This is a genomic window from Streptomyces viridiviolaceus (genome assembly GCF_014650995.1).
GTDB classification, from domain to species: domain Bacteria; phylum Actinomycetota; class Actinomycetes; order Streptomycetales; family Streptomycetaceae; genus Streptomyces; species Streptomyces viridiviolaceus.
The window spans coordinates 227518-284203 of sequence record NZ_BMWA01000011.1 but is presented as its reverse complement, the minus strand read 5'-3'; the positions used below and the strand labels follow the sequence as shown (position 1 = coordinate 284203).

Here is a 56686-nt window from a genome sequence, read left to right as displayed (position 1 = left end):
GGGGAGATGGCCTTCAAGAAGCTGAGCGGCGGCGGTGAGGGCATCCGGGGCATGGTGACCCGGCGGCTCACCGGTGAGCAGATGACCGTGATGGAGGTGAAGGGGCACGGAACCTGCTGGTTCGCGGACCGGGCCTCGGAGATCAACCTCGTGACTCTCCAGGGGGACAAGCTGTACGTCGAGTCGAGCAACTTCCTGGCGGCCGACGCCGGGCTGCGGACGGGCACCACCTTCACGGGGGCGCGCGGTGCCGCCCAGGGCAACGGGCTGTTCACCACCACCCTGGAAGGGCACGGACAGGCGGCGATCATGTCGGACGGTCCGGCGGTGGTGCTGCGGGTCAGCGCCCAGTACCCGCTGACCGTCGACCCGGGGGCGTACGTCGCGCACCAGGGGAACCTGCGGCAGTCCTTCCAGTCCGGCGTGACCTTCCGCACGCTGTACGGGGAGGGCGGCGGGGAGGCGTTCCAGATCCGGTTCGAGGGGGACGGGCTGGTGTACGTGCAGCCGAGCGAACGGAACACGATCGCGGGGGACGTCTGACATGGCCTTCCGCGAGCTCAACTCCAAGATGATCGAGGCGACCGTGGCGCCCGGGCAGCGGCTGTTCAGCCAGCGCGGCGCGATGCTCGCCTACCGGGGCGAGGTGTCCTTCACCCCCAACCTGACCGGCGGCCAGGGCGGGGTCATGTCGATGATCGGCCGCCGGGTCGCGAACGAGGACACACCGCTGATGACCGTCGAGGGCAGCGGCACGGTCCTGTTCGGGCACGGCGGCCACCACGTGCAGGTGATCAACCTCTCCGGCGACACCCTGTACGTCGAGGCGGACCGGCTCCTCGCCTTCGAGGGCACACTGCGGCAGGCCACGGTGTTCCTGGGCGCGCAGGGCGGGGTCATGGGCATGGTGCGCGGCCAGGTGAGCGGGCAGGGACTCTTCACCACCTCGCTCAGCGGCCACGGCGCGGTGGCGGTGATGGCGCACGGCGGCGTGTTCGAGGTCCCCATCACCGCTCAGCGACCGGTGCACGTCGACCCGCAGGCCTACGTCGCCCACCACGGCGACGTCCGCAACAGGCTGTCCACGGCGCTGGGCTGGCGGGACATGGTGGGCCGCGGTTCCGGCGAGGCCTTCCAGCTGGAGCTCAGCGGCAACGGCACGGTGTACGTCCAGGCCTCGGAGGAGAAGCTGTGAGCACCGCCCACGACCCGATGACGCTGCCGTCCGACGACAACGTCAATCCCTACACCTTCTGCGTGGAGCTCAAGGGGAGCCAGTGGTTCCTGCAGAAGGGGAAGATGATCGCCTACTACGGGACGATGGATTTCAACGGGATCGGGCACGGCCGGCTGGACCGGCTGGTGCGCACGGCCTTCCATTCGCCACTGCACGCGAGCGACTGGGTCGTCGCGGAGGGCTCGGGCAAGATGCTCCTCGCCGACCGGGCGTTCGATGTGAACTCGTACGACCTGGACGACGGCAACCTGACCATTCGCTCGGGCAACTTGCTCGCATTTCAGCCAAGTCTCGCTCTCAAGCAGTCGATCGTGCCGGGTTTTCTGACCCTGATCGGAACCGGAAAGTTCGTGGCCGCGTCCAACGGTCCGGTGGTGTTCATGGAGCCCCCGATCCGGGTCGACCCGCAGGCGCTCGTCGGCTGGGCCGACTGCCCGTCCCCGTGCCATCACTACGACCACGGGTACATGACCGGCGTACTGGGCGGTCTACGTGCGATGACGGGCCTCGGCGGGGCTTCCGGCGAGGAGCACCAGTTCGAGTTCGTGGGGGCGGGGACGGTACTGCTGCAGTCGAGCGAGACGCTGATGGCCGAGCAGGCCACGGGGAGCCCTCCCCGGCAGGCGGGCGTGCCCGGCGGCGGAGCGTCCGGCACTCCGGGCGGGCGGTCCGGGGCACCGGGGCTTCCCGGACAGCTCGGGGACCTCCAGCGCCGCTTCGGGCTGTGAGCGGTAACCTGCGGAGTGTGACATCGAACGCGTGCGCACCGTCACAGGACCACCCTCACTAGTTCGCCTTTCAACTTCTTAGGTAGACTTCATCCATGGAGACCGAGACGGCCACCCGCTGGCTGACCGATGCGGAGCAGTGTGCTTGGCGCACCCACCTGGAGGTCAACAGGCTGTTGACGTACCAGCTCGAAAAGGACCTGCAGCCGTTCGGCCTGACAATGAACGACTACGAGATCCTGGTGAACCTCTCCGAGTCGGAGGACGTCAGGATGCGGATGAGCGACCTCGCCTCCGCCACCCTGCAGTCCAAGAGCCGCCTCTCCCACCAGATCACCCGCATGGAGAACGCGAACCTGGTCCGGCGGGAGAACTGCGAGTCCGACCGCCGGGGGCTCTACGCCGTCCTCACCGAGCACGGCATGGAGACGATGCAGAAGGTCGCGCCGCACCACGTGGCGTCCGTCCGCAGGCACTTCATCGACCTGCTGTCCCCCGAGGCCATGTCGGAACTGGACAAGGCGCTCAAGCCCATCGCCGAGCACCTGCGCGGGCAGCGCGGACGTCCCTGACCGCACCTCCCCGACCCGGCACCGGGTCTAGGCGCACGGCAGGCGGAGCTCGAACAGGGCCCCGCCTGCCGGCGCGTCACGGACCGTGAGCGTGCCGCCGTGCCGTACGGCCACGTCGCGGGCGATGGCGAGCCCCAGCCCGGCCCCGCCGTCGTCGCGGCTGCGAGCGGCGTCGAGCCGGACGAACCGCTCGAAGATCCGCTCCCGGTCGGCCGCGGGCACACCCTCCCCGTCGTCGGCCACCCCGACCACGGCGAGGTCCCCCTCCCGCCGTACGGACACCTCCACCGCCGACCTGGCGTGCCGCTGCGCGTTGTCGAGGAGATTGCCCAGCACCCTTCCCAGCTGGCCCCGCGACCCCGCCGCCGCCACGTCGGCGTCCTGAGCCCGCACGGTCACCCCGGCCCGGCCCGCGGCCTCCTCCCGGGCGAGGGCGGCGAGGTCCACACGCGCGTCCGCGGGCCGCTCCCCCGCGTCCAGCCGGGCGAGCAGCAGCAGGTCCGCGGCGAGCCGCTGCAGCCGCACGGTGTCCTCGACGGCGCCGTCGAGGTCGAGCAGTCCGGGGTGGGCCGCGGCCACCTCCAGCTGGGTCCGCAGCGAGGCGATCGGGCTGCGCAGCTCGTGGGAGGCGTCGGCGACGAACCGCCGCTGCCGCTCCACGGAGGCCTCCAGGGCGGCCAGCGTCTCGTTGGTGGTCAGGGCGAGCCGGGCCACCTCGTCATGGGTGTCCGGCACCGGCACGCGGCGGGCGAGGTCCTCCGAGGCCGTGATCGCGGCCATCTCCCGGCGGATGCCCTCCACCGGGCGCAGCGCGCGCCGGGTGACCAGCCAGGTCACGCCCGCGACGACCGCGAGCAGCAGCGGGAAGCCGATGAGCATCGCGGTCAGCGCGGTGTTCACGGCCCCGTGCTCGGCGGAGAGAGGGGCACCGGCGTACACCGTGAGCGTGCCCTTGTCCCGGGTCTCGACGGGGACACCGGCGAAACGGTAGTCCTCGGTGTCCCCGTCGATCGTCGCGGAGCCGTCGCCGACGCGGGCCAGCCCGCCGATCTCGCCGGGTTCGAGCGACTCCTTGGAGTCGTCATCGTCGTCCCCGTCGTCGGCGTCGTCACGCCCACCGGTGGCGGCCGGCTGCGGCTTCACCGCGTCGACGCCGGTACCGCTGATCCGCTCCAGGTCCTCGCTGGCCGCGACCAGCCTGCCGTCCTCGTCGACGACCTGCACGGGCCGGTCGTCGACGTCCAGCGTCAGCTGGTCGTACGGCGTGCCGACGGCCAGTTCGGCGGCGACCTCCCGCGCGGAGCGCTCCGCGGCGGTGCCGGCCTCGCCGAGCAGGTTCGAACGCAGGGACAGCAGTACGGCGGAGCCGGCCGCGACGAGGGCCACGGCGACCACGAGGGTGGCGGCGAGCGTCGCCCGGGACCGGACGGAGCCGAAGAGGTGTCTCACCGCTCGGTCTCCAGCCGGTAACCGGCGCCGCGCACGGTCCGGATGAGCCCGGCGCGCAGCTTGCGCCTGAGGGCGCTGACGTACACCTCGACGATGTTCGGGTCGCCGTCGTAGGCGAAGTCCCAGACGTGCTCCAGGATCTCGGCCTTGGAGACCACCTGGCCGGCCCGCACCACGAGCTGCTCCAGCACGGAGAACTCCTTGGCTGTGAGGGTGACTTCGGCGTCGCCGAGGAAGACCCGGCGGGCCGCGGTGTCGACCTTCAGGTCCCCGTGCACGTGCACCGGCGAGGCCCCGGCTCCCTGGGCCCGCCGCCGCAGCAGCGCCTTCACGCGGGCGACGAGGACGACGTAGGAGAACGGCTTGGTGAGGTAGTCGTCCGCGCCCGTGTCGAGGCCCTCGGCCTCGTCGTACTCGCCGTCCTTGGCGGTGAGCATGAGGATCGGCACGTCGTGCCCGGCGGCGCGCAGGGCGGCGCAGACCCGGTAGCCGTTGAGGCCGGGCAGCATGATGTCGAGGACGACGAGGTCGTACGTGCCCTCGCCGGCCCGGTGCAGACCCTCCCGCCCGTCGTGGACGACGTCCACGGCGTACCCCTCGGCGGTCAGGCCCTTCGCGAGCGACAGGGCCAGCCGTCTCTCGTCCTCGACAATCAGCAGGCGCATGGGTAAAGGGTCGCAAAGCCAACCTGAAGATCCTTTCAGGCGGCTTCAGCTCGGCCTCAGCGTCGGTCGGCGACAGTGAGTGCGTCGAAACCGAAGCGACCCGGGAGGAATCCGCATGAAGCGCAACGTCGTGATCGCCGCACTGACCGCCGCCGCACTGATCGGAGGCGGTGCGGCGACCGCTCTGGCGACCACCGGCGACGACGACGGGGGCACGGCACGGCAGACGGACGTCCGCGTGTCGGACGACGGCGGCGTACGGGACGACTCCGCCGACCGTGACGACGACGGCAGGGCTCGTGCCGCCGGCGACGACGTGACCGCCGCCGACGCCATCGCCGCCGCCCTGCGGACCACGCCGGGCACCGCCGTCTCCGCCGAACTGGACGACGAGGACGACGGGGACGACGGCGGCGACAGGGCGGTCTGGGAGGCCGACGTCCTGACCGGCGACGGAACCTGGCACAGCGTCCGGATCGACCCCGGCACCGGCGAGGTGCTCGGCTCCCGCACGGCGGACGAGGACGACACCGCCGAGGTCCGGGCCGCCCTGAAGGGCACGTCCGTCGATGCCGCCGAGGCCGCGCGGGCGGTGGCCGGCAAGGGCACGGTGACTGCCGTGGAGCTGGACGAGGACGGCCGGACCAAGGGGTGGGAGGTGGAGACGCACACGCCCGGCAAGGGCGAGCAGGACTGGCGGGTGGACCTGAAGACGGGCAAGGTCACGGCGGACCACTCCGACGACTCCGACGACTCCGACGACGACTCGGACGCCGACCACTCCGCCTCCGACGACGACTGACGGGTCCTCAGCCGCGCGACGGCCCGGCGTCCGCGCGCTGCCGGACGTCGGCGTCCCCGGCCACAGGGACCCGCCCACGGCCACCGCGCCACCCCGGCACCAGCGCCGCCGCCACGGCCACCGCTCCGGACAGCGCGAAGCACACCGGCAGCGGCAGCCGCTCCACCAGCAGGCCCACCGCCGCGGCACCGGCGGACATGCCGGCGTTCACGGCCGTGTTGCACCAGGCACCCACCCGGGTCCGGAAGCCGGGCGCCGCGCTCTCGTCGGCGATCAGGTACGCCGTGGTCAGCGCCGGTGCCACGAACAGCCCCGCGCAGGCGAGGGCCAGGGCCAGCGTGCCGACACCGGGGGCGAGACCGGCGGCGGCGAGACAGACGCCGAGGCCGGCCGCGAGGAACGGGAGCCGGGCGCGGGCCGACGAGCTCCAGGTGACCGCGCCGTTCAGCAGGCCGCCGACAGCACTGCCCGCCGACAGCGCCGCCAGCACCCAGGCGGCGGTGCCGTTCCCGAGGCCGCGCTGGCCCGCGAAGGCGACGGCGAGGAGGTCGACGGCGCTCACCGAGACGCCGACTCCCGCGGCGACGACGACGGGTTGCAGCAGAGCCCGCCCCTGCCCCGTCCCGCCCCGCCCGGCCGTCGGCGCACCGTCCTTCTTCCGGCCCGCCGGACGCAGCGCACCCGCCGCCGGTGAGGTGACGAAGGCGAGGGTGCCCACCACCACCAGCAACGCGCTGAGCACGATGCCGACGGCCGGTGGGGCGACGCCGACCACCACGCCGACCAGGAGCGGACCGGAGACGAAGAGCAGCTCCTCGGCGACGCCGTCCAGGCTGTAGGCACGCTGCAACAGGTCCCGGTCCGGGAGCAGTTCGGCCCACACCGCGCGCATCGTGGGGCCGAGCGGCGGCGTGCAGGCACCCGCGAGGGCGGCGGTCGCGCCGAGGACGGCAGCGGGCACGCCCGGGCGCAGGCAGGCCGCCGCCACCGCGCAGAGCAGGGCGGCGTACAGCAGGGCCATGGGGAGCAGGGCCCGGCGCGGACCGTGCCGGTCGACCAGGGCCGCGCGGTAGGGGGACAGGAAGACGCCCGTGGCGCCGAAGAGTGCCATGACCGTGCCGGCCACGGCGTACGACCCGGTGGCCCGGGTCAGGGAGAGCATCAGGGCGAGGGAGACCGTGCCGTACGACAGCCGGCCGACGAGGGCGGCCGCGAAGGTACGGCGGGCATGGGGGACACGGAGGACGGCGGCGTACGAGGGCCGCGAAGGAGGCGTGGACACGCGGAGGGTTCCTCAGCAGGAGGGCAACGGGGGGACGCCGATGCGCGCGACGGCCGGATGCGGCGGTCGCGTGCGGGGCGGGCCCTATGCCATGAGGAGGAACACGTGGGTCAAGGTACAGCGCGGCCCGGCCGGGCGCACGGCATTTTTTCTCCGCCTCCGGCTCCGCCCGGGCCCCGTGCCGGCTCGGCCCGGGTGCGGGACGTGCTCCACGCCCCGCACCATGCGGGTTCGGTGACGCGGGTCCATGCGGGGGCGCGTACGGCCGCTCAGCCCCGGGTCAGTCCCGCCACCAGTTCGTCCGCCGCGCGGTAGGGGTCCAGTTCGCCCGCCACGATGCGTTCCGCCAGTGCGCCGAGGCGCCGGTCGCCGTGCAGGTCGCCGATCCGCTCGCGCAGGGTGGTGACGGCGATGGTCTCGACCTCGTGCGCGGCGCGGGCCAGCCGGCGTTCCGCCAGGACGCCCCGTTCCTCCATCCACGCGCGGTGCTTCTCCAGCGCCTCGACGACCTCGTCGACGCCCTCGCCGCGCGCGGCGACCGTCTTGACGATCGGCGGGCGCCAGTCGCCGGGACCCCGGGACTCGCCGAGGCCCAGCATGTGGTTGAGCTCGCGGGCGGTGGCGTCCGCGCCGTCCCGGTCGGCCTTGTTGACGACGTACACGTCGCCGATCTCCAGGATGCCGGCCTTGGCGGCCTGGATGCCGTCGCCCATGCCGGGGGCCAGCAGGACGACGGAGGTGTCCGCCTGCGAGGCGATCTCGACCTCCGACTGGCCGACGCCGACCGTCTCGACGAGGACCACGTCGCAGCCCGCCGCGTCCAGCACCCGGATGGCCTGCGGCGCCGCCCAGGCGAGGCCGCCGAGGTGGCCGCGGGTCGCCATCGAGCGGATGTAGACGCCCGGGTCGGAGGCGTGCTCCGACATCCGGACCCGGTCGCCGAGCAGGGCACCGCCGGAGAACGGGGAGGAGGGGTCGACGGCGAGGACGCCGACCCGCTTGCCCTGCTTGCGGTACGCGGTCACCAGCGCCGACGTGGACGTCGACTTCCCGACGCCCGGCGATCCCGTCAGCCCGACCACGTACGCCCCGCCGGTCAGCGGCGCGAGCGCCGCCATGACCTCCCTGAGCTGCGGGGACGCCCCCTCCACCAGGGAGATCAGCTGGGCCACGGCCCGCGGCCGGCCTTCCCTGGCCTGGGCCACCAGCGAGGAGACGTCCTGCATCACAGCTCCGTTCAGTGAGAAGTCGTAACCCGGAATCAGGCCTTCGGTACCCGCACGATCAGCGCGTCGCCCTGGCCGCCGCCGCCGCACAGCGCCGCCGCGCCGACCCCGCCGCCGCGCCGCTTGAGCTCCAGCGCCAGGTGCAGCACCAGCCGGGCGCCGGACATGCCGATCGGGTGGCCCAGGGCGATGGCGCCGCCGTTGACGTTCACCTTTTCGGTGGAAACGCCGAGGTCCTTCATCGACTGCACGGCGACGGCCGCGAACGCCTCGTTGATCTCGATCAGGTCGAGGTCCGAGACCTCCAGCCCTTCCTTCTTCAGGGCGTGCTGGATCGCGTTCGACGGCTGCGACTGCAAAGAGTTGTCCGGACCCGCCACGTTGCCGTGGGCGCCGATCTCCGCGATCCAGTCCAGGCCGAGCTCCTGCGCCTTGGCCTTGCTCATGACGACCACGGCCGCCGCGCCGTCGGAGATCTGCGAGGAGGAGCCCGCCGTGATCGTGCCGTCCTTCGCGAACGCCGGGCGCAGCTTGGCGAGCGACTCGGCGGTGGTGTCGCCGCGGATGCCCTCGTCCTTGCTGAACAGCACCGGGTCGCCCTTGCGCTGGGGGATCTCGACCGGGGTGATCTCGGCCTCGAAGATGCCGTTCTTCTGGGCGGCGGCGGCGCGCTGGTGGGAGAGGGCGGCGATCTCGTCCTGGACCTCGCGGGCGATGCCGAGGCGCGTGTTGTGCTTCTCGGTGGACTCGCCCATGGCGACGCCCTCGAAGGAGTCGGTCAGACCGTCGTACGCCATGGCGTCGAGCATCTGGACCGCTCCGTACTTGAAGCCCTCGCGGGACTTCGGCAGCAGGTGCGGGGCGTTCGTCATCGACTCCTGGCCGCCGGCGACGACCACGTCGAATTCACCCGCGCGAATGAGCTGGTCGGCGAGCGCGATGGCATCGAGGCCGGACAGGCACACCTTGTTGATCGTGAGCGCCGGGACGCTCATGGGGATGCCCGCCTTGACGGCGGCCTGGCGCGCCGGGATCTGGCCCGCGCCGGCCTGGAGCACCTGCCCCATGATCACGTACTGCACCTGGTCGCCGCCGATCCCCGCACGGTCCAGGGCGGCCTTGATCGCGAAGCCGCCGAGATCGGCTCCGGAGAAGGACTTCAGCGAGCCGAGCAACCGTCCCATCGGGGTGCGGGCACCCGAGACGATGACGGAGGTCGTGCCGTTCGTTGCAGAAGACATGAGCTGCGATCCCCTTTTCCGGCCCGCACAGGCCGAGGAGTGAACGAGGGTTTACTCGAATGTACTGAGCGGTATCCCGCCCGTCATCGGGCAGTCGGTGTGATCGCGCGCACGTTGCGTAACCACCTCCGGAGCGCTGCACTGAAACCATGCTGACGCGAATCGACCACATCGGAATCGCCTGCCACGATCTCGACGCGACCGTCGAGTTCTACCGTGCCACGTACGGCTTCGAGGTGTTCCACACCGAGGTCAACGAGGAACAGGGCGTGCGCGAGGCCATGCTCAAGATCAACGATACGTCGGACGGCGGATCCTCGTACCTGCAGCTGCTGGAGCCGACCCGGGAGGACTCCGCGGTCGGGAAGTGGCTCGCGAAGAACGGCGAGGGCGTCCACCACATCGCCTTCGGTACGGCGGATGTGGACGGGGACGCCGCGGACATCAGGGACAAGGGCGTACGCGTTCTGTACGACGAGCCCCGGCGCGGTTCCATGGGGTCGCGGATCACCTTCCTGCACCCGAAGGACTGCCATGGCGTACTGACAGAACTGGTCACTTCGGCGCCCGTTGAGTCACCTGAGCACTGACCCTCGTACATAAGGGCCGGTAGGGTTGGGTGAGGTCGCCGCTCAGTCCAGGGTGACCCGGTCCTGCCGTCACACCAATGGCGGGACCGCCGGGGTCCGGGTTTCGGGGGACGAGCGCCGGGGCGGCAGCCCATGCTCCGCCGTTGATCTGACACCATTCCCCGGGGGCCCCGTTCGGCTGTTGGACGGAGCTCGTTCGGAGAGTTTTGCGACCAGGGGACGGATGGGACCGCGCAGTGCGGGGCTACGAGAGCCAGGAGCGAGAGCCGGCGGCTGACGTCGACCACCTCTCTCGGTTCGAGGCCGAGATGAAGCGGCTGAAGACCGAGCGGGAAAAGGCGATCCAGCACGCCGAGGACCTCGGCTACCAGGTCGAGGTGCTGCGCGCCAAGCTGCACGAGGCGCGGCGCACCATCATGTCCCGGCCCGCCTTCGACGGCGGCGACATCGGGTACCAGGCCGAGCAGTTGCTGCGGAACGCTCAGATGCAGGCCGACCAGTTGCGCGCGGACGCCGAGCGCGAGCTGAGCCAGGCCCGCGCGCAGACCCAGCGCATCCTCCAGGAGCACGCCGAGCAGGCGGCCCGGCTCCAGGCGGAGCTGCACCAGGAGGCGGTGACCCGGCGCCAGCAGCTGGACCAGGAGCTGGCGGAGCGGCGGCAGACCGTCGAGTCCCACGTCAACGAGAACGTGGCGTGGGCCGAGCAGCTGCGCGCCCGCACCGAGCAGCAGGCCCGCCGGCTCCTCGACGAGTCCCGGGCCGAGGCCGAGCAGGCCATGGCGGCCGCCCGCGCCGAGGCGGAGCGGCTGACCTCCGAGGCCCGGCAGCGGCTGCAGAGCGAGGCCGAGAGCGCCCGCAGCGAGGCCGAGCAGATCCTGCGCCGCGCCCGCGCGGACGCCGAGCGGCTGCTCAACGCCGCCTCCACCCAGGCGCAGGAGGCCACCGACCACGCCGAGCAGCTGCGCAGCTCCACCGCCACCGAGTCGGAGTCCGCCCGCCGCCGGGCCCAGGAGCTGAGCCGGGCGGCCGAGCAGCGGATGACCGAGGCCGAGGAGGCGCTGCGCAAGGCGCAGTCCGAGGCCGAGAAGCTGGTCGCCGAGGCCAAGGAGTCCGCGGCCAAGGCCCTCGCGAGCGCCGAGTCGGCCAACGAGCAGCGCACCCGCACGGCCAAGGAGCAGGTCGCCCGCCTGGTCAGCGAGGCCACGAAGGACGCCGAGACCACCAAGGCCGAGGCCGAGCAGCTCGTCGCGGACGCCCGCGCCGAGGCCGAGAAGATCGTCGCCGAGGCCGCAGAGAAGGCCCGCACGATCACCGCCGAGGAGTCCGCCACCCAGCTGTCCAAGGCGGCCAGGACGGCCGAGGACGTGCTGAACAAGGCGTCCGAGGAGGCCAAGCGGACCACGAAGGCCGCCGTCGAGGAGGCCGAGCGGATCCGCACCGAGGCCGAGGCCGAGGCGGACCGGCTGCGTGCCGAGGCGCACGACATCGCCGAGCAGCTCAAGGGCGCCGCGAAGGACGACACCAAGGAGTACCGCGCCAAGACGGTCGAGCTGCAGGAGGAGGCCCGCCGGCTGCGCGGGGAGGCCGAGCAGCTGCGCGCCGACGCGGTCGCCGAGGGCGAGAAGATCCGCGCCGAGGCCCGCAAGGAGGCCGTGGCGCAGATCGAGGAGGCGGCCAGGACCGCCGAGGAGCTGCTGAGCAAGGCCAAGGCGGACGCGGACGAGCTGCGGCAGACCGCCACCGCGGACAGCGAGAAGGTCCGCACGGAGGCCATCGAACGGGCGACGACTCTGCGCCGCCAGGCCGAGGAGACCCTGGAGCGCACCCGCGCCGAGGCGGAGCGGCACCGCGCGGAGGCCGCCGAGCGGGCCGAGGCCCTCCAGGCGGAGGCCGAGCGGGCCGCCCGCGAGCTGCGCGAGGAGGCCGAGCGGGCCGTCGCGGCCCGGCACGAGGAGGCCGCCGCGGAGCTGACGCGGCTGCAGACGGAGGCCGAGGAGCGTCGCTCCGCCGCCGAGCAGGCGCTGACCGAGGCCCGCGAGGAGGCCGGGCGGATCCGCCGCGAGGCCGCGGAGGAGAGCGAGCGGCTGCGCGCCGAGGCCGCCGAGCGGATCCGTACGCTCCAGCAGCAGGCCGAGACGGAGGCCGAGCGGCTGCGCACCGAGGCCGCCGCCGACGCCTCCGCCTCCCGCGCGGAGGGCGAGGCCGTCGCCGTGCGCCTGCGCTCGGAGGCGTCGAACGAGGCCGAACGGCTGAAGTCGGAGGCGCAGGAGAGCGCCGACCGGGTCCGGGCGGAGGCGCAGGCCGCCGCCGAGCGCATCGCGGCGGAGGCGTCCGAGACGCTGGCCGCCGCCCAGGAGGAGGCCGCCCGGCGCCGCCGCGAGGCCGAGGAGCTGCTCGGTGCCGCCCGGCAGGAGGCCGGCCAGGAGCGCGAGCGGGCCCGCGAGCAGAGCGAGGAGCTGCTGGCCTCGGCGCGCAAGCGCGTGGAGGAGGCACAGGCCGAGGCGACCCGTCTGGTGGAGGAGGCCGACCGCCGCGCCACCGAGATGGTCTCGGCCGCCGAGCAGCACGCGGCGCAGGTGCGCGAATCCGTGGCCGGGCTGCACGAGCAGGCCCAGGAGGAGATCGCCGGGCTGCGCAGCGCCGCCGAGCACGCGGCGGACCGTACCCGGCGCGAGGCCGAGGAGGAGGCGGACCGGGTCCGCGCCGACGCCTACGCGGAGCGGGAGCGGGCCAGCGAGGACGCCGGCCGGCTGCGGCGCGAGGCGCAGGACGAGTCGGAGGCCGCCAAGGCGCTGGCCGAGCGGACGGTGGCCGAGGCCGTCGCGGAGGCCGAACGGATCCGTACGGACGTGTCCGAGCACGCCCAGCGGGTGCGCACGGAGGCGTCGGACACCATCGCCGAGGCCGAGCAGAACGCGTCCCGCACCCGGGCGGAGGCCCGCGGGGACGCCAACCGCATCCGGTCCGACGCGGCGACGCAGGCGGACACCCTGATCACCGAGGCGCGTGCGGAGGCGGAGCGGCTCACGACCGAGACGGCCGCCGAGACCGACCGGATCCGGACGGAGACGGCCGCCGAGGCGGAGCGCGTGCGCACCGAGGCGGCGGACGAGGCCGAGCGGGTCCGCACGGAGGCGGCCGCCAAGGCGGAGCAGCTGGTCTCGGAGGCCGCCGGGGACGCGGAGCGGCTGCGTGCCGAGGCCGCCGAGACGGTCGGCTCGGCCCAGCAGCACGCCGAGCGGATCCGGCACGAGGCCGAGCGGGTCAAGGCCGAGGCCGCGGCGGAGGCCGAGCGGGTGACGGCGACCGCGCGCGAGGAGGCCGAGCGGACCCTCGACGAGGCCCGCAAGGAGGCCAACAAGCGGCGTTCGGAGGCGGCCGAGCAGGTCGACACGCTCATCACGGAGACCACGGCCGAGGCCGACAAGCTGCTCACCGAGGCCCAGCAGCAGGCGCTGAAGACCACGGCGGACGCCGAGTCGCAGGCCGACACGATGGTCGGCGCGGCCCGGGCGGAGGCCGACCGGATCGTCTCCGAGGCGACGGTCGAGGGCAACGCGCGGGTGGAGAAGGCCCGTACGGACGCGGACGAGCTGCTGGTCGGCGCCCGCCGGGACGCGACCGCCATAAGGGAGCGCGCGGAGGAGCTGCGCGACCGCATCACCACCGAGATCGAGGAGCTGCACGAGCGGGCCCGCCGCGAGGCCGCCGAGACGATGAAGTCGGCCGGCGACCGCTGCGACGCGCTCATCAAGGCCGCCGAGGAGCAGCTGGCCAAGGCGGAGGCGAAGGCCAAGGAGCTGGTGTCGGAGGCCAACTCCGAGGCCGGCAAGGTGCGCATCGCCGCCGTGAAGAAGGCCGAGGGGCTGCTGAAGGAGGCCGAGCAGAAGAAGGCCACGCTGGTCAAGGAGGCCGAGGAGCTCAAGGCCGAGGCGATCCGGGAGGCCCGGCGCACGGTCGAGGAGGGCAAGCGCGAGCTGGAGATCCTGGTGCGGCGCCGCGAGGACATCAACGCCGAGATCTCCCGGGTCCAGGACGTGCTGGAGGCGCTGGAGTCCTTCGAGGCCCCGTCCGGCAAGGACAACGGGGTCAAGGCCGGTGCCACGGTGGGCGCCCCTCGTTCGGGTGGCAAGTCGTCAGACGGCTAGCGCTCGGGGCGAATTAGGTGTCTCCTTGGGACCTTTGACCCAATCTTTGGCAAGCCTTCCGCAGGTTAGCCACCCAAAAGGGGTGTCATTCTCCCGTTCAAACGTGCATCCGCTCGATGACACACCGCATTGGCGCCTAGGATTCCACCTATCACCTCACCGGTCTCATTCGACAGGAACCCCATGAGCGACACTTCCCCCTACGGCTTCGAGCTTGTGCGGCGTGGATACGACCGCGCTCAGGTGGACGAACGTATCTCCAAGCTCGTCTCCGACCGTGACAGCGCTCTCGCCCGCATCACCGCTCTGGAGAAGCGCATCGAGGAGCTTCACCTCGAGACCCAGAACGCCCAGGCCCAGGTGAACGACGCCGAGCCGTCGTACGCGGGTCTCGGCGCCCGGGTCGAGAAGATCCTGCGCCTCGCCGAGGAAGAGGCGAAGGACCTGCGCGAGGAGGCCCGGCGGGCGGCCGAACAGCACCGCGAACTCGCCGAGTCGGCCGCCCAGCAGGTCCGCAACGACGCCGAGTCGTACGCCGCGGAGCGCAAGGCCAAGGCCGAGGACGAGGGCGTCCGGATCGTCGAGAAGGCCAAGAGCGACGCCTCGCAGCTGCGCGCCGAGGCGCAGAAGGACGCGCAGTCCAAGCGCGAGGAGGCCGACGCCCTCTTCGAGGAGACCCGCGCCAAGGCCGCGCAGGCCGCCGCCGACTTCGAGACGAACCTCGCCAAGCGCCGCGAGCAGTCCGAGCGCGACCTGGCCTCCCGGCAGGCCAAGGCCGAGAAGCGCCTCGCGGAGATCGAGCACCGTGCGGAGCAGCTGCGCCTGGAGGCGGAGAAGCTGCGCACCGACGCCGAGCGCCGCGCCCGCCAGACCGTCGAGACCGCTCAGCGCCAGGCCGAGGACATCGTGGCGGACGCCAACGCCAAGGCCGACCGCATCCGTTCGGAATCGGAGCGCGAGCTCGCCGCACTCACCAACCGCCGCGACTCCATCAACGCGCAGCTGACCAACGTGCGCGAGATGCTGGCGACCCTCACGGGCGCCGCGGTGGCCGCGGCCGGCACGCCGGCCGAGGACGAGCCGATCTCCCGCGGGGTTCCCGCCCAGCAGTCCCGGTAACAACCGGCGTACGGCGACCGAACATCGGTGAAGCCCTCTGCCACTGGGGTGGCAGGGGGCTTCGTCCCGTTTTAGCGTGGCTGCATGATCGAGCTCGAGGGGCTGAGCAAGCGCTACGGCGAGAAGGTGGCGGTCAACAACCTCACCTTCACCGTCAGGCCCGGCATCATCACCGGCTTCCTCGGGCCCAACGGGGCGGGCAAGTCGACCACCATGCGCATGGTGCTCGGCCTGGACCGGCCCACCGCCGGGGACGTCCGCATCGACGGCAGGCACTACGACCAGCTCAAGGACCCGCTGACGTATGTCGGCGCCCTGCTGGACGCCAAGGCGGTGCACGGCGGGCGCAGCGCCTTCAACCATCTGCTGTGCCTGGCGCAGGCCAATGGGATCCCGGCCCGGCGGGTGCACGAGGTGCTGGACACCGTCGGTCTGACGGCGGTGGCGAAGAAGAAGGCCAAGGGCTTCTCGCTCGGCATGGCCCAGCGGCTCGGCATCGCCGCCGCGCTGCTCGGCGACCCGCGGATCCTGATGTTCGACGAGCCGGTCAACGGGCTCGACCCCGAGGGCATCCACTGGATCCGCAACCTGATGAAGTCCCTGGCCGCCCAGGGCCGGACGGTCTTCGTCTCCTCGCACCTGATGAGCGAGATGGCGCTGACCGCCGACCACCTGGTCGTCATCGGCCAGGGCCGGCTGCTCGCCGACACCTCCATGGCCGACTTCATCGCCCGGAACTCGCACAGTTACGTCCGGATCCGCACCCCGCAGCGCGAACGGCTCCTCGACGTGCTGGGCGGCGCGGGGATCACGGTCGTGGAGTCCGGCGCCGCGGTCCTGGAGGTGGACGGCGACAAGTCCGAGGCGATCGGGGAGCTGGCCGCGCAGCACCGGATCGTGCTGCACGAGCTGAGCCCCCAGCAGGCGTCCCTGGAGGAGGCGTTCATGCGGCTGACCGCCGGGTCGGTGGAGTACCACGCGCACGACGGGCAGCCGCCCGCTCCGGCGGGACCGCAGCGGCAGCAGTGGGGCGGCGAGTGGAGGAAGGGATGAGCATGGCGGCGACACAGGTCGTGCGGTCCGAGTGGACCAAGATCCGGTCGGTCGCGTCCACCGTGTGGACGCTGTCCCTCGCCGTGGTCGTCACCGTGGCCTTCGGCATGCTGATCTCGGCACTGGCGAAGAACGAGTTCGGCAGCATGGACGCGCGGGGCCGGCTCTCCTTCGACCCGACGTTCATCAGCTTCGCCGGGACAGGTCTCGGCCAGCTGGCGATGATCGTGTTCGGAGTGCTGGTGGTGGCGAACGAGTACAGCTCCGGAATGATCCGCACCTCGCTGGCCGCCGTGCCGCAGCGGGGCACCTTCCTGTTCAGCAAGATCGCGGTGGCCACCGCACTCGCCCTGGTCGTCGGCATGGCCACCAGCTTCCTCGCCTTCTACCTCGGACAGGCGATGCTCGGTGACCTCAAGGCGTCGATCGGCGATCCGGGCGTGCTGCGCGCGGTCATCGGCGGTGGCCTGTACATGACCCTCATCACGATGTTCTCGATGGGCGTCGCCGCGATGCTGCGCTCACCGATGCTGTCGCTCGCCGTCCTGATGCCGTTCTTCTTCCTGGTCTCGAACATCCTGGCCAACGTCTCGGCGACGGAGAAGATCGGCCGGTTCCTGCCCGACCAGGCCGGCAGCAAGATCATGCAGGTGGTCACGCCGGTCGACGACGACACGCCCTACGGTCCGTGGGGCGGCCTCGGGATCATGGTGCTCTGGGTGATCGCCTCGCTGGTCGGCGGGTACGTCGTGCTGAAGAGGCGGGACGCCTGACGGTGTGCCCGGACACGTTCGGATTTTGCTCGCCCTTGAACGGAACCGTCAGCGCCTCGATATCCTCCTAACCCTTACGGGGGCGTGTGCCCCGCTGTCCTGAACCTTTCGATGGGTGCGGAGCATGATCGAAGCAGTCGGCCTGACCAAGCGCTACGGCGACAAGACCGCTGTGTACAACCTGTCCTTCCAGGTCCGGCCCGGTGCCGTCACCGGTTTCCTCGGGCCGAACGGCTCGGGCAAGTCGACGACGATGCGGATGATCCTGGGGCTGGACAACCCCACCGCGGGACACGTGACCATCGGCGGCTACCCGTACCGCAGGCTGCCCAACGCTCCCCGTCAGGTCGGCGCCCTGCTCGACGCCAAGGCCGTGCACGGCGGCCGGACCGCCCGCAACCATCTGCTGAGCCTGGCCCAGCTGTCGGGCATCCCGGCCCGGCGCGTGGACGAGGTGCTCGGCGTGGTCGGCCTCCAGGAGGTGGCCAAGCGGCGGTCGAAGGGCTTCTCCCTCGGCATGGGCCAGCGGCTCGGCATCGCCGCCGCGCTGCTCGGGGACCCCCAGGTGCTGCTGTTCGACGAGCCGGTCAACGGCCTCGACCCCGAGGGCATTCTCTGGGTGCGCAACCTGATGAAGTCGCTCGCCGCCGAGGGCCGTACGGTCTTCGTCTCCTCGCACCTGATGAGCGAGATGGCACTGACCGCCGACCACCTCATCGTCATCGGGCGCGGTCAGCTGCTCGCCGACATGAGCGTGAAGGACTTCATCTCGGCCAACTCCGCCGACTTCGCGCGCGTGCGCACCCCGGACACCGAGCCGCAGCTGCGCGAGAAGCTCACCTCGGCGCTGACCGAGGCGGGCGGGCAGGTGCTGCCCGAGCCGGACGGCGCGCTGCGCGTGACGGGGCTGCCGCTGCCGCGGATCAGCGACATCGCGCACGACTCCGACGTACGGCTGTGGGAGCTGTCCCCGCACCAGGCGTCGCTGGAGGAGGCCTACATGCGGATGACGCAGGGCGCCGTCGACTACCGGTCGGTCGCCGACCAGCGGGCCGGCCTCCAGCAGCCGCTGCCGCCCGGCGCGCAGCCTCCGATGCCGGTGCCCGGGCAGGGACAGCCCGGCTGGTACGCCCCGCCGCCGCCCCAGCAGGGCGGGCAGCCGTTCCCGGCGCCGCAGGGCACGCCGGGCCCGTCCGCGCCCGCGGGGCCGTACGGCGCCCCGGCCGCGCCCGGCACGGCACCGGGCGGGCCGGCCAATCCGTACGCGCAGCCGGCGCCGCAGGCGCCCGCCGGCGCCCCGCAGCCCACCGCCGCGCCCACCGCCCCCGCGCCCGCCACCGACCCGACCAAGTCCGAGGACGCCCGATGAGCACGCCCCAGCCCCCGATGCCGCAGGCCGCGCCCGATCGGCAGGCGGCGCCCGGTTCGCCGTACCCCGGCTACACCTCGCCGATCCCGGTCGTGCGCACGACGCTCTGGCACGCGGTCGCCTCCGAGTGGACGAAGATCAGGTCGGTCCGCTCGACGATGTGGACGCTGGGCGTGTTCGTCCTGCTGGTCGTCGGCATCGGCCTGCTGGCCGGCGCGGTGGTGGCGGGGTCCTCGCCCGACGTCTCCGGAGCGAACCCGCTGGAGCTGGGCTTCTTCGGACTGCTCCTCGGCAGCATGTGCGTCATCACGCTCGGCGTGCTGACCACCGCCTCCGAGTACGGCACCGGCATGATCCGCACCACGATGGTCGCCTGCCCCAACCGCGGCCGCGTGCTCGCCGCGAAGGCGATCGTGTTCTTCCTGGTGGCGTTCGTGGTGACCCTGGTCTCGGCCTCGCTCGTGGCCCTCGCGCACGTGGCCATGCTGGAGGGCGACGGTGTGCTGGAGCCCTCCGGCGAGGAGTGGCTGAAGGCCACCGTCGGCGTCTCGCTCTACATCGCGCTGCTCGGCCTGCTCTCGCTCGCCGTCGGATCGGTGATCCGGCACTCGGCAGGGGCCATCACCATCATGATCGGCGCCGTGCTGGCCCCGCTGGTGATCGCGCTGTTCATGTTCTCTCAGTCGCTGAAGGACGTTCAGCAGGCTCTGTTCGAGTACTCGATCCCGAACCAGCTCAGCATCTTCTACGCCAACTCGCTGACGGATTCCGGCCCGTCCGGCTGGGACCCGCTGTGGATCATGCTCGGGCTCACGGCCGTCGCGTTCGCCGGCGCCTTCGCCCTGCTGGAGAAGCGGGACGTGTAGCGCGAGGGACGCGAAGAGCGTTCAGAACCTGGGCGCGTTACGGGACCGCTGCACCCGCGTGGTGCGGCGGTCCTTCGCGTTCCAGCACGCCTTGTGCCAGTGTCGGCGGTCGTCGACGCCCGCGTGCTCCGGCCAGGCCACCACGTGCGGGACCCCGTCCGGGATCAGCTGGTCGCAGCCCGGGCAGCGGTACGACTTGCCCTGTGCGCTGGCGCCCGCCACATGCCGTACGCTCCACTCCTCGCCCTGCCAGCTCTCCGACGACTGCCAGCCGCCGTAGCGGCCGGCGCGGTCGTCCTCGGCGCTCCGGCCGGACGAACCGGCTCCCTTGGGTCGGTTGCGACGCGGGGACACAGAACACCTCACGGAGCTATACAGGAAGTACGGGCCGCATCCAGCCTACGCGGCGCCGACAGGGGTACGCGTACGACGCCAATCGCCGCAACTCCCCTGTGCGGGGCGCCTCCGAGGGCCGCTCCCGGCCGCTGCACAACCGCCGATTCTGCAGACAATCCGCAAATCTCCTCGCCGGACCGTGTCCTCGGCACGTGTCAGACGGTTATGCCGTGTGGGGGAGCTCCGTGTCGGAGCCGAGGAAGCAGGAATCAGCAATGCGCGTAGGAACATTCGTGTTGGGCGCCCAGTTCCCGGGGCAGGGCCAGGGAGAAGCGCTGCACCGCGCGGTCCGCTCGGCCGAGGTCGCCGAGGAGGCCGGGCTCGACACGGTCTGGCTGGCCGAACACCACTTCGTGCCGTACGGCACGTGTCCGTCGGCGGTGACCCTGGCCGCGCTGCTGCTCGGCCGCACCCGCCGCATCCGGGTCGGCACGGCGGTCAGCGTGCTGCCCACCGCCCACCCCGTGGCACTGGGCGAGCAGGCCGCGCTGCTGCATGTGACGAGCGGCGGCCGGTTCTCGCTGGGCGTCGGCCGGGGCGGCCCGTGGGTCGACCTGGAGGTGTTCGGCACGGGCCTGGAGGCGTACGAGCAAGGGTTCCCCGAATCACTCGATCTGCTGGTGCGCTGGCTGCGCGAACCGGCCGTCGGCGCCTCGGGGGACCGGTTCCGCTTCCGCGAGGTGCCCGTCGTCCCGCGGCCCTCGGAGTCCCTGACGGACGGCGCGGGGCCGGAGGTCGTCGTCGCCTGTACGTCCCCGGCGAGCGTGCGCCTGGCTGCCGAGCGGGGACTGCCGATGCTCCTCGGCATGCACGTCGGGGACGAGGAGAAGGCCGAGATGGTCGCCCTGTGGCGGCAGCACGCCCGCGCGGCCGGACGGCCGACGGCGGAGATCCACGACGCGGCGCACGTGTCGGCGGGTGTCTGTCAGATCGCGGACCGGCGCACGGACGCGGCGGAGACGCTGCTGAAGGCGATGCCGGGCTGGCTGCGCCAGGGGCTGGGCGCCCATGTCACGGTGGACGGACGCGCCCGGCAGATGCGCGACCCGCTGGCGTACACCGAACTGCTCTGCGGGCTGCACCCGGTGGGCACTCCCCGGCTGTGCGCGGACCGGCTCGCGGCGACCGGCGAGCGGACCGGCATCTCCCGCTTCGCCCTGCTCGTCGAGGGCTCCGGAGACCTCGCGGCCACGGAGGAGAACGTACGACGGCTCGGCACCGAGGTACTCCCGCAGCTCCGCTGAGCGGGCCGGCCGTGAGAGGACGGCCGCCGGGCCCGGCGGGCTCGGCGGGGAGCTTGCCGCTCCGGTACAAACTGCACCTCCCGCGTACGGAGCGGCAAGCGGGCGACCATCGCGTCAGCAGTCGCGAAGTTCCGGCGACTGGTTCAGCAACTGACTGCGCACCGAGGTGAAACGGGCCAGCGTCTCGTCGACCGAGGAGTCCAACGGGAACACCGCCACCCGGTGGCAGTTCTGGAAGGCCAGCCGCACACCGAAGTGCCGTTGCAGTGCGCCGCGTATCGCGTCACTCGCGAGCGCACGCAGCAGCTGACCGCGTGCCTGCTCGTCCGGCGGGGGCGTCTGGTTGTCGGCGAAGGCTCCGCCGTCGACCTTCAGCTGTGCCACCAGGGAGCTGATCATCTCCCATGCGTAGGGCAGGGAGGTCCGGACGCAGTCGACGAATTCTGCTTCATCGACCTCGCCTCGCTCGGCCTTTTCGAGTAGGGCCGGTGAGACGTCGAGCGACATGGGTTCTCCTCTCGCACCCCCGACCAGCAGGGGTTGCCGGACAGTAAAGGGAGTACGCGATGTCGATCACGCTGCGTACACACGTCGCGACCTCCCGTTCAATACCGTAAGCAACCGAACGTGACCGCACCAGGAGAATGCCCAGATGGGCCCTTTCGGGTAGGCGCACAATCGGCCAGTGCGCAACATGGGCCTTATGGGAGAAGTGGGACGGCTCCTCCGGCCTCCCGACGGGACGCGAATCGCGTCGGGACCGGCCCGTCGAGTAGCGTTGCCGACCATGCGTCTCGTCATTGCCCGCTGCTCCGTCGACTACGCCGGGCGGCTCACCGCCCATCTGCCCTCGGCCCCCCGCCTGATCCTGGTCAAGGCGGACGGCAGCGTCTCGATCCATGCAGACGACCGGGCCTACAAGCCCCTGAACTGGATGTCGCCGCCCTGCACGCTGAAGGAGGGCACCGGCGACGAGGCGGGCGTGTGGACCGTCGTCAACAAGGCGGGCGAGAAGCTCATCATCACGATGGAGGAGATCCTCCACGACTCCTCGCACGAACTGGGCGTGGACCCGGGCCTGATCAAGGACGGCGTGGAAGCGCACCTCCAGGAGCTGCTGGCCGACCGCATCGAGACGCTCGGCGAGGGCTACACCCTCATCCGTCGCGAGTACCCGACGGCCATCGGTCCGGTCGACATCCTGTGCCGGGACGCCGACGGCGGGACCGTCGCCGTCGAGATCAAGCGGCGCGGCGAGATCGACGGCGTGGAACAACTCACGCGCTACCTGGAGCTGTTGAACCGCGATCCGCATCTCGCCCCGGTGCGCGGCGTCTTCGCCGCCCAGGAGATCAAGCCGCAGGCCCGGGTGCTGGCCACGGACCGCGGCATCGGCTGCCAGGTGCTGGACTACGACGCGCTGCGCGGCATCGAGGACGACAAGCTGCGGCTGTTCTGAGCGCACGCGCACACGAGAGGGCCGGGTCCGGCGGACGGACCCGGCCCTCGGTCGTGCCTGCGGAACCTCAGATCACCTGGCCCGTCGCCGGACCGGATCCGCTCGGCGACCCCGCGTCACCGCTGCTGGCGCTGCTCTGCGGCGCGCTCGCGGTGGTGCTCGCGGGGGCGCTGGAGGCGGGACCGCTCGCCGTGTCGGACGTCGAGGGCGTCGACGGCGGGGGCGGCTCGGACGTCGGGTTCGAGGTGGTCGGCGGCGGCTCGGAGGTGGGCGGATCCGTGGGCGGCTCGGACGTCGGCGGCTTGGACGTCGGTGGCTTCGCCGTCGGCTTCGTCGAGGTGGGCGGCTTGGACGGCGACGACGGGTCGCTGGGATCGCCCGAGTCGCCGGGGTCGACGGGACCGTCCGTGTCGCCGGGGTTGTTCGTGCCGCTCGGATCGTCCGACGGCCTGGCCGATTCCGTGGGTGTCGGGTCGTCGGACGTGCCGAAGGTGCCGTCCGGACCGGGGTCGGTCGGCCGGCTGGTCGCCTCGCCGGTGTCGGCGGAGCCGTCGCTGCCGTCGTTCGCCCGGTCGGCGCCGAGACTGCCGTCGTCGGCTCCCTGGCTTGCCGACGGGTTGACGCCGACCCGGTCGGAGGGATCGCCTGCGTCGTTCTCCGAGGTGGCGCCGAGCGTCACCACCGTGCCGAGTACGGCGACGAGCAGGGCGCCCGCTCCGGCGGCCACCAGATTGCGCCGGGCGAAGCCCTTGATGCCCGTCCCGGCCTTGCGGGAGGGGCCGGGGGACGGGCCCCTGTGGGTCACCAGGGTCGGGGACTGCGGCGACGGCTGGAGCGGCGGGAACGGCGCGGGCACGCCCGCCGGCGGCGACGCCGACTCCTCGTGCCGGGCGTCGGGCACCTCCTCCCCGGCGGTCGCACCGTAACCGCCCCCGAGGGCGCCGGGACCGGCCTCGGCGGCGCCCGGAGCGGCCGCCCCGGTACCGAGGCCGGGTGTGTCCCCGGAACGGTCGGCGACCAGGGCGAGGGCGCGGCGCCCCGCGACGGCGCCCCGCTTGTCGGAGAGCGCGCCGCGCAACCCGACGGAGGCCTCCAGCTCGGCGCGGGCCCGGTCGAGCTGTCCGTCGCACAGCGCGAGGATGCCGAGCTCGTGGTGGAAGTACGCCTGTTCCGCGACGTCACCGGCGAGCCTGCTGGCCTGGCTGCCGGAGCGCAGCGCCCGTTCCCAGGCGCTCCAGTGCAGCCCCGCGGCGAACGCGGGCGCCGCGGTGCGGGCCAGCTGGACGGCCGGGCTCTCCTCGCCCTCGGCGGGCGGGGCCGTCGTCGGCACCAGCACGGCGAGGGCGGCGAGCACGGCGTCGGCCTCGGCGCAGACGCGCTCCGGGGTGACCGAGGGGTGCCCGGCCCACCAGGCGTAGTGCTGGGCCGCGGTCAGCGCCCGGGCCCGGACGTCGCCGCCGTATCCGGCGCTCTCCAGCTGGGTGAGCACACCGGCGGCGAGCCGGTAGCGGGAGCCGACCGGGGAGACGAGGCCGCAGTCGGCCAGCTCCCCGAGGGCGGCGTCCGCGTGGGTGTCGCCGACCAGGGCGGGCAGGTGGGCCTGGTGCGGCACCTCGCCGCCGAGGGCGACGGCGAACTCCAGCGTGGCCCGGGCGGAGGCGCTCAGCCGGGAGGCGAGCAGCGGCGCGGGCGCGGCGGCCTCGCCGAGGGACGGCAGCGGGACCTCGTCGCTCTCGGCGGCGTCGTAGGGCGTGTCGTCGGCCGGTCGGGCGTCGGCGAAGACGCCGAACTCGTCGACGGCGTCCGCGCCGGCCCGCAGCCGGTCGCGCCGGCGCAGCAGGGCGCCCGCCTGGACGAAGCGCAGCGGCAGGCCCTCGGACTCGAACCAGAGGTCTCCGGCCCAGTTGGCCTCCTCGTCGGTGAGGGGCCGCCCGGCGGCCCGCTCCAGCAGGTCCACGCCGTCGGAGCGGTCCAGGCCGGTGAGGAAGACCTCCTCGACGGCCGAGTCGGCGGACGGGGCGGGCACGTCCGGCGTCGCGCCGATGAGGAAGGCGCACTCCGGGGTGGCGTCCAGCAGCTCGTCGAGGGCGGCGCCGCCGAGTTCGGCGTCGTCCAGGACGACGACCGCGCCGACCTCCCTGAGGTGGCCGAGCAGTTCCTCCCGGTCCGGGCGGTGCAGGGGCGCTCGGTGGACGGCGTAGAAGAGGTCGTACAGCAGGTCGTCGGCCGTGCGGTGGAAGCCGCTGAGGCGGATCACGCCGTCGGGCGCGAGGTCCGCGCAGTCCTCGGCGACGACGTCGAGGAGGCTGGTGCGGCCGGAGCCGGCCGGGCCGGTGAGGCGTACGGACCGGCCGCGGGCGAGCAGCCGCACCAGGCGTTCGCGCTCGTCCTGGCGGGCCGTGAGCGGCCGTGCGGGCCTCGTCGGTCCGGGCGGGGCGGGCGGCCGGGCGGCGCGGTCCACCTCGGCGCGTTCGGCCGCGCTGAACTTCTCGGGCCGTGCGGGCCGCTCGCCGGGCGGGCAGACCTCGATCTCGCTGCCGTCGACGGGGTTGACGGTGAGCAGGAAGTCGCCGGAGACGAGCTGCACCGTGCGGGCGAGTGCGGGCACGTGCTGTCCGAAGTCGGGTGTGAGGGGATCCCTGGGCGGGCGCGGGCGCGGCGTGTGGCCGTCGCCGTCGTGGCCGTACTCCTCGGGTCCCCGGCTGTTCGGGTCCATAGGTTCAAGCCCCCCAAAAGCGTCGTGTGCAGGGTCCCGGTCGGGACCACCCTCCCGGCCTTGCCGCACACCGCGCTGTCGCTTCTGGTCCGGGCCCGCCAGTGGGTTGCAGGGCAGCGGGCAGCCGAACCCTAAACCTTCGCTCAGTATCTCCGACAGCCCGGGGTACCGCGCCGCCCGAGACGTCACAGTCTCGTGAGGATTGCGTGCGTCGGGCGTTTCCGTGAGGGAGCGTCCGGGTCTCCCCCGCCCCGCCCGGGCACACCTGCCCGGGAGGTCACACCCTGGGCAGGCTCTCCACGCCGAGGCCGCCCTCGATGGCCAGGATGCGGTGCAACCGGGTGGCCACCAGCAGGCGCTGCATCTGCGGCGGTACGCCGCGCAGCACCAGCCGCCGGCCGCAGCGGCCGGCCCGCCGGTGGGCCCCCATGATCACACCGAGTCCGGTGGCGTCCCAGGAGTCCAGCTCTGACAGGTCGAGCACCAGGTCGCCGACTCCGTCGTCGACGGCCGAGTGCAGGACCGTACGGGCGTCCGCCGCGCTGCGGACGTCGAGGCGGCCCCCGACGACCAGCTCGACGTGGTCGCCCCTGATGTGCATATGCGCTCCCCGTGCGTGCGTCTCGTGCTCCGCGAAGTGGTGTCGTTCCGGTGCTCGGTGTGCTGAGGTGATGCAACCTCTGACTGCGTGCAACGCTCCGAGGTTGCCGCCTGTAAGCGAACCGATACCGAATTCACCCCGGCGTGTGATGTTTCCCGGGGCTGCCGCGGATTCAGTGCTTGTAGAAGCCCTGCCCGCTCTTGCGTCCGATGTCACCGGCATCCACCATCCGGCGCATCAGCTCCGGCGGGGCGAACTTCTCGTCCTGCGACTCGGTGTAGATGTTGCTCGTGGCGTGCAGCAGGATGTCCACGCCCGTCAGGTCGGCGGTGGCCAGCGGCCCCATGGCGTGGCCGAAGCCCAGCTTGCAGGCGAGGTCGATGTCCTCGGCGGTGGCGACGCCCGACTCGTACAGCTTCGCGGCCTCGACGACGAGGGCGGAGATGAGGCGGGTCGTCACGAAGCCGGCGACGTCGCGGTTGACGACGATGCAGGTCTTGCCGACGGACTCGGCGAACTCGCGCGCCGTGGCGAGCGTTTCGTCGCTGGTCTTGTAGCCGCGCACCAGCTCGCACAGCTGCATCATCGGGACCGGCGAGAAGAAGTGCGTGCCGACCACCCGCTCCGGGCGCTCCGTCACGGCCGCGATCTTGGTGATCGGGATGGCGGAGGTGTTGGAGGCGAGGACCGCCTCGTCCTTGGCGAGCTTGTCCAGCGCGCGGAAGATCTCGTGCTTGACTTCCAGCTTCTCGAAGACGGCCTCGACGACGACGTCCGCGTCGGCGACGGCGTCCAGGTCGGTGGTCGCGGTGATGCGGCCGAGGGCGGCCTCGGCGTCGTCGGCGGTCAGCCTGCCCTTGGTGACGAACTTGTCGTACGAGGCCTTGATGCCGTCCGTGCCACGCCGCAGCGCCTCGTCGGTGACGTCCCGCAGGACGACGTCCCAGCCCGCCTGCGCGGAGACCTGGGCGATGCCGGATCCCATGAGACCGGCTCCGATGACGGCGAGCTTCCGTGCCACTGTGCGACTCCCCTGATACGCGCTGTTCTTCTTCTCTCGGCCGGACACTAGCGGTCGTGAGGGGCTGTGTGACCGGTAAGTAATGCGCGTCACGTCTCACATGACGGACATCACACCGTCGAGGGTCATTCCTCGCCTCGGACGGCGTAGTTGGGCCCATCGCGCCCGTCGGTTCCTCCCTTTCCTCCGGTATCGGCGGCACCTCGCGCCCGGCCCGTGACGACGGGCACACGTGCCCGTGCCGCCGGGGCGTAACTACGCTGGGCGCATGGTCAATCTGACGCGCATCTACACCCGGACCGGCGACCGGGGCACCACCGCCCTCGGCGACATGAGCCGGGTCCCGAAGACCGACCTCAGGATCGCCGCGTACGCCGACGCCAACGAGGCCAACGCGGTGATCGGCACGGCGATCGCCCTGGGCGGCCTGGACGAGGAGATCGTCAAGGTCCTCACCCGCGTCCAGAACGACCTGTTCGACGTGGGCGCGGACCTGTCGACGCCGGTGACCGAGAACCCGGAGTACCCGCCGCTGAGGGTGGAGCAGTTCTACGTCGACAAGCTGGAGGCGGACTGCGACCGCTTCCTGGGCGAGCTGGAGAAGCTCCGCTCCTTCATCCTGCCCGGCGGCACGCCCGGCGCGGCCCTGCTGCACCAGGCGTGCACGGTGGTACGGCGGGCCGAACGCTCGACGTGGGCGGCGCTGGAGGCGCACGGCGAGGTGATGAACCCGCTGACCGCGACCTACCTCAACCGGCTGTCCGACCTGCTGTTCATCCTCGCGCGCACGGCCAACAAGGAGGTCGGGGACGTGCTGTGGGTGCCCGGCGGGGAGCGCTGAGCCGCCGCGCGCACCGCGACGCCGGTGACCGGTCACGCGGGTGACGGCCACCGGCCACCGCCGGCGGTACGCCGGTCAGCGCCGGGCGTCCTCCTCGGCCCGCAGGTGCTTGGCGGACGGAGCCGGCGGAGCGGTCGCCGGGGCCTTCTTCGGCCAGATCGCGTACGACAGCGCGATCAGGCCGTGGATGCCGGCGGCGCGCCAGGCGACGGACTGCCAGCTCTCCAGGGAGCCGGTGCGGCTCGGGTCGTCGACGTACCACATGGCGATCTGCAGCAGCCCGGTGGCCACGGCGGCGGCCAGCAGCGTGCCCAGCCACACCTTGCCCTCGTGGAGGGCCCGGGCCATGCCGTAGCGCGGCGGACCGGCCGGCCTCGGGGCTCCGGCCAGCCGGTGGGCGGCGTGGCCGTCGAGCCATTTCACGGTCCGGTGGCCGTGGCCGACGGTGTAGCCGATGTACAGCGCGGCCAGCCCGTGCTTCCCGCTCGGGTCGGCGCCGTTCTTCAGGTCCAGCGCGGTGACGACCAGCAGGACGACCTCCAGCAGCGGCTCGCACAGCAGCAACGCCATGCCCGTGCGCGGCATGCGCAGCAGGTAGCGGAAGGCCAGCCCGGCCGACAGCAGCACCCAGAAGCCGATCTCGCAGGCGATGATCAGGGTGACGATCACGGTTCGCTCCTCTCGGTCACCCTTTCAGGCTCCCGTGCCCGGCGGCCGGGATCGTCGTCGCCGCTGACGAACCTGCGGTACATCGAAAGATGCAGTACGGGACCGTTCCCGGGCATCAGGCGAGGGCCGGGCGGGCCGTGTTGGATGGTGGCATGGCCGTACGACTCCCCCGCCCGCACCGCTTCGACGTGTACGTCGCGGCGGCCGGGCTGCTCGGCGGGCTCCTGCTGTGGGGCATCGGTCTGGGCGTCCGCCCGGCCGACGAACCCATGGTGCTGTTCGACGGCCGGTGGCCGCTGCTGGCCCCGCTCGTTGTCACGGCCGGCTGCGAGCTGCTGCGCCGGGCCGCGCCGCGCACCGGCCTGCTGATCGGCACGGGCGCGCTCGTCCTGGACACGATGACACAGGGCAGCCTGGTCACGGTGCTGATGTACACCGACCTCATGTACGCCGCCGTCCTGTACGGCCCGCCCGCCTCGGCCCGGCGTATCCCGTGGATCACCGGGCTGCTCACGGTGGCGGCGACGGTGGTGCCGTTCGCGGTATGGCGGGTGCCCGAGGCGCTGCTGATCGGCGTCGCCGTCGGGATCGTGTCGTTCGCGCCCGCGTCCACGGGGCTGATCGTGCGCAGTCACCGGGAGGCCGCCGAGGCCGCCCGGCTGCGCGCCGAGCAGACCGCGCTGCTGGCCGAGATGGACCGGGTCCAGGCGGTGACCGCGGAACGGTCCCGGATGGCCCGCGAGTTGCACGACATGGTCGCCAACCACCTCTCCGCGATCGCCATCCACTCCACGGCCGCACTGTCCCTGGACGACCCGGCGACCACGCGTCAGGCGCTCGGTGTGATCCGGGAGAACAGTGTCGAGGGACTGGCGGAGATGCGGCGGCTGATCGGCATCCTGCGGGACACCGGCGGGGACACCGGGCCGGCCGCCGCCCCCACCCTCGACGGTCTCGGCGCACTGGTCGACGGCGCCCGCGCCAACGGGCTGGACGTCACCCTGGAGGCGGCGTACGGCGAGGGCCTGCCCGCGCCGGTCGAGCTGGCCGCGTACCGGATCGTGCAGGAGTCCTTGACGAACGCGCTGAAGCACGCCTCGGACGGGCCGGTCCGCGTGACGCTGGCCCGCCGGGACCACGTCCTGCGGGTCGAGGTGACCAGCCCGTACGGCGACCGCGACGCGCCCCGCGCGCCCGGCTCGGGCGCCGGTCTGGTCGGCATGCGGGAGCGGGCGGCGCTGTTGCACGGCTCGTTCGAGGCGGGAGCCGAGCGGGCGGCCGATGGGAAGATCTGGACCGTGCGTGCCACGCTGCCGCTCACCGAAGGAGACTGAAGCATGATCCGCGTCCTCGTCGCCGAGGACCAGTCCGCCGTCCGCGCCGGGCTGGTCCTGATCCTGGGCAGCGCGCCGGACATCGAGGTGGTCGGTGAGGCGGCGGACGGCGAGCAGGCGGTGGCACTGGCCCGTCGGCTGCGGCCGGACCTGGTGCTGATGGACGTTCAGATGCCGCGCCTGGACGGCGTGTCGGCGACCCGGCGGGTGGTCGACGAGCAGTTGGCCGACGTGCTGGTGCTGACCACCTTCGACCTCGACGAGTACGTCTTCGGGGCGCTCAGGGCGGGTGCCGCCGGGTTCCTGCTGAAGAACACGGAGGCGAAGGACCTGATCGCCGCCGTGCGCACCGTGGCGGGCGGCGAGGGGATCGTCGCCCCGGCCGTCACCCGGCGGTTGATCGCCGAGTTCGCGGCGAAGCCGGTCCGGGAGACGACCGCGGATCCGGCGTTGCTGCGGGAACTGACCCGCCGTGAGCGCGAGGTCCTCTCCTGTCTCGGCGAGGGACTGTCCAACGCCGCGATCGCCGGCCGGCTGGACATGGCCGAGGCCACGGTGAAGACGCACGTCAGCCGCCTGCTGGGGAAGCTGGGGCTGCGCAGCCGGGTACAAGCGGCCGTGCTCGCGCAGGAGTTGGGGATCTAGCCACCCTTCGGTGGTAGTGGTCCAGACCTATTGACCCATGGTCCAGACCTTTCTATTCTCGCGGCACTGCGGGCATGAGGCTCAGTCATGCCCACAACAACATCCCCACAGGTCCCCACATAAGGAGGCGCAGCATGCGCTTCAGACACAGAGCCGCGGCACTGGCCGCGACCCTGGCACTCCCGCTCGGCGGACTCGTCGGACTCGCGAGCCCCGCCCAGGCGGCCACGAGCGCGACGGCCACCTTCACCAAGACCTCGGACTGGGGCTCCGGCTTCGGCGGCAGCTGGACGGTGAAGAACACCGGCACCACGACCATCAACTCCTGGACGGTCGAGTGGGACTTCCCCTCCGGCACCAAGGTCACCTCCGCCTGGGACGCCACGGTCACCAACTCCGGTGACCACTGGACCGCCAAGAACGTCGGCTGGAACGGCACCCTCGCCCCCGGGGCGTCCGTCTCCTTCGGTTTCAACGGCACCGGTTCCGGCTCCCCGTCCGGCTGCAAGCTCAACGGCGGCAGCTGCGACGGCACCTCCGTCCCCGGCGACGCGGCCCCCTCCGCCCCCGGCACCCCCACGGCCTCGGACATCACCGACACCTCGGTGAAACTGTCCTGGTCGGCGGCCACCGACGACAAGGGCGTCAAGAACTACGACGTCCTGCGCGACGGCGCCAAGGTCGCGACGGTCACGGGCACGTCGTACACGGACACCGGCCTGACCAAGGGCACCGACTACTCGTACACGGTCCAGGCCCGTGACACCGCCGACCAGACCGGCCCGGCCAGCGGCGCCGTCAAGGTCCGCACCACCGGCGACGGCGGCGGCAACCCGGGCGGCGGCGACGAGGTCAAGCTCGGCTACTTCACCAACTGGGGCGTCTACGGGCGCAACTACCACGTGAAGAACCTGGTCACCTCCGGCTCGGCCGAGAAGATCACGCACATCAACTACGCCTTCGGCAACGTCCAGGGCGGCAAGTGCACGATCGGCGACGCCTACGCCGACTACGACAAGGCCTACACCGCCGACCAGTCCGTCGACGGCGTCGCCGACACCTGGGACCAGCCGCTGCGCGGCAACTTCAACCAGCTGCGCAAGCTGAAGGCCAAGTACCCGCACATCAAGGTGCTGTGGTCCTTCGGCGGCTGGACCTGGTCCGGCGGCTTCCCCGACGCCGTGAAGAACCCGGCCGCCTTCGCGAAGTCCTGCCACGACCTGGTCGAGGACCCGCGCTGGGCCGACGTCTTCGACGGCATCGACCTGGACTGGGAGTACCCGAACGCCTGCGGTCTGAGCTGTGACACCACCAGCGCCAAGAACGCCTTCAGCAGCATGATGAAGGCCATGCGCGCCGAGTTCGGCAACGACCTCGTCACCGCGGCCGTCACCGCGGACGCGTCCGACGGCGGCAAGATCGACGCCGCCGACTACGGCCCGGCCGCGCAGTACATCGACTGGTACAACGTGATGACGTACGACTTCTTCGGCGCCTGGGCGAAGAACGGTCCCACCGCCCCGCACTCGCCGCTGACCTCGTACGACGGCATCCCGCAGCAGGGCTTCAACTCCGCCGAGGCCATCGCGAGGTTCAAGGCGAAGGGCGTCCCGGCCGACAAGCTCCTGCTCGGCATCGGCTTCTACGGCCGCGGCTGGACCGGCGTCACCCAGTCCGCGCCCGGCGGCACCGCGACCGGCCCGGCCGCCGGTACCTACGAGGCGGGCATCGAGGACTACAAGGTCCTCAGGAACAGCTGCCCGGCCACCGGCACCGTCGCCGGCACGGCGTACGCGCACTGCGGCACCAACTGGTGGTCCTACGACACCCCGGCGACCGTGAAGTCGAAGATGGACTGGGCCGAGAACCAGGGCCTGGGCGGCGCCTTCTTCTGGGAGTTCAGCGGTGACACCGCCAACGGCGAGCTGGTGAGCGCCATCGACAGCGGCCTGAAGTAGTCACCGAGCAGTAGTCACCAAGCGACGTTGTCGCTCCCCCGGACTTCGTCCGGGGGACCCCCACCCAGCGAGTGAATGTGGCTACGCCACATTCACTCGCTGTCCGGGCGGGGCTGCCTCCAGCCACGCGAGGAAACCGGTCAGCGCGTCCTCGCTCATCGCCAGCTCCAGCCGCGTCCCCCGGTGCAGACAGGCCAGGACCACGGAGTCGGACAGCAGGGCCAGCTCCTCCTCGCCGTCCGGGACGCGACGCCCGGCCACCTCGATCGACGACCGCTCCAGGACGCGACGCGGCCGGGGGGAGTACGAGAAGACGCGGTACCACTCGACCCGGTCGCCGTTGTAGCGGGCCACGCCATAGGCCCAGCCCTTGCCGCCGGCGTCGCCCTCCTCGGGGGCGTCCCACCGCAGGGAGCAGTCGAAGGTGCCGCCGGAGCGCTGGATCAGCCTGCGGCGCAGACCGAAGACGAACAGTCCCACCACCACGAGTGCGACGACAAGTCCGCACACAGTCAGAGCGAGGACCATCGGCACCGACCTCCTCGTCTCCTAGGTAACGGAACGTAAAAAACACCCGGATCTGGCTCAGCCGCGGCCGGGTCCGGATCGCTCCGGTCCCAGCCGCGGCTGAGTGACGTCATAGCACAGCTCTGGGGTCAGCGCCCCGCCGCCGCGCGCAGTCGGACGTCCGCGCGACGCTCGGCGGTGGCGTCGCCCTCCGCCTTCGCGCGCTCGAGCTCCCGCTCCGCGCGCTGGACGTCGATCTCGTCCGACAGTTCGGCGATCTCGGCCAGCAGCGACAGCTTGTTGTCGGCGAACGAGATGAAACCGCCGTGCACCGCGGCGACGACCGTTCCACCATCACTCGTACGGATGGTCACCGGGCCCGACTCCAGCACACCGAGCAGCGGCTGGTGACCGGGCATGACGCCGATGTCGCCGGACGTGGTGCGCGCGACGACCAGGGTGGCCTCGCCGGACCAGACCTGGCGGTCGGCGGCGACCAGCTCGACGTGCAGCTCAGCAGCCAAGGGTGGCTCCTCGGGTCACCACCCGGCGGGAGAGCCGGGTGTTGGTTACAAGTCTAATGGGCGTGACAGAGGGGGCGGGACGCGCCCGCCCCCTCCGGTGTGAGCCTCAAGGGCTCACCATGAGCGCGAGGCTCAGGAGACGCCCAGCTCCTTCGCGTTCTTCTTCAGGTCCTCGATACCACCGCACATGAAGAACGCCTGCTCCGGGAAGTGGTCGTACTCACCGTCGCAGATCGCGTTGAACGCGGCGATCGACTCGTCCAGCGGCACGTCCGAACCGTCCACGCCGGTGAACTGCTTGGCGACGTGGGTGTTCTGGGACAGGAAGCGCTCCACGCGACGGGCGCGGTGGACGACGAGCTTGTCCTCCTCGCCGAGCTCGTCGATACCGAGGATCGCGATGATGTCCTGCAGGTCCTTGTACTTCTGCAGGATGTTCTTCACGCGCATGGCCGCGTTGTAGTGGTCCTGCGCGATGTAGCGCGGGTCCAGGATCCGGGACGTCGAGTCCAGCGGGTCCACGGCCGGGTAGATGCCCTTCTCCGAGATCGGACGGGACAGAACCGTCGTCGCGTCGAGGTGGGCGAAGGTGGTGGCCGGGGCCGGGTCGGTCAGGTCGTCCGCGGGGACGTAGATCGCCTGCATGGAGGTGATCGAGTGACCACGGGTCGAGGTGATGCGCTCCTGGAGGAGACCCATCTCGTCGGCCAGGTTCGGCTGGTAGCCCACCGCGGAGGGCATACGGCCGAGCAGGGTCGACACCTCGGAACCGGCCTGGGTGAAGCGGAAGATGTTGTCGATGAAGAACAGCACGTCCTGCTTCTGCACATCGCGGAAGTACTCCGCCATGGTCAAACCGGCCAGGGCCACGCGCAGACGGGTGCCCGGGGGCTCGTCCATCTGGCCGAAGACCAGCGCGGTCTTGTCGATGACGCCCGAGTCGCTCATCTCGTCGATGAGGTCGTTGCCCTCACGGGTGCGCTCACCGACACCGGCGAACACCGACACACCGTCGTGGTTGTTGGCGACGCGGTAGATCATCTCCTGGATGAGCACCGTCTTGCCGACGCCGGCGCCGCCGAACAGACCGATCTTGCCGCCCTTGACGTACGGGGTCAGCAGGTCGATGACCTTGACGCCGGTCTCGAACATCTCGGTCTTCGACTCGAGCTCGTCGAAGTTGGGCGCCTTGCGGTGGATCGGCCAGCGCTCACCGTCGTAGGTCTCGTCGACGTTCAGCACCTCACCGAGGGTGTTGAACACCTTGCCCTTGGTGAAGTCGCCGACCGGCACCGAGATGGAGGCACCCGTGTCGGTCACCGGGGCCTGGCGGACCAGACCGTCGGTGGGCTGCATGGAGATGGTGCGGACCAGGCCGTCACCCAGGTGCTGGGCGACCTCCAGGGTCAGCGTCTTCAGCTCGCCCTCGTTCGCCGGGTCGGCGACCTGGACGTGCAGCGCGTTGTAGATGTCCGGCATCGCGTCGACGGGGAACTCCACGTCGACGACCGGGCCGATGACCCGCGCGACGCGGCCCGTCGCCGTGGCCGTCTCAACAGTGGTGGTCATTAGTTGTCACTCCCCGCGGTCGCGTCGGCCAGGGCGCTCGCGCCACCGACGATCTCGCTGATTTCCTGGGTGATTTCGGCCTGGCGGGCCGCGTTGGCAAGACGGGAGAGCGTGTTGATCAGCTCGCCCGCGTTGTCGGTGGCCGACTTCATCGCGCGCCGGGTGGCGGCGTGCTTGGAAGCGGCCGACTGGAGCAGCGCGTTGTAGATCCGGCTCTCGACGTACCGCGGCAGCAGGGCGTCGAGGACGTCCTCCGCCGAGGGCTCGAAGTCGTAGAGCGGCAGGATCTCGCCCTTGGCGGCGGTCTCCTGCGCGACCTCTTCGAGGCGCAGCGGAAGCAGCCGCGAGTCGACCGCCGTCTGCGTCATCATCGAGACGAACTCGGTGTAGACGATGTGGAGCTCGTCCACGCCGCCGTCCGCCGTCTCCTTCTCGATCGCCTCGATCAGCGGAGCCGCGACCTTCTTGGCGTCCGCGTACGAGGGCTCGTCGGTGAAGCCCGTCCACGACTCCGAGATCTTGCGCTCACGGAAGTTGTAGTGGGCGACACCGCGCCGGCCGACGATGAACGTGTCGACCTGCTTGCCCTCGCGCTCCAGGCGCTCGGTCAGCTGCTCCGCCGCCTTGATGGCGTTGGAGTTGAAGGCGCCGGCCAGACCGCGGTCGCTCGTGAGGAGCAGGACCGCGGCACGGGTCGGGTTCTCCGCCTCCGTGGTCAGCGGGTGCTTGGTGTTCGAACCGGTGCCGACCGCCGTGACCGCGCGGGTCAGTTCCTGCGCGTACGGCGTGGAGGCCGCCACCTTGCGCTGCGCCTTGACGACGCGCGAGGCGGCGATCATCTCCATCGCCTTGGTGATCTTCTTGGTCGCGGTGACGGATCGGATGCGACGCTTGTAGACCCGGAGCTGGGCTCCCATGAGTCAGGTCCCTTCCTTACGTCACTTGGCGGCGGACGGGGCGTCCTCGCCGAGCAGCTTGCCGTCCGAGGTCTCGAACTGCTTCTTGAACGCCGCGATCGCCTCGGCAACGGCCTGCAGGGTGTCGTCGGACATCTTGCCGCCCTCCTTGATGGAGGTCATGAGGCCCTGCTCCTTGCGGTGCAGGTACTCCAGCAGCTCCTTCTCGAAGCGGCGGATGTCGGCGACCGGCACGTCGTCCATCTTGCCGGTGGTGCCGGCCCAGACGGAGACGACCTGGTCCTCGGTGGCCATCGGCTGGTACTGGTCCTGCTTCAGCAGCTCGACCATGCGCTGACCGCGCTCCAGCTGCGCCTTCGACGCGGCGTCCAGGTCGGAACCGAAGGCGGCGAACGCCTCCAGCTCACGGAACTGGGCGAGGTCCACGCGCAGACGGCCGGAGACCTGCTTCATCGCCTTGTGCTGGGCGGAGCCACCGACGCGGGAGACCGAGATACCGACGTTCAGGGCCGGGCGCTGGCCGGCGTTGAACAGGTCGGACTCCAGGAAGCACTGGCCGTCGGTGATGGAGATGACGTTGGTCGGGATGAACGCCGAGACGTCGTTGGCCTTGGTCTCGACGATCGGCAGACCGGTCATCGAGCCGGCACCCATGTCGTCGGAGAGCTTGGCGCAGCGCTCCAGCAGACGGGAGTGCAGGTAGAAGACGTCACCCGGGTAGGCCTCGCGGCCCGGCGGGCGGCGCAGCAGCAGCGACACGGCGCGGTAGGCGTCGGCCTGCTTCGACAGGTCGTCGAAGATGATCAGGACGTGCTTGCCCTCGTACATCCACTGCTGACCGATGGCCGAGCCGGTGTAGGGCGCCAGGTACTTGAAGCCGGCCGGGTCGGACGCCGGGGCGGCGACGATGGTCGTGTACTCCAGCGCGCCGTTCTCCTCCAGCGCGCGGCGGACCGACGCGATGGTGGAGCCCTTCTGGCCGATGGCGACGTAGATGCAGCGGACCTGCTTGTTCGGGTCGCCGGTGCGCCAGTTGTCACGCTGGTTGATGATCGTGTCGACGGCCAGGGCGGTCTTGCCGGTCTGACGGTCACCGATGATCAGCTGACGCTGACCACGGCCGATCGGGGTCATGGCGTCGACGGCCTTGTAGCCGGTCTCCATCGGCTCGTGCACCGACTTGCGCTGCATGACCGTGGGGGCCTGCAGCTCGAGGGCGCGGCGGCCCTCGGTCTCGATCTCGCCGAGGCCGTCGATCGGGTTGCCGAGGGGGTCGACGACGCGGCCGAGGTAGCCCTCGCCCACGGCGACCGACAGGACCTCGCCGGTGCGGGTGACCGGCTGGCCCTCCTCGATGCCGCTGAACTCACCGAGGACGATGGCACCGATCTCGCGCTCCTCGAGGTTGAGGGCGAGGCCGAGGGTGCCGTCCTCGAACTTCAGCAGCTCGTTGGCCATGGCCGAGGGCAGGCCCTCGACCTTCGCGATGCCGTCGCCGGCAAGGGTGACCGTACCGACCTCCTCGCGCGAGGCCGCGTCCGGCTTGTACGACTGGACGAAGTTCTCCAGCGCATCCCGGATCTCCTCCGGCCGGATCGTGAGCTCCGCCATCTGAGTTCCCTGCTCTCCTTGTTGGGCCCGAAGTTTCACTTGGGGGGTAGAAGGGACTCCCCCCAATAAGAGGTGAATCCTCTGCACGGCCCAACCAGGGCCGTCGTAAGTACGTACTGCTTGTTGTTCTGTTGCCGCGGGGGCGCTAGCTCGCCAGACGGCGGCCGGCGTCCTCGAGACGGTCCGCGATGGAGCCGTTGATGACCTCGTCACCGACCTGCACCCGGATCCCGCCGACGACCTCGGGGTCCACGTCGAGGTTGAGGTGCATCCGGCGGCCGTAGAGCTTGGCGAGGGCGGCGCCGAGGCGCTGCTTCTGCGTGTCGCTCAGCGGCACCGCCGACGTGACGACGGCGACCATGCGGTCCCGGCGCTCGGCGGCGAGCTTGGACAGGGACTCGAGTCCCGACTCCAGGCTACGTCCCCGGGGCGCGGTCACAAGGCGCGTCACCAGACGCTCGGTGGTCACGTACGCCCGGCCGCCGAGCAGGCTGCGCAGCAGCTCGCTCTTGGCCGAGGTGGTGGCCTTGCGGTCGGTCAGCGCGGCGCGGAGCTCGGTGTTCGAGGAGACGATCCGGCTGAACCGGAACAGCTCGTCCTCGACGTCGTCGAGCCTGTTCGCCTTCTGCGCGGCGGTGAGGTCGGCGGTGTTCGCCAGCTCCTCCAGCGCGTCCACCAGGTCGCGGGACTGCGACCAGCGGGAACGCACCATGCCGGACACCAGGTCGGCGGCCGGGCCGCTGACCTGGGCGCCGAAGAGGCGCTGGGCGAGTTCGGCCTTGGCCTCGCCGGCCTGCGCCGGGTCGGTCAGGACCCGACGCAGCGACACCTCGCGGTCGAGCAGCGCGGTGACGGCGGCCAGCTCCTCGGCGAGCGAGCCCGCGTCCACGGACGTGGAGTCCGTCAGCGCGTCGAGACGCTCGCGTGCGGCGGCCAGGGCCTCGCGGCTCGCTCCGTTCATCGCGTGGCCTCGGCCTTCGTCGCCTTGTCGTCGAGCTCGTCCAGGAAGCGGTCGATGACGCGGCTCTGACGGGCGTGGTCCTCGAGGGACTCGCCGACGAGCTTGCCGGCCAGCTCGGTGGCGAGCTTGCCGACGTCCTGGCGCAGCGCGGACGAGGCGGCCTTGCGGTCGGCCTCGATCTGCGCGTGACCGGCGGCGATGATCTCCTCACGCTGCCGCTGGCCTTCCGCGCGCATCTCGGCGATGAGCGTGGCGCCCTGCTCCTGAGCCTCCTGGCGCAGGCGCGCGGCCTCGTGCCGGGCCTCGGCGAGCTGGGCCTTGTACTGCTCAAGGACGCTCTGGGCCTCGGTCTGCGCGGCCTCGGCCTTCTCGATACCGCCCTCGATGGCCTCGCGACGCTCTTCCAGAACCTTGTTGATGTTCGGGAGCAGCTTCTTGGCGAGGAAGCCGAAGACGATGACGAAGGCGATCAGGCCGATGACAAGCTCGGGGATCGGCGGGACGAGAGGGTTCTCACCCTCCGCGGCCGCGATCGTGAGCAGCTGGCTCATGTGTGTGCCTTTCGTCTAGTCGGCTGGTCTGTGTCAGCGATCAGTAGCCGTAGACGAACGGCATGACCAGACCGATCAGGGCCAGCGCCTCACAGAAGGCGAAGCCGAGGATCTGGTTGGCACGGATCAGGCCGGCGGCCTCGGGCTGGCGGGCGAGGGCCTGGGTGCCGTTACCGAAGATGATGCCGACGCCGACGCCGGGGCCGATTGCGGCGAGACCGTAACCGATGGAACCGAGGGAACCTTCGACGGCAGCAAGGGTCTGGGACATGCCAGTTCTTCCTTTTCCTTTACGGACCGGTGGGGGTTGGCCACCGGACGACTTGTTGAGGGCGGTGTGGGCGCCGACTCAGTGGTGCTCGGCCAGCGCGCCCTGGATGTAGGTGCAGGTCAGCAGGACGAACACGTACGCCTGCAGGGCCTGGATGAACAGCTCGAAGGCGGTCATCACGATGACCATCACGAACGAGACACCCGCGTAGGCGATGCCGACGCCGTTCAGCAGGTACCAGCTGGCGATCGTGAAGAGCAGCAGCAGGGTGTGCCCGGCGAACATGTTGGCGAAGAGTCGCACGGCGTGGGTGAACGGCCGGATCAGCAGGTTCGAGAAGAGCTCGATCAGCATGGCCAGCGGCAGCACCGGGCCGAGCGACTTGTCGTAGCCGGTGACGTTCTTCCAGAAGCCGACGAAGCCGTGCCGCTTAAAGGTCAGCGACACCCACAGGATGTAGACGATCAGGGCCAGGATCATCGGGTACGCGATGATCGAGGTGACCGGGAACTGGGCGACCGGAATGATCGACCAGAGGTTCATCATCCAGACGAAGAAGAACAGCGAGACCACGAGGGGGACGTACTTCTCGCCCTCCTTCTTGCCGATGGTCTCGTAGACGACACCGCGCCGGATGAAGTCGTAGCCCGCCTCGGCGACCATCTGCAGCTTGCCCGGGACGACCTGCGGCCTGCGGAAGGCGGCCCAGAAGAAGCCGACGACGATGATCGAGCCGAGCAGCGCCAGCAGCATCGTCTTGTTGAAGTACAGGTTGCTGTCCGCGTCGCCCCAGAGAGGCTGGAACAGGAACGAGTGCAGGCCCGGGGAGACCTCCGCGAAGCCGCAGCCGTCGAAGATGTGGCAGTCGGTCTCGAAGGCGAGCACCTGCGTCGGGTCAGCACTCACCGCGGGCTCCTTCATCGTGGCGCATGGGTACGGCAACCTCGTTGTGTCGGCGCGGCGCGTGACCGCGGTTCGGCACGGGACTGGTGTTACGGATGTGGGGGCGGCTGTGGGGCATCTCGCCTCGCGATTGAGCAGGCGTCAGCTCGGATGCCCGCGCCCGCGATGCCGCAGTTGGCACCGGACGATAGCAGGACTTCACATGCCTCTTTATCCCGGCCCTACCCCTCACGACGAGTGCCCCGTCTTTTCGGGCTTTTCGCCCGTCGACTCGGGCTCGACGTAAAGAATCTTGGACTTCATGTGGGCGCGCGTCTGGGCGGCGATCCAGGCGAGGGTGCCGGCGACCAGGGTGAGCGCGAAGGCCCGGGGATTGAACAGCGTCGTGTTCTTGAACGCGGCGACGAAGATGAACAGCAGAAGAATCTGTGCCGCGTAGAGCATCAGGCCCATCGCCTGGAAGAGGTGCGGAAGCGATTTGGCGGTGCGCTGCAGGATGTACAGGCCGAGCCCCATGAAGAGGATGACCACCAGCGTTCCCACCACGGCTCCGACCGCCCCCTTGCCGCCCGCGACCACGCCGCTGACGACGGCGGCGATGGCACCGACGGCAGCAGTGGGCACGGCGGCCTGGAGCAGGATCCGGGCGTCATTGGACGGCATGGCGGCAACTCCGCTTTTTCACAGGGGGCAGGGTGTCGTCATGGACGAGCGTAGTCCCGGGCTGAGTGAAGACCTCACGCCAAGAGACCGTCGCACTACGGTCCTTCGGCTTTATCCGGGGGTTCTCGTGAACGGTATCACAAACTATTTGATGAGGTCTTTACCTGTGGGTGTGCTGGCTGTCACACATGAGAGTGACCGTGCGCGTCTGTGCAAATACAGAGCCCGTTTGTCTGGTATTGCGGGGATTCGTTCCCCCACGACTTGGCAATGCTCTAGTCAGATTCTTACCTTGCGCGCGAACGGGGTCCCACGGCGGTCGCGCCGTTGACGCCCGAGACGCCCACGGCGACCGGGATGCGCTCCTCCGCCTCGTCCGCGGCCGGCGTCCGCTCGGCCGCCACCGCCCGGCGCCGGCGGTAGCGCGGCGGCACGAAGCGCTCGGCCCAGCGCGGGGCCCGCGGGGTGAAGCGCGGCATCAGGAGCAGGATCAGGCCGATCGCACTGAGGAAGACGACGCTCAGCACGATCCACATCGACGCGGAGTTCACGGAGTAGGCGAGCGCGCCGAAGGCGATCAGCGCCGAGAAGAAGTACATGATCAGCACCGCGCGGCTGTGGGAGTGGCCGATCTCCAGCAGGCGGTGGTGCAGGTGCCCCCGGTCCGCCGCGAACGGCGACTGGCCGCGCCAGGTGCGCCGGACGATGGCGAGGATCAGGTCGGCGGCCGGGATCGCGATGATCGTCAGCGGCATCAGCAGCGGGATGTAGACCGGCACCATCTGGTGCACGGTGTTGCGCTCGGAGCCGGAGAACAGCTTCATCACGTCGGGGTCGACCTGACCCGTGACGGAGATCGCGCCGGCGGCCAGGACCAGGCCGATCAGCATCGAGCCCGAGTCGCCCATGAAGATCCGGGCGGGGTGCATGTTGTGCGGCAGGAAGCCCAGGCACATGCCCATGAGGATGGCGGCGAACAGCGTGGCCGGGGCGGCTGCCTCGATGCCGTACGAGTACCAGATCCGGTAGGCGTACATGAAGAACGCGGCCGCCGCGATGCACACCATGCCGGCCGCGAGGCCGTCGAGGCCGTCCACGAAGTTGACCGCGTTGATGGTGATGACGACCAGGGCGACCGTCAGCAGGGTGCCCTGCCACTGGGTCAGGGCCACCGTGCCGACGCCCGGTACCGGGATCCACAGGATGGTCAGGCCCTGCACCACCATCACGCCGGCGGCGATCATCTGGCCGCCCAGCTTGATCAGGGCGTCGATCTCGAACTTGTCGTCCAGGACGCCGATCAGCCAGATCAGCGCGGCTCCGGAGAGCAGGGCCCTGGGCTCGTTGGACTTCTCGAAGACCTCGTTGAGGTTGGTGAGGTGGTCGGCGACCAGCAGGCCCGCGCACAGCCCGAAGAACATGGCGATCCCGCCGAGGCGCGGAGTGGGCTCCCGGTGCACGTCACGTGCCCGGATCTCCGGCATCGCCCCCGCCACGATCGCGAACTTCCGTACCGGCCCTGTCAGCAGATACGTCACCGCGGCCGTGATGCAGAGCGTCAGCAGGTATTCACGCACGGGCTTCCCCACAGGTCTCGCTGGCCATTCCCAGCCCCACACCCTAGCGATGCGCGCATACGAGTGGGGACTTCCGGGTAGCGACGATGGTTGCACGAGTGGCTGTGCACGCGAGTGCGCCTACCCCGCCTCAGCCCGGATACGGCGGAAATCCCGCGACCAGCTCCCGCACCGACTCCCGTGCGACGGCCGGGTCCGTGCCGCCCCGCAGCACCCCGGCGAGCAGTGCGCCGACGGTCCTCATCTCCCCCTCCGCCATGCCCTGCGTGGTCACCGCCGCCGTGCCCAGGCGCAGCCCGCGGGCGTCGCCGTGCGGCAGCGCACAGCAGTCCAGGACGATGCCGGCCGCCGCGAGCCGGCCCCGTGCGGTCCTGCCGTCGACGCCGAGCGGGGCGGGGTCGGCGGTGAGCAGGTGGGTGTCCGTGCCGCCGGTGGTGACGACGAGGCCCTCGGCGGCCAGGTGGGCGGCGAGCGTCCTGGCGTTGGCGACCACCTGATGGGCGTACGCGGCGAAGGCCGGGGTCCTCGCCTCCCCGAAGGCGACCGCCTTGCCCGCGATGGTATGCATCTGCGCCCCGCCCTGGGTGAACGGGAAGACGGCCCGGTCCACCCGCTCGGCCAGCTCGCTCCCGCAGAGGATCATCCCGCCGCGCGGACCGCGCAGCACCTTGTGCGTGGTGGCGCAGACGATGTCGGCGTACGGCACCGGGCTGGGCGCCGCTCCCCCGGCGACCAGCCCCATGGGGTGGGCGGCGTCCGCGATGAGGTAGGCGCCCACCTCGTCGGCGACCTCGCGGAAGGCGGCGTAGTCGATGTGGCGGGGATAGGCGATGGACCCGCACACGATCGCCTTGGGCCGGTGCGTGCGGGCCAGGGTGCGCACCTGGTCGTAGTCGATCAGCCCGGTCTCCGCGTCCACTCCGTAGCCGACGAAGTCGAACCAGCGGCCGGAGAAGTTGGCGGGCGAGCCGTGCGTGAGGTGGCCGCCGTACGGCAGGCCGAGCGCGAGGACGGAGTCGCCGGGGCGCAGCAGCGCCGCGTACGCGGCCAGCACCGCGGAGGAGCCGGAGTGGGACTGGACGTTGGCGTGCTCGGCGCCGAACAGGTCCTGGGCCCGCTGCACGGCGAGCCGCTCGGCGAGGTCGACGATCTCGCAGCCACCGTGGTGGCGGGCGCCGGGGTAGCCCTCGGCGTACTTGTTGGCGAGCGGGGAGCCCAGCGCGGCCAGCACCGCGGGCGACGTGAAGTTCTCGGCGGCGATCAGCTGGAGCGTCGTCGACTGCCGGTGGCGTTCGGCGAGCAGGATCTCGGCCAGCTCGGGGTCCTGCCGTCGCAGGACATCGGCATCGGCCTCGAGGGCATGGGTGACCGACATGGTGCGCTCCGGGCGTGCGTCGACGGTGACGTACGACCAATGTAGGCCCGGTACGTCCCGAGCGCCCGAGTTGCCGCCCGATCGGCCCCGACATGGCCGGCCGTCTCCCACGTCCGGGCGGCCACCCCCGTCAACGCCTTCACCACGAGGAACCCGGCCCCCAGGACGCCTCCCGCACCACGTAGCCCCGGCGGACCCCCGAGCCCCGAGCCGCTACGGCGGAACCCCTCCGCCGGCCCCCGGCCCCGCGTCACGCGCGCGCGGCCACCCCCGTCAACGCCGTCACCACGGGATCCAGCGCCTGGTGTATCTCGTCGCCGATCGACCGGAAGAACGTCAGCGGCGCCCCGTACGGGTCGTACACCTCGTCCGCCTCCGCCGTGGGCGCCAGAAGCCACCCGCGTAGAGCCGCCGCGGCACGCACCAGCGCACGAGCCCGGGCGACCACGCCCTCCTCCAGCGGGGGCAGGGTGGCCGGGTCTATGGCGTTCACCAGGCGGGTGAACTCCTTGAGGGTGAAGGTGCGCAGGCCCGCCGAGTGGCCCATGGAGATGACCTGGGCGCGGTGGTCCCGGGTCGCCGTCAGTACCAGGTCGGCGCGGATCACGTGCTCGTCGAGCAGTTCGCGGCCGGTGAAGCCGGAGGCGTCGGCGCCGAAGTCGGCCAGGACGGTCTCGGCGTGCGATTCCATGGGCGCGCCCTCGTGGCCCCAGGTCCCCGCGCTCTCCACGATCAGCGCGCCGCCCAGGATGCCGAGCCGCTCCGTCACGAGGTGCCGGGTCAGCCGCTCGGTGATGGGCGAGCGGCACACGTTTCCGGTGCTGACGTGGAGGATGCGGAAGCTGTCGCGCGGAAAGCCGAAAGTCGTCGTCACCTCCGCGGGGCGTTCCCCGCCACCTATGCCACGCCCCGTCTCAGGGGCCGTCAATTCGCCACCTCGAGGTCGGGTACGACCTTGCGCAGCTCCTCCGCCGACAGCGCGCCCGCGCGCAGCAGCAGGGGCACCTCGCGGGTGACGTCGACGATCGACGACGGGACGTTGCCGGGGGTGGGGCCGCCGTCGAGGTAGACGGAGACGGAGTCGCCGAGCATCTGCTGGGCCGCGTCGCAGTCCTCCGGCGCCGGGTGACCGGTGAGGTTGGCGGAGGAGACGGCCATGGGGCCGACCTCGGTGAGCAGCTCGATGGCCACGGGGTGCAGCGGCATGCGCACGGCGACCGTGCCGCGGGTGTCGCCGAGGTCCCACTGGAGGGAGGGCTGGTGCTTGGCGACGAGGGTCAGGGCGCCGGGCCAGAAGGCGTCGACCAGTTCCCAGGCCTTCTCGGAGAAGTCCGTGACCAGGCCGTGCAGGGTGTTCGGGGAGCCGATGAGGACAGGGGTGGGCATGTTGCGGCCCCGGCCCTTCGCGGCCAGCAGGTCGGCGACGGCCTCCGAGGTGAACGCGTCGGCGCCGATGCCGTACACGGTGTCCGTCGGCAGCACCACGAGCTCGCCACGGCGGACGGCGGACGCGGCCTCACGCAGACCGGTCACGCGGTCGGTCGCGTCGTTGGTGTCGTATCGCCGTGCCATTTAGCGGGCCTCCTCGTACACGTACTGCGGGTCAGAAGTCTGGGACGGGCTCACGGCAGCGCCTTGCGGGCGGTCGCGAACCTCGGGCGGTTGTTGAGGTCGGGGTGGTCGGCCGCGTCGGCCCAGCCCCGCTCCTCGGTGAAGATCCACGGCACCTGCCCGCCCTGGGTGTCGGCGTGCTCGACGACGACGACGCCGCCGGGGCGCAGCAGCCGGTGCGCGGTGCGTTCCAGGCCGCGGATGAGGTCGAGGCCGTCCTCCCCGGAGAACAGCGCCATCTGGGGGTCGTGGTCACGCGCTTCCGGAGCGACGTACTCCCACTCGGTGAGCGGGATGTACGGCGGGTTGGAGATGACCAGGTCGACCTGTCCGTCGAGGTCCGGGAAGGCCGTCAGGGCGTCGCCCTGGCGCAGCTCGACCCTGGACCCTTCCATGTTCTTGCGCGTCCACACCAGCGCGTCCTCGGACAGCTCCACGGCGTACACGCGCGAGCGCGGCACCTCCTGGGCGAGCGCGAGCGCGATGGCGCCCGAGCCGGTGCACAGGTCGACGATGCACGGCTCGACCACGTCCATGGCGCGTACGGCGTCTATGGCCCAGCCGACCACGGACTCGGTCTCCGGACGCGGTACGAACACTCCGGGGCCGACCTGGAGCTCCAGGTAGCGGAAGTAGGCGCGTCCGGTGATGTGCTGGAGCGGCTCGCGCGCCTCCCGGCGGGCGACGACCTCCCAGTACCGGGCGTCGAAGTCCGCGTCCGGCACGGTGTGCAGCTCGCCCCGCTTGACGCCGTGCAGATACGCGGCGAGCTCCTCCGCGTCGGTGCGCGGCGAGGGCACGCCGGCGTCGGCCAGCCGCTGGGTGGCCTGGGCCACCTCCGCGAGCAGCAGGTTCACGCTGGTCCTCCGAGCTGTCTTACGAGGGTTGTGCGGCTGCTTATGCGGCTGCCAGCTTGGCCGCCGAGTCCGCGTCGACGCACGCCTGGATCACCGCGTCGAGGTCGCCGTCCAGGACCTGGTCCAGGTTGTACGCCTTGAAGCCGACCCGGTGGTCCGAGATGCGGTTCTCCGGGAAGTTGTACGTACGGATCTTCTCGGAGCGGTCGACGGTGCGGACCTGGCTGCGGCGGGCGTCCGCGGCCTCCTTCTCCGCCTCCTCCTGAGCCGCCGCGAGCAGCCTGGAGCGCAGGATACGCATCGCCTGCTCCTTGTTCTGCAGCTGGCTCTTCTCGTTCTGGCAGGAGGCGACGACTCCGGTGGGGATGTGCGTGATGCGCACGGCGGAGTCCGTGGTGTTGACGGACTGGCCGCCGGGGCCGGAGGACCGGTAGACGTCGATGCGCAGGTCGTTGGGGTTGATCTCGACGTCGATCTCCTCGGCCTCGGGCGTCACCAGCACGCCGGCCGCGGAGGTGTGGATACGGCCCTGGGACTCGGTCGCGGGCACCCGCTGCACGCGGTGCACGCCGCCCTCGTACTTCAGCCGGGCCCACACGCCCTGGCCGGGCTCGGTGGCGCCCTGGCCGCCCTTGGTCTTCACGGCGACCTGGACGTCCTTGTAGCCGCCCAGCTCCGACTCGGTGGAGTCGATGATCTCGGTCTTCCAGCCGACCCGCTCGGCGTACCGCAGGTACATGCGCAGCAGGTCGCCGGCGAACAGGGCGGACTCGTCGCCGCCCGCGCCCGCCTTGATCTCCAGGATGACGTCCTTGTCGTCGCTGGGGTCGCGCGGGACGAGCAGCAGGCGGAGCTTCTCGGTGAGCTCCTCGCGCTGCTTCTCCAGGTCCTTGACCTCGGCGGCGAAGTCCGGGTCGTCCGCGGCGAACTCACGCGCGGTCTCGATGTCGTCGCCCGTCTGCTTCCAGGAGCGGTACGTGGCGACGATCGGGGTGAGCTCGGCGTAGCGCTTGTTCAGCTTGCGCGCGTTGGCCTGGTCGGCGTGGACCGACGGGTCGGCGAGCTTCTTCTCCAGGTCGGCGTGCTCGGCGACGAGTTCCTCGACGGCCTCGAACATCTTGGGGCTCCTGTACTGCGGGAAGGGAAGGCGGCGACCAAAAACGCCGGTCCCGGCGCTCCCCCGGGCTGGGGGCGCGGCCGTGGACCGGCGATCGGTGGCTCGCTACTTCTTGGAGCCGGCGGCAGCCTTGCCGAAGCGGGCCTCGAAGCGGGCCACACGGCCACCGGTGTCGAGGATCTTCTGCTTGCCCGTGTAGAACGGGTGGCACTCGGAGCAGACCTCGGCCCGGATGGTGCCGGACTCGATGGTGCTGCGCGTGGTGAACGACGCGCCGCAGGTGCAGCTGACCTGCGTCTCGACGTACTCGGGGTGGATGTCGCGCTTCAAGGTGTCTCCTATGTTCCGGGAGGGCGCCGGGTCGCAGCCGCGGGATGCGGGAGCGTGAACCGGAGCCGACGTACCAGTCTGCCAGGACTGGGGCCATCCCCCAAAACCGGGGGCGGGCGTTGTGTATTCCTGCGGGCCGTCGGTGGTTGCCCGCGCCCACGCGGCGGAGTCGCACACCGATACGGCGGCGCGTCCCTATCCGGCGCTCACGACGCCGTCCGCCTCACCGGTGGCCGTGCCTTCCGTGGCCGCCGCCGGGATCGCCCGGTCGTTCTTCAGCGCGTCCCACACCTGCCGGGACTTGGTCTCCTCCACCAGGACGCGGTTGGCGTCGGCGGGGTCGTAGATCACCGGCATCGTGACCATGTGCATGTTGGCGGGGCCGATGCCCTTCAGGCCGCCGGCGAAGGACACCAGGGAGTTCACCGAGCCCAGCTCGGAATCGGTGGTCACCGTCTTGGTGGCGGTGTCGGCGAGGTCGTACAGCTTCTTGGGGTTGGTGAGGACGCCGACGTCCTCGACCTGGTCGACCAGGGCCTTGATGAAGGCCTGCTGGAGCTGGATGCGGCCGAGGTCGGAGCCGTCGCCGACGCCGTGCCGGGTGCGGACCAGGCCGAGGGCCTGTTCGCCGTCGAGCGTGTGGGTGCCGGCCTTCAGGTCGAGGTGGCTGTCGGGGTCCTCGATGTCCTCGGTGGTGGTCACCTCGACACCGCCCAGGTCGTCGATGAGCTGCTGGAAGCCGCTGAAGTCGACCTCCAGGTAGTGGTCCATCCGCAGGCCGGAGAGGGTCTCGACGGTCTTCACGGCGCAGGCGGCCCCGCCGGTGGAGTAGGCCGAGTTGAACATCACGTCGTCGGCCGCCGGGTGCTCGTTCCCGTCGGTGTCGGTGCACTCCGGGCGGTCGATGAGGGTGTCGCGCGGGATGGAGACCACGCTGGCCTTCTTGTGGCCCTTGTAGACGTGCACGACCATCGCGGTGTCGGAGCGGGCGGTGCCGTCGTCGACGCCGCCGCCGAGCTTGCCGTTGCCGCCGGAGCGGGTGTCCGAGCCGAGGACGAGGATGTTCTCCGAGCCGTTGTCGGCCTTCTCGGGCCGGTCGGCGCCGAGGGCCTGGTCGATGTCGACGCTCTGGAGGTTGCCGTTGAGCTTGAAGTACAGGTAGCCGGCGCCGGTGCCGCCCAGGACCACGATGCCCGCGGCGGTCCAGGCCATGACCAGCAGGCCCTTGCGTCGCTTGGCGCGGGGCCTGCGGCGGCGGCCCTTGGCACGGTGGCGTCGCCCCGTGGTGCCGGACTCACCCGGTATCGCGGGTCCCGGCCTGCTCTCGGCGGACATGTGCTCCTCGGTTCTCGTCCGGTCGGCTACCCCCTGCTCCCGGGGTCGGGTCCGGTCCGGTCGCTCGTCGGCCGGTACCTCTCCATCGTCCCTCCGTACGTCAGACGGCGGAACTCGGCACAGGGTTGCACAACGACCTGTGCCCGGCGCGTGGCGCGCCGGGCACAGGGAGTCACCGAGTGGTCCGCGATCACCGCGGCCACCTGCGGGTTCAGCTGAAGATGTCGTAGATGCCGAACCCGCTGCCGATCTTCACCGGTGTGGCGAAGATCGCGGAGGTGGTCTTGCTCGTGCCCGGATACAGGTACAGGTTTCCGGCGGTGGACAGGGCCAGGAAGTCGGCCTTGCCGTCACCGGTCACGTCGCCGGGGGCGGCGAAGGTCTTGTACGTGGGCCAGGTGCGCACCTTGATCCGGCTGGAGAAGGCGTAGTGCCCGGCGTTGCCGGTGCCCTTGTACAGGTACAGGTACCCGCCGCTCCTGCTGCGCGCGAGCAGGTCCGCCTTGCCGTCGCCGGTGAAGTCGCCGTGGGCGCGGACGTAGTCGTACGTGGTCCAGCCGCCGCCGACCTGGACGCGGGTGTTGAAGGAGCCGTTGCCGCGGCCGGGGTAGATCCACAGCACGCCGCCGGAGTCGACGGAGAGCAGGTCGGGCAGCGCGTCGCCGGTGACGTCACCGGGGGCGAGGATCTGCTTGCGGCTGCCCCAGCCGGTGAAGAGGGTCTTGTACGACCAGGAGCCGCTGGACGGCACGTAGTGCGCCCAGATCACCTCGCCGGTGGAGCTGACGCGGTAGACGACGTCCTGGTAGCCGTCGCGGTCGAGGTCGGTCTGCAGGACGACGTTGACGCCGTCCCAGTTGCCCCAGGACTCGCGGGCGCCGAACGAGGTGCCCTTGGAGTTCTTGGAGAAGCCCTCCTTGTTGGACTTCTGGCGCACCCACAGGTCGGCGCGGTGGTCACCGTTGATGTTGGTGTCCTCCACGCGCGGGTAGGCGGCGCCGGCGTAGCTGCTGACCTTCGCGAAGACGCTGTACGCGCCCTTGGCGACACAGTCCTCCACGCCCCAGGAGACGACGCCGACGATGCGCCCGCCGACGACGAGCGGGCCGCCGGAGTCGCCGTTGCACGCCGAGACGGTGCCGGTGTCGGAGCCGGTGGCGGGGGTGCCCGCACAGACCATGTGGCCCTTGACGAAGTCGGCTCCCCAGGCGCCCGAGCAGGTGGTGTCGGACTGGATCGGCAGCGTGGCCGTCTTCAGCACGTCGGAGATGTCGTCCGAGGTGGAGCTGGTGCGGCCCCAGCCGTAGACCTTGGCGCTGGTGCCGGCCTTGTAGGACGCCGTGTCGGTCGACGACGTCATCGGGATCGGCTTGGCCGTGACCGGGTTCGGCAGGGTCAGTACGGCGATGTCGTTGTCGATGGTCACCGCGTTGTACGACGGGTGGTTCCACTGCCGCCACACGCCCGACACGGTGCCGCCGTGCAGGTCGCTGCCCGTGGCCAGCTGCGCGGTGCCGGTGACGACGGCGCCGTTGGCGTTCCAGTTGTAGCCCCGGACGCAGTGCGCGGCGGTGAGGATCTTCGTCGGCGCGACGACGGCGCCGCCGCAGAAGAAGCCGATGTCGTCGCTCTCGCCCGCGGTGCCGCGGTCGTCGTAGTACCACAGCTGGGCCATCCACGGCGCGGTGGAGATGCCGGTCTGCGTGCCGCCGATGATCTGCGCGTCGATCCGGGTGTCACCGGTGGTGTCGCTCAGCTGGGCCGTGCCGGCGCTCTCCCCGGCCTTGTCGTCACCGGCGACCGCGCCGGCGATGCGCCGCTGGAGCTCGGCCTGCGGCACCGTCCGGGTGGCGGGCTCGACCGTCGGGACCGGCCGGGCGGGGGCTGCGTCGGCGGACGACATCATCAGCGTGGCGGCGACCACGCCGGCCAGGCCCGCTGCCACGCCGGGCAGCACGAAGCGCGTCCTGCGTCTGTGACGGCCGGACCGGCCGGACGCGGACAGGGATGTGCTCACTCAGGTCCCCCCAGGAGATGAGAGTCGGAAGGAGCCGTGGCGCCGGTCGGATCCCCCCGGACGCCCACGCACTCAAGAGGGCGTGATCGTACACCTGTCCCAGGACACGCACAGGGCCGCCCCCGTCACCGGTGCGACCGGTGTACGGGGGCGGCCCTGTGGAGGTGCGAAGACGTCAGTCGCCGTTGCCGGGCGTCGGGGTCGTCTTCTGGATCTGCATCAGGAACTCGACGTTCGACTTCGTCTGCTTCATCTTGTCGAGGAGCAGCTCGATGGCCTGCTGCTGGTCGAGGGCGTGCAGCACCCGGCGCAGCTTCCAGACGACCGCGAGCTCCTCGTTGCCGAGCAGGATCTCCTCCTTGCGGGTGCCGGACGCGTCGACGTCCACCGCCGGGAAGATGCGCTTGTCGGCGAGCTTCCGGTCGAGCTTGAGCTCCATGTTGCCGGTGCCCTTGAACTCCTCGAAGATCACCTCGTCCATGCGGGACCCGGTGTCCACCAGGGCGGTGGCGAGGATGGTCAGCGAGCCGCCGTCCTCGATGTTGCGGGCCGCACCGAAGAAGCGCTTCGGCGGGTACAGGGCGGTCGAGTCGACACCACCGGAGAGGATGCGGCCGGAGGCCGGGGCGGCGAGGTTGTACGCACGGCCCAGACGCGTGATCGAGTCGAGCAGCACGACGACGTCGTGACCCAGCTCCACCAGCCGCTTGGCGCGCTCGATGGCGAGCTCGGCGACCGTGGTGTGGTCCTCGGCCGGACGGTCGAAGGTCGAGGAGATGACCTCGCCCTTGACCGACCGCTGCATGTCGGTGACCTCTTCCGGACGCTCGTCGACGAGGACGACCATCAGGTGGCACTCGGGGTTGTTGTGCGTGATCGCGTTGGCGATCGCCTGCATGATCATGGTCTTGCCGGTCTTCGGCGGGGCCACGATCAGACCGCGCTGGCCCTTACCGATCGGCGACACGAGGTCGATGATGCGGGTGGTCAGCACGCCCGGGTCGGTCTCCAGGCGCAGGCGGTCCTGCGGGTACAGCGGGGTGAGCTTGTTGAACTCCGGGCGGCCGCGGCCGTGTTCGGGCGCCATGCCGTTGACGGAGTCCAGGCGCACCAGCGCGTTGAACTTCTCGCGGCGCTCGCCCTCCTTGGGCTGGCGCACGGCACCGGTGATGTGGTCGCCCTTGCGCAGGCCGTTCTTGCGGACCTGGGCGAGGGAGACGTACACGTCGTTCGGGCCGGGCAGGTAGCCGGAGGTCCGGATGAAGGCGTAGTTGTCGAGGATGTCCAGGATGCCCGCGACCGGGATCAGGACGTCGTCCTCGGCGATCTGCGGCTCCTGCACGTCGTCGCGCCCGCGACGGCCACGCCGGTCGCGGTAGCGGCCGCGCCGGCCACGGCGCCCGCCCTCGAAGTCGTCGTCGTCCTGCTGGCGGTCCTGGCGTCCGCCGCCCTGCTGCTGGCGCTGCTGTCCACCGCCCTGCTGCTGGTCGTCGCCCTTGCCCCGCCGGTCGCGGTCGCGGCCGCGGTCACGGTCACGGTCACGGCGGTCGCGGCGGCGGCCCTCGCCGCCGTCACCGGCGTCGCCCTGCTGCTGGGACTGCTGCGCGGGCGTCTCGGCCTTCGGCTCGCTCTTGGCCTCGGCGGCGACCGTCTCGGTGCCGGCCGGGCTGCCGGCGTCGGCGGTGGCGCGGCGACGGCGGCGCTCGGAGGGAGCGTCGTCTCCCCCACGCTCGGCTTCGCTCGTGCGGGCGGTACCCCCAGCAGGCTGGCCGGGAATCTCGATCTGCTGCTGGGCCACGGCCTTCTCGGCCTTCTTGTCGGCCTTCTCCCCCTTGTCGGCGCTGTCGGCCTTCGGCGCCTTGTCGGCGGCGGGAGCCTCGTCGCCCGTACGGGACCGGGAGGTGGCGCGGCGCTTCGGCTTGGTCTCGCCGGCGGCGTCGGCGGCGGGCGCGGCCTTGGCAGGGGCGCCCCCCGCGGCCTGCGCCTCCTTGATGACCTCGATCAGCTGGCTCTTGCGCATGCGCGCGGTGCCCCTGATGCCGAGGCCGGACGCGACCTGCTGCAGCTCGGCCAGCACCATGCCCTCGAGGCCGGTACCGCGGCGCCGCCGGGAGCCGGCACCGGTGGCAGGCGCGGAAGCGTCCGTGGCGGGCGCGGCAGCGGTCTCCTCGACACGTGCGCCCATCAGATCGGTGGTGTCGCTCACGAAGGGTCCTTCCCTGGAGCGGACGTCGGCCTGTCTGGCTCGGCGACCGGTTGTGCTGTCCGGCTTCGGTTCCTGGTTGACGAACCGTGCCGGGGCGGTGGTCCGCCTAAGCGGCGGAAGAAATATCTGGTGATGGCGCGCCCCCTGGCCGTGGCACCCAGTGTCTGTGTCACGCGGCGTGGTCGCACCGGTTCCGGAGCGTGCCCGGCGGTCCGCTCAGTGTCCGTGTCGGCCGTACTGCTTGCGTACGACGTCCACCACACAATGCGGCTTGGGGGGCTCCCGGAAGAATGTCTGTCCCGGACGGGGACACGAGGCACCTCGCCATGGTGGGGTCGGGTGCAGACTTGAGATTAACACTACCGGATCCAACAAACATTCCCCCTCTCCAAATCCGGCAACCGTGTGTCAGGTCGCGAGCGGCAGCACGCACGCGCCCTGCTGGTCCAGACTCAGCCGGTTCGCGGCCCATTCCGTGCCCGCCAGCGCCTCGACCTTGTCGGCCGTGCCGGCGTCGGCCAGCGCCATCACCGTGGGCCCGGCGCCGGAGATCACCGCCGGGATGCCGTCGGCGCGCAGCCGCTCCACCAGCGCCGCGCTCTCCGGCATGGCGGGCGCGCGGTACTCCTGGTGGAGGCGGTCCTCGGTGGCCGGCAGCAGCAGCTCGGGGCGCCTGGTCAGGGCCTCGACGAGCAGCGCGGCGCGGCCGGCGTTGACGGCGGCGTCGACGTGCGGCACGGTGCGCGGCAGCAGGCCGCGCGCGGTCTCGGTCAGTACCGGCTTTCCGGGCACGAAAACCACCGGAACGATGGAATCGGCGGGCTCCATCCTGATCGCCCGGGCGGCGCCGGCCTCCATCCAGGACAGGGTGAAGCCGCCCAGCAGACAGGCCGCCACGTTGTCGGGGTGGCCCTCGATCTCGGTGGCGAGGTCGAGGAGCGCCGCGTCGTCGAGGCGGGCCTCGCCGCCTATGGTCACCGCGCGCGCGGCGACGATGCCGGCGCAGATGGCGGCGGAGGAGGAGCCGAGTCCGCGGCCGTGCGGGATGCGGTTGGCGCAGACGATCTCCAGGCCGCGCGGCTGTCCGCCCAGAGCGTCGAAGGCGGTGCGCAGGGAGCGTACGAGGAGGTGCTTCTCGTCGCGGGGCAGCGTCTCGCTGCCCTCACCCGCGATGTCGATGTGCAGCCCGGAGTCGGCCACCCGGACGACCACGTCGTCGTACAAGCCCAGCGCGAGGCCGAGGGCGTCGAAGCCCGGGCCGAGGTTGGCGCTGGTGGCGGGGACGCGCACCCGGACGGCGGCGGCGCGGAACGCTGGACCGGCCATCGCTCGATGACTCTCCTTGAGCTGCGTGACTGTCGAATGACATTCGATGACGTACGGAAAACCCCGGGGCCGCCGCTGCCTGCCGAACGGGCGACCGCTCCCGACCCCCCTCCCGACCGCGGAGACGGCGCGGCACCGCGGCATATGCGGCGGGCGGGTTCAGTACAGCCTATCGAAGGAAGGTTCTGTGGCGACATAGGGCGCACAGGAGGCGCACGATGCGTGTCGCAAGCCCCCTGTGCACCCCCCGTAGGGAACTTCCCCGGGCGAGCGTCCTCTTACGCCCTCGTACGCGGAGCGGGACGGTGCGCCGCGGTGCGGGCGGCACGACCGTGGCCCGCCGCCCGCACCCGCCAGGTCCTAGACCAGGCCCAGCCGCTCGGCCGCCGTCGCCGCGTCGACCGGGACGGTGACCGGCTGCGGAGCGCCGGCGACGGCCCAGTCGGGGTCCTTCAGACCGTTGCCGGTGACCGTGCACACGATCCTCTGCCCCGGGTCGACCTTGCCCTGCTCGGCCGCCTTCAGCAGACCGGCGACGGAGGCGGCCGACGCGGGCTCGACGAAGACGCCCTCCTGCGAGGCCAACAGCCGGTAGGCGCGCAGGATCTCACGGTCCGTCACCTCGTCGATGGCGCCGCCCGACTCGTCCCGCGCCGCGAGGGCGTAGTCCCAGGAGGCCGGGTTGCCGATCCGGATCGCGGTGGCGATGGTCGACGGGTCCTTGACGACCTCGCCGCGCACGATGGGGGCGCTGCCGGAGGCCTGGAAGCCCCACATGCGGGGCGTGTGCGTGGCGATGCCGTCGGCGGCGTACTCCTTGTAACCCTTCCAGTACGCGGTGATGTTGCCCGCGTTGCCCACCGGCAGGACGTGGATGTCGGGTGCGTCGCCGAGCATGTCCACGATCTCGAACGCGGCCGTCTTCTGGCCCTCTATCCGCACCGGATTGACCGAATTGACCAGCGCCACGGGGTAGTTGTCGCTCAGTCCGCGGGCGAGCGTGAGGCAGTCGTCGAAGTTTCCGTCGACCTGGAGGATCTTCGCGCCGTGCACGAGGGCCTGGCCCATCTTGCCGAGCGCGATCTTGCCCTGCGGCACGAGCACGGCGGACACCATCCCGGCGCGCACGGCGTACGCGGCGGCGGAGGCGGAGGTGTTGCCCGTCGACGCGCAGATGACGGCCTGCGCGCCCTCCTCCTTGGCCTTGCTGATGGCCATGGTCATGCCGCGGTCCTTGAAGGACCCGGTCGGGTTCGCACCCTCCACCTTGAGGTGGACCTCGCAGCCCGTGCGCTCGGAGAGCACCTGCGCGGGCACGAGCGGCGTGCCGCCCTCGCGGAGCGTCACGACCGGCGTGGTGTCGGAGACCGGCAGCCTGTCCCGGTACTCCTCGATGATTCCGCGCCACTGGTGGGTCATTGCTGGTTACTCTCCTTCAACCCGCATGATGCTGGCGACACCCCGCACGGTGTCGAGCTTGCGCAGCGCCTCGACCGTACCGCCGAGGGCGGCGTCGGACGCGCGGTGGGTGACGACGACGAGGGAGGCCTCGCCGTCCTTGCCCTGCTGCCGGACGGTGTCGATGGAGACACCGTGCTCGGCGAACACGGTCGCGACCTGGGCGAGCACGCCCGGTTTGTCGGCGACGTCGAGGCTGATGTGGTAGCGCGTGACGACGTCGCCCATCGGCGAGACGGGCAGCGCCGCGTACGCGGACTCACCGGGTCCGGTGGCGCCGCTCAGCCGGTTGCGGCACACGGCGACGAGGTCGCCGAGCACGGCGGACGCGGTCGGCGAGCCGCCGGCGCCGGGACCGTAGAACATCAGCTGCCCGGCCGCGTCCGACTCGACGAACACGGCGTTGTAGGCGCCGCGGACGTTAGCCAGCGGGTGGCTGAGCGGGATCATCGCCGGGTGCACACGCGCGGTGACCGACGCCCCGTCCGCGGCCCGCTCGCAGATGGCGAGCAGCTTGATGGTGCAGCCCATCTCCTTGGCGGAGGCGAAGTCGGCGGCGGTGACCTCGGTCATGCCCTCGCGGTAGACGTCGTCGAGGCGCACGCGCGTGTGGAAGGCGATCCCGGCGAGGATGGCGGCCTTGGCGGCGGCGTCGAAGCCCTCGACGTCGGCGGTCGGGTCGGCCTCGGCGTACCCGAGCGCGGTGGCCTCGTCGAGGGCCTCCTGGTACCCGGCGCCGGTGGTGTCCATCGCGTCGAGGATGAAGTTCGTCGTGCCGTTGACGATGCCGAGCACCCGGTTGACCTTGTCACCGGCGAGGGACTCGCGCAGCGGGCGGATCAGCGGGATGGCGCCGGCGACGGCGGCCTCGTAGTACAGGTCCTTGTCGTTCTCGTCGGCCGCGGCGTGCAGGGCGGCCCCGTCCTGGGCGAGGAGGGCCTTGTTGGCGGAGACGACGGACGCGCCGTGCTCGAAGGCGGTGGTGATGAGGGTCCG

At 71.3% G+C, this 56686-nt stretch carries 52 protein-coding genes (2 of these 52 running past the window's edge); 18 read left to right on the top strand and 34 right to left on the bottom strand.

Annotated elements, in window-relative coordinates:
* The 4 genes from IE260_RS18485 to IE260_RS18470 form a co-directional block, all read left to right on the top strand.
* Positions 1–543: the 3' portion of an AIM24 family protein gene (locus IE260_RS18485; RefSeq protein ID WP_189873196.1), read on the top strand. The gene continues 90 nt to the left of window position 1, outside the view; the window shows 543 of its 633 coding nt (coding positions 91–633); the start codon falls outside the window, past its left edge; it ends in the stop codon at positions 541–543.
* Between the two features lies 1 nt (position 544).
* Positions 545–1195 carry an AIM24 family protein gene (locus IE260_RS18480; RefSeq protein WP_189873194.1) on the top strand — a complete coding sequence of 217 codons (651 nt, stop codon included), beginning with the start codon at positions 545–547 and terminating at the stop codon, positions 1193–1195.
* A gap of 17 nt (positions 1196–1212) precedes the next feature.
* The gene (locus tag IE260_RS18475) at positions 1213–1965 is read left to right on the top strand and encodes an AIM24 family protein (protein WP_189873278.1); all 753 of its coding nucleotides are present in this window, start codon (positions 1213–1215) and stop codon (positions 1963–1965) included.
* Positions 1966–2060: 95 nt separating this feature from the next.
* On the top strand, positions 2061–2537 hold the full coding sequence (locus tag IE260_RS18470) for a MarR family winged helix-turn-helix transcriptional regulator (protein WP_189873192.1): 477 nt from the start codon (positions 2061–2063) through the stop codon (positions 2535–2537).
* A 27-nt stretch (positions 2538–2564) separates the two neighbouring features.
* On the opposite strand, the gene IE260_RS18465 is transcribed toward IE260_RS18470, so the two are convergent.
* Together IE260_RS18465 and IE260_RS18460 are read right to left on the bottom strand one after the other, a co-directional pair.
* Positions 2565–3986, bottom strand: coding sequence for a sensor histidine kinase (locus IE260_RS18465; protein WP_189873190.1), 1422 nt, complete (start codon positions 3984–3986; stop codon positions 2565–2567).
* Positions 3983–4651 carry a response regulator transcription factor gene (locus IE260_RS18460; RefSeq protein ID WP_189873188.1) on the bottom strand — a complete coding sequence of 223 codons (669 nt, stop codon included), beginning with the start codon at positions 4649–4651 and terminating at the stop codon, positions 3983–3985. The genes IE260_RS18465 and IE260_RS18460 overlap by 4 nt, the downstream gene beginning before the upstream one ends.
* Positions 4652–4766: 115 nt before the next feature.
* Between IE260_RS18460 and IE260_RS18455 the strand changes: the two genes are divergently transcribed.
* On the top strand, positions 4767–5453 hold the full coding sequence (locus IE260_RS18455) for a PepSY domain-containing protein (protein WP_189873186.1): 687 nt from the start codon (positions 4767–4769) through the stop codon (positions 5451–5453).
* 7 nt (positions 5454–5460) lie between these two features.
* On the opposite strand, the gene IE260_RS18450 is transcribed toward IE260_RS18455, so the two are convergent.
* The 3 genes from IE260_RS18450 to IE260_RS18440 all read right to left on the bottom strand — a co-directional run bounded on the left by IE260_RS18450 (position 5461) and on the right by IE260_RS18440 (position 9202).
* The gene (locus IE260_RS18450; protein WP_189873184.1) at positions 5461–6735 is read right to left on the bottom strand and encodes an MFS transporter; all 1275 of its coding nucleotides are present in this window, start codon (positions 6733–6735) and stop codon (positions 5461–5463) included.
* A 269-nt stretch (positions 6736–7004) separates the two neighbouring features.
* Complete coding sequence (gene meaB / locus IE260_RS18445) at positions 7005–7961, bottom strand: methylmalonyl Co-A mutase-associated GTPase MeaB (protein WP_189873182.1); 957 nt, start codon at positions 7959–7961, stop codon at positions 7005–7007.
* 35 nt (positions 7962–7996) lie between these two features.
* Positions 7997–9202 (bottom strand): acetyl-CoA C-acetyltransferase, encoded by a 1206-nt coding sequence (locus tag IE260_RS18440; RefSeq protein WP_189873180.1) that lies wholly within the window; start codon positions 9200–9202, stop codon positions 7997–7999.
* A 149-nt stretch (positions 9203–9351) separates the two neighbouring features.
* On the opposite strand from IE260_RS18440, the gene mce reads away from it, so the two are divergent.
* From mce to IE260_RS18405, 7 genes are all read left to right on the top strand, one after another.
* Positions 9352–9792 carry a methylmalonyl-CoA epimerase gene (mce, locus tag IE260_RS18435; protein WP_189873178.1) on the top strand — a complete coding sequence of 147 codons (441 nt, stop codon included), beginning with the start codon at positions 9352–9354 and terminating at the stop codon, positions 9790–9792.
* Positions 9793–10028: 236 nt separating this feature from the next.
* Positions 10029–13940 (top strand): polarized growth protein Scy, encoded by a 3912-nt coding sequence (gene scy, locus IE260_RS18430; protein WP_189873176.1) that lies wholly within the window; start codon positions 10029–10031, stop codon positions 13938–13940.
* 183 nt (positions 13941–14123) lie between these two features.
* Positions 14124–15059, top strand: coding sequence for a coiled-coil domain-containing protein (locus IE260_RS18425; protein WP_189873174.1), 936 nt, complete (start codon positions 14124–14126; stop codon positions 15057–15059).
* Between the two features lie 84 nt (positions 15060–15143).
* Positions 15144–16112, top strand: coding sequence for an ABC transporter ATP-binding protein (locus IE260_RS18420; protein WP_189873172.1), 969 nt, complete (start codon positions 15144–15146; stop codon positions 16110–16112).
* The gene (locus tag IE260_RS18415) at positions 16109–16885 is read left to right on the top strand and encodes an ABC transporter permease (RefSeq protein WP_189873171.1); all 777 of its coding nucleotides are present in this window, start codon (positions 16109–16111) and stop codon (positions 16883–16885) included. Before IE260_RS18420 ends, IE260_RS18415 begins: the two co-directional genes overlap by 4 nt.
* A gap of 124 nt (positions 16886–17009) precedes the next feature.
* Positions 17010–18254: an ABC transporter ATP-binding protein gene (locus IE260_RS18410; protein ID WP_189873169.1), complete on the top strand. Its 1245-nt coding sequence runs from the start codon at positions 17010–17012 to the stop codon at positions 18252–18254.
* Positions 18251–19120: an ABC-2 transporter permease gene (locus tag IE260_RS18405; RefSeq protein WP_189873167.1), complete on the top strand. Its 870-nt coding sequence runs from the start codon at positions 18251–18253 to the stop codon at positions 19118–19120. The genes IE260_RS18410 and IE260_RS18405 overlap by 4 nt, the downstream gene beginning before the upstream one ends.
* Positions 19121–19141: 21 nt before the next feature.
* On the opposite strand, the gene IE260_RS18400 is transcribed toward IE260_RS18405, so the two are convergent.
* Complete coding sequence (locus IE260_RS18400; RefSeq protein ID WP_189873165.1) at positions 19142–19474, bottom strand: Rv1322 family protein; 333 nt, start codon at positions 19472–19474, stop codon at positions 19142–19144.
* Between the two features lie 257 nt (positions 19475–19731).
* Here IE260_RS18400 and IE260_RS18395 point away from each other — a divergent pair, with 257 nt between their 5' ends.
* On the top strand, positions 19732–20760 hold the full coding sequence (locus tag IE260_RS18395; protein ID WP_189873163.1) for an LLM class flavin-dependent oxidoreductase: 1029 nt from the start codon (positions 19732–19734) through the stop codon (positions 20758–20760).
* Between the two features lie 114 nt (positions 20761–20874).
* Here IE260_RS18395 and IE260_RS18390 read toward each other — a convergent pair whose 3' ends face one another.
* Complete coding sequence (locus tag IE260_RS18390; RefSeq protein WP_188185161.1) at positions 20875–21267, bottom strand: SCO5389 family protein; 393 nt, start codon at positions 21265–21267, stop codon at positions 20875–20877.
* Positions 21268–21547: 280 nt separating this feature from the next.
* Between IE260_RS18390 and nucS the strand changes: the two genes are divergently transcribed.
* Positions 21548–22219 carry an endonuclease NucS gene (gene nucS / locus IE260_RS18385; protein ID WP_189873161.1) on the top strand — a complete coding sequence of 224 codons (672 nt, stop codon included), beginning with the start codon at positions 21548–21550 and terminating at the stop codon, positions 22217–22219.
* Between the two features lie 67 nt (positions 22220–22286).
* Here the strand turns inward: nucS and IE260_RS18380 are convergent, their stop codons facing one another.
* From IE260_RS18380 to IE260_RS18370, 3 genes are all read right to left on the bottom strand, one after another.
* Positions 22287–24935, bottom strand: coding sequence for an ATP-binding protein (locus IE260_RS18380; RefSeq protein WP_189873159.1), 2649 nt, complete (start codon positions 24933–24935; stop codon positions 22287–22289).
* A gap of 277 nt (positions 24936–25212) precedes the next feature.
* Positions 25213–25536, bottom strand: coding sequence for an STAS domain-containing protein (locus IE260_RS18375; protein ID WP_030420940.1), 324 nt, complete (start codon positions 25534–25536; stop codon positions 25213–25215).
* 172 nt (positions 25537–25708) lie between these two features.
* A complete protein-coding gene (locus tag IE260_RS18370; protein WP_189873158.1) occupies positions 25709–26557 on the bottom strand; it encodes a 3-hydroxyacyl-CoA dehydrogenase family protein in 849 nt (282 codons plus the stop codon).
* 268 nt (positions 26558–26825) lie between these two features.
* Here IE260_RS18370 and IE260_RS18365 point away from each other — a divergent pair, with 268 nt between their 5' ends.
* A complete protein-coding gene (locus tag IE260_RS18365; RefSeq protein ID WP_189873156.1) occupies positions 26826–27398 on the top strand; it encodes a cob(I)yrinic acid a,c-diamide adenosyltransferase in 573 nt (190 codons plus the stop codon).
* Positions 27399–27473: 75 nt separating this feature from the next.
* Here IE260_RS18365 and IE260_RS18360 read toward each other — a convergent pair whose 3' ends face one another.
* Positions 27474–28067, bottom strand: a complete 594-nt coding sequence (locus tag IE260_RS18360) for a hypothetical protein (RefSeq protein ID WP_189873154.1) — start codon at positions 28065–28067, stop codon at positions 27474–27476.
* A 152-nt stretch (positions 28068–28219) separates the two neighbouring features.
* Between IE260_RS18360 and IE260_RS18355 the strand changes: the two genes are divergently transcribed.
* The 3 genes from IE260_RS18355 to IE260_RS18345 all read left to right on the top strand — a co-directional run bounded on the left by IE260_RS18355 (position 28220) and on the right by IE260_RS18345 (position 32004).
* Positions 28220–29401 carry a sensor histidine kinase gene (locus IE260_RS18355; RefSeq protein WP_189873152.1) on the top strand — a complete coding sequence of 394 codons (1182 nt, stop codon included), beginning with the start codon at positions 28220–28222 and terminating at the stop codon, positions 29399–29401.
* A 3-nt stretch (positions 29402–29404) separates the two neighbouring features.
* A complete protein-coding gene (locus tag IE260_RS18350) occupies positions 29405–30046 on the top strand; it encodes a response regulator (RefSeq protein ID WP_189873150.1) in 642 nt (213 codons plus the stop codon).
* A 134-nt stretch (positions 30047–30180) separates the two neighbouring features.
* Positions 30181–32004: a glycoside hydrolase family 18 chitinase gene (locus tag IE260_RS18345; protein WP_189873148.1), complete on the top strand. Its 1824-nt coding sequence runs from the start codon at positions 30181–30183 to the stop codon at positions 32002–32004.
* 81 nt (positions 32005–32085) lie between these two features.
* Here the strand turns inward: IE260_RS18345 and IE260_RS18340 are convergent, their stop codons facing one another.
* The 23 genes from IE260_RS18340 to IE260_RS18230 all read right to left on the bottom strand — a co-directional run.
* Positions 32086–32532, bottom strand: coding sequence for a DUF2550 domain-containing protein (locus IE260_RS18340; RefSeq protein ID WP_189873146.1), 447 nt, complete (start codon positions 32530–32532; stop codon positions 32086–32088).
* A 128-nt stretch (positions 32533–32660) separates the two neighbouring features.
* Positions 32661–33035 carry a F0F1 ATP synthase subunit epsilon gene (locus tag IE260_RS18335; protein ID WP_189873144.1) on the bottom strand — a complete coding sequence of 125 codons (375 nt, stop codon included), beginning with the start codon at positions 33033–33035 and terminating at the stop codon, positions 32661–32663.
* A gap of 132 nt (positions 33036–33167) precedes the next feature.
* Entirely contained in the window at positions 33168–34604 is a 1437-nt protein-coding gene (gene atpD, locus IE260_RS18330; protein ID WP_189873142.1) for a F0F1 ATP synthase subunit beta, read from the bottom strand.
* Positions 34604–35521: a F0F1 ATP synthase subunit gamma gene (locus tag IE260_RS18325; RefSeq protein WP_189873140.1), complete on the bottom strand. Its 918-nt coding sequence runs from the start codon at positions 35519–35521 to the stop codon at positions 34604–34606. The genes atpD and IE260_RS18325 overlap by 1 nt, the downstream gene beginning before the upstream one ends.
* Before the next feature lie 21 nt (positions 35522–35542).
* Positions 35543–37132, bottom strand: coding sequence for a F0F1 ATP synthase subunit alpha (gene atpA / locus IE260_RS18320; protein WP_189873138.1), 1590 nt, complete (start codon positions 37130–37132; stop codon positions 35543–35545).
* 145 nt (positions 37133–37277) lie between these two features.
* On the bottom strand, positions 37278–38093 hold the full coding sequence (locus IE260_RS18315) for a F0F1 ATP synthase subunit delta (protein ID WP_189873136.1): 816 nt from the start codon (positions 38091–38093) through the stop codon (positions 37278–37280).
* Entirely contained in the window at positions 38090–38644 is a 555-nt protein-coding gene (locus tag IE260_RS18310; protein ID WP_189873135.1) for a F0F1 ATP synthase subunit B, read from the bottom strand. Before IE260_RS18310 ends, IE260_RS18315 begins: the two co-directional genes overlap by 4 nt.
* Before the next feature lie 40 nt (positions 38645–38684).
* Positions 38685–38915: an ATP synthase F0 subunit C gene (atpE, locus tag IE260_RS18305; RefSeq protein WP_009321656.1), complete on the bottom strand. Its 231-nt coding sequence runs from the start codon at positions 38913–38915 to the stop codon at positions 38685–38687.
* A 78-nt stretch (positions 38916–38993) separates the two neighbouring features.
* The gene (atpB, locus tag IE260_RS18300; protein WP_188185142.1) at positions 38994–39836 is read right to left on the bottom strand and encodes a F0F1 ATP synthase subunit A; all 843 of its coding nucleotides are present in this window, start codon (positions 39834–39836) and stop codon (positions 38994–38996) included.
* A gap of 210 nt (positions 39837–40046) precedes the next feature.
* Positions 40047–40481, bottom strand: a complete 435-nt coding sequence (locus IE260_RS18295) for a Cg1360 family ATP-synthase-associated protein (RefSeq protein WP_189873133.1) — start codon at positions 40479–40481, stop codon at positions 40047–40049.
* 287 nt (positions 40482–40768) lie between these two features.
* The gene (locus IE260_RS18290; protein WP_189873131.1) at positions 40769–42058 is read right to left on the bottom strand and encodes an MraY family glycosyltransferase; all 1290 of its coding nucleotides are present in this window, start codon (positions 42056–42058) and stop codon (positions 40769–40771) included.
* A gap of 130 nt (positions 42059–42188) precedes the next feature.
* Positions 42189–43433 (bottom strand): serine hydroxymethyltransferase, encoded by a 1245-nt coding sequence (gene glyA, locus IE260_RS18285; RefSeq protein ID WP_189873129.1) that lies wholly within the window; start codon positions 43431–43433, stop codon positions 42189–42191.
* 250 nt (positions 43434–43683) lie between these two features.
* A complete protein-coding gene (locus IE260_RS18280) occupies positions 43684–44361 on the bottom strand; it encodes an arsenate reductase/protein-tyrosine-phosphatase family protein (RefSeq protein WP_189873127.1) in 678 nt (225 codons plus the stop codon).
* The gene (locus IE260_RS18275) at positions 44358–45005 is read right to left on the bottom strand and encodes an L-threonylcarbamoyladenylate synthase (protein WP_189873125.1); all 648 of its coding nucleotides are present in this window, start codon (positions 45003–45005) and stop codon (positions 44358–44360) included. Before IE260_RS18275 ends, IE260_RS18280 begins: the two co-directional genes overlap by 4 nt.
* A gap of 50 nt (positions 45006–45055) precedes the next feature.
* The gene (gene prmC, locus IE260_RS18270) at positions 45056–45901 is read right to left on the bottom strand and encodes a peptide chain release factor N(5)-glutamine methyltransferase (RefSeq protein ID WP_189873123.1); all 846 of its coding nucleotides are present in this window, start codon (positions 45899–45901) and stop codon (positions 45056–45058) included.
* 40 nt (positions 45902–45941) lie between these two features.
* The gene (prfA, locus tag IE260_RS18265) at positions 45942–47018 is read right to left on the bottom strand and encodes a peptide chain release factor 1 (RefSeq protein ID WP_189873121.1); all 1077 of its coding nucleotides are present in this window, start codon (positions 47016–47018) and stop codon (positions 45942–45944) included.
* A 105-nt stretch (positions 47019–47123) separates the two neighbouring features.
* On the bottom strand, positions 47124–47348 hold the full coding sequence (gene rpmE / locus IE260_RS18260) for a 50S ribosomal protein L31 (protein ID WP_019326867.1): 225 nt from the start codon (positions 47346–47348) through the stop codon (positions 47124–47126).
* A gap of 195 nt (positions 47349–47543) precedes the next feature.
* Positions 47544–48683 (bottom strand): LCP family protein, encoded by a 1140-nt coding sequence (locus IE260_RS18255; protein WP_189873119.1) that lies wholly within the window; start codon positions 48681–48683, stop codon positions 47544–47546.
* Between the two features lie 211 nt (positions 48684–48894).
* On the bottom strand, positions 48895–50589 hold the full coding sequence (locus tag IE260_RS18250) for a trypsin-like serine protease (RefSeq protein ID WP_189873276.1): 1695 nt from the start codon (positions 50587–50589) through the stop codon (positions 48895–48897).
* A gap of 286 nt (positions 50590–50875) precedes the next feature.
* Entirely contained in the window at positions 50876–52906 is a 2031-nt protein-coding gene (gene rho / locus IE260_RS18245; RefSeq protein WP_189873117.1) for a transcription termination factor Rho, read from the bottom strand.
* Between the two features lie 408 nt (positions 52907–53314).
* Positions 53315–54232: a homoserine kinase gene (thrB, locus tag IE260_RS18240; protein ID WP_189873115.1), complete on the bottom strand. Its 918-nt coding sequence runs from the start codon at positions 54230–54232 to the stop codon at positions 53315–53317.
* 360 nt (positions 54233–54592) lie between these two features.
* Entirely contained in the window at positions 54593–55651 is a 1059-nt protein-coding gene (gene thrC, locus IE260_RS18235; protein ID WP_189873113.1) for a threonine synthase, read from the bottom strand.
* A 6-nt stretch (positions 55652–55657) separates the two neighbouring features.
* A protein-coding gene (locus tag IE260_RS18230) for a homoserine dehydrogenase (protein WP_189873111.1) crosses the window boundary here: on the bottom strand, positions 55658–56686 show its 3' portion. It continues 264 nt past the right edge of the window; 1029 of the gene's 1293 nt are visible here — the last part of the coding sequence; its start codon lies beyond the right edge, outside the window; it ends in the stop codon at positions 55658–55660.

Bases quoted from the DNA above. Each gene is read 5' to 3' on its own strand.
- IE260_RS18345 (WP_189873148.1), top strand. From the start codon at position 30,181: ATGCGCTTCAGACACAGAGCCGCGGCACTGGCCGCGACCCTGGCACTC.
- atpE (WP_009321656.1), bottom strand. From the start codon at position 38,915: ATGTCCCAGACCCTTGCTGCCGTCGAAGGTTCCCTCGGTTCCATCGGT.
- IE260_RS18390 (WP_188185161.1), bottom strand. From the start codon at position 21,267: ATGTCGCTCGACGTCTCACCGGCCCTACTCGAAAAGGCCGAGCGAGGC.
- IE260_RS18310 (WP_189873135.1), bottom strand. From the start codon at position 38,644: ATGAGCCAGCTGCTCACGATCGCGGCCGCGGAGGGTGAGAACCCTCTC.
- IE260_RS18410 (WP_189873169.1), top strand. From the start codon at position 17,010: ATGATCGAAGCAGTCGGCCTGACCAAGCGCTACGGCGACAAGACCGCT.
- IE260_RS18255 (WP_189873119.1), bottom strand. From the start codon at position 48,683: ATGTCCGCCGAGAGCAGGCCGGGACCCGCGATACCGGGTGAGTCCGGC.
- IE260_RS18315 (WP_189873136.1), bottom strand. From the start codon at position 38,093: ATGAACGGAGCGAGCCGCGAGGCCCTGGCCGCCGCACGCGAGCGTCTC.
- IE260_RS18475 (WP_189873278.1), top strand. From the start codon at position 1,213: ATGACGCTGCCGTCCGACGACAACGTCAATCCCTACACCTTCTGCGTG.
- IE260_RS18420 (WP_189873172.1), top strand. From the start codon at position 15,144: ATGATCGAGCTCGAGGGGCTGAGCAAGCGCTACGGCGAGAAGGTGGCG.
- IE260_RS18415 (WP_189873171.1), top strand. From the start codon at position 16,109: ATGAGCATGGCGGCGACACAGGTCGTGCGGTCCGAGTGGACCAAGATC.
- atpA (WP_189873138.1), bottom strand. From the start codon at position 37,132: ATGGCGGAGCTCACGATCCGGCCGGAGGAGATCCGGGATGCGCTGGAG.
- prfA (WP_189873121.1), bottom strand. From the start codon at position 47,018: ATGTTCGAGGCCGTCGAGGAACTCGTCGCCGAGCACGCCGACCTGGAG.
- IE260_RS18340 (WP_189873146.1), bottom strand. From the start codon at position 32,532: ATGGTCCTCGCTCTGACTGTGTGCGGACTTGTCGTCGCACTCGTGGTG.
- thrC (WP_189873113.1), bottom strand. From the start codon at position 55,651: ATGACCCACCAGTGGCGCGGAATCATCGAGGAGTACCGGGACAGGCTG.
- IE260_RS18250 (WP_189873276.1), bottom strand. From the start codon at position 50,589: ATGATGTCGTCCGCCGACGCAGCCCCCGCCCGGCCGGTCCCGACGGTC.
- IE260_RS18470 (WP_189873192.1), top strand. From the start codon at position 2,061: ATGGAGACCGAGACGGCCACCCGCTGGCTGACCGATGCGGAGCAGTGT.
- IE260_RS18480 (WP_189873194.1), top strand. From the start codon at position 545: ATGGCCTTCCGCGAGCTCAACTCCAAGATGATCGAGGCGACCGTGGCG.
- IE260_RS18365 (WP_189873156.1), top strand. From the start codon at position 26,826: ATGGTCAATCTGACGCGCATCTACACCCGGACCGGCGACCGGGGCACC.
- IE260_RS18325 (WP_189873140.1), bottom strand. From the start codon at position 35,521: ATGGGAGCCCAGCTCCGGGTCTACAAGCGTCGCATCCGATCCGTCACC.
- IE260_RS18395 (WP_189873163.1), top strand. From the start codon at position 19,732: ATGCGCGTAGGAACATTCGTGTTGGGCGCCCAGTTCCCGGGGCAGGGC.
- IE260_RS18425 (WP_189873174.1), top strand. From the start codon at position 14,124: ATGAGCGACACTTCCCCCTACGGCTTCGAGCTTGTGCGGCGTGGATAC.
- IE260_RS18375 (WP_030420940.1), bottom strand. From the start codon at position 25,536: ATGCACATCAGGGGCGACCACGTCGAGCTGGTCGTCGGGGGCCGCCTC.
- IE260_RS18355 (WP_189873152.1), top strand. From the start codon at position 28,220: ATGGCCGTACGACTCCCCCGCCCGCACCGCTTCGACGTGTACGTCGCG.
- thrB (WP_189873115.1), bottom strand. From the start codon at position 54,232: ATGGCCGGTCCAGCGTTCCGCGCCGCCGCCGTCCGGGTGCGCGTCCCC.
- IE260_RS18380 (WP_189873159.1), bottom strand. From the start codon at position 24,935: ATGGACCCGAACAGCCGGGGACCCGAGGAGTACGGCCACGACGGCGAC.
- IE260_RS18455 (WP_189873186.1), top strand. From the start codon at position 4,767: ATGAAGCGCAACGTCGTGATCGCCGCACTGACCGCCGCCGCACTGATC.
- meaB (WP_189873182.1), bottom strand. From the start codon at position 7,961: ATGCAGGACGTCTCCTCGCTGGTGGCCCAGGCCAGGGAAGGCCGGCCG.
- IE260_RS18460 (WP_189873188.1), bottom strand. From the start codon at position 4,651: ATGCGCCTGCTGATTGTCGAGGACGAGAGACGGCTGGCCCTGTCGCTC.
- glyA (WP_189873129.1), bottom strand. From the start codon at position 43,433: ATGTCGGTCACCCATGCCCTCGAGGCCGATGCCGATGTCCTGCGACGG.
- nucS (WP_189873161.1), top strand. From the start codon at position 21,548: ATGCGTCTCGTCATTGCCCGCTGCTCCGTCGACTACGCCGGGCGGCTC.
- IE260_RS18350 (WP_189873150.1), top strand. From the start codon at position 29,405: ATGATCCGCGTCCTCGTCGCCGAGGACCAGTCCGCCGTCCGCGCCGGG.
- atpB (WP_188185142.1), bottom strand. From the start codon at position 39,836: ATGAAGGAGCCCGCGGTGAGTGCTGACCCGACGCAGGTGCTCGCCTTC.
- IE260_RS18440 (WP_189873180.1), bottom strand. From the start codon at position 9,202: ATGTCTTCTGCAACGAACGGCACGACCTCCGTCATCGTCTCGGGTGCC.
- atpD (WP_189873142.1), bottom strand. From the start codon at position 34,604: ATGACCACCACTGTTGAGACGGCCACGGCGACGGGCCGCGTCGCGCGG.
- IE260_RS18295 (WP_189873133.1), bottom strand. From the start codon at position 40,481: ATGCCGTCCAATGACGCCCGGATCCTGCTCCAGGCCGCCGTGCCCACT.
- mce (WP_189873178.1), top strand. From the start codon at position 9,352: ATGCTGACGCGAATCGACCACATCGGAATCGCCTGCCACGATCTCGAC.
- IE260_RS18275 (WP_189873125.1), bottom strand. From the start codon at position 45,005: ATGGCACGGCGATACGACACCAACGACGCGACCGACCGCGTGACCGGT.
- IE260_RS18405 (WP_189873167.1), top strand. From the start codon at position 18,251: ATGAGCACGCCCCAGCCCCCGATGCCGCAGGCCGCGCCCGATCGGCAG.